The following is a 53,269-nucleotide window of genomic DNA, read 5'->3' on the forward strand; positions in this document are numbered from 1 at the left end:
GTCGTAGATGGCGGTGAGCGCCTGGAGCGTCGTGCGGATGTCGTTGAAGTGCATCTCCTGCGCGTGCAGCGAGCGGCCCGAGGTCTGCACGTGGTACTTGAGCTTCTGGCTGCGCTCGGCTGCGCCGTACTTGTCGCGCATCGTCACCGCCCAGATGCGGCGAGCGACACGGCCGAGGACCGAGTACTCCGGATCCATGCCGTTGCTGAAGAAGAAGGACAGGTTGGGCGCGAAGTCGTCGATGTCCATGCCCCGCGCGAGATAGGACTCGACATAGGTGAAGCCATTGGCGAGCGTGAAGGCGAGCTGGCTGATGGGGTTCGCTCCGGCCTCGGCGATGTGATAGCCCGAGATCGACACCGAGTAGAAGTTCCGCACCCCCTCGTCGATGAACCACTGCTGGATGTCGCCCATCATTTTGAGGCTGAACTCCGTGGAGAACAGGCAGGTGTTCTGGCCCTGATCCTCCTTGAGGATGTCGGCCTGCACCGTGCCGCGGACGGTCTGCAGCGCACCGCGGCGCAGTTCCTCCCGCTCGGCGTCGTCGGGATCGCGGCCCTCGCGCTCGCGGAAGACCTCGACTTGCTGGTCGATGACAGTGTTGAGGAAGAAAGCGAGCACGGTGGGGGCGGGACCGTTGATCGTCATCGACACGCTGGTAGTCGGTGCGGTCAGATCGAAGCCGTCGTAGAGGGCCTTCATATCGTCGAGCGTCGCGACCGAGACGCCGGAGGTGCCGACCTTGCCGTAGATATCCGGACGGAGATCGGGGTCGCGGCCGTACAGGGTGACCGAGTCGAAGGCGGTCGACAGGCGGGTGGCTGGCTGGCCCTCGCTGAGCAGCTTGAAACGGCGATTGGTGCGGAAGGGGTCGCCCTCACCGGCGAACATGCGCGCCGGGTCCTCGTTGTCCCGCTTGAACGGGAACACCCCGGCGGTGAACGGGAAGAAGCCGGGCAGGTTCTCCTTGCGCCAGAACCGCACCAGCTCTCCGTGGTCGGTGAAGCGCGGGAGCGCGACCCGTGGGATCCTCGACCCCGCCAGTGATTCGCGGGTGAGCTGGGTGTGGATCTCCTTGTCCCGGACCACCACGGTCTGCTTGTCGCCGGAGTAGGACTCGATGATCGAGGGCCAGGCCGCCAGCTGGTCGCGGACCTCGACGGGCAACTCGGTCTCCGCGCGATCGGCTGCCTCGAGCACCGAGGTCTCACCCAACTCGGCGGCGACCTCGCGGAGACGTTGGGCGCGCGCGGTCTGGCGCGCGAGCTCCGCGGTCCGCGCGTGGTAGCCACGCACAGTCTCGGCGATCTCGGCCAGGTACCGCACGCGGCCCGGAGGCATGACGTGGTCCTCGTCGCTGGAATGACGCACCGATACAGCCGGCAGCACGCCCGGGTCGATGCCGACCAGCTCGCGCACGGCCTGGTAGAGCGCGGTGACCCCGTCGTCGTCGAAGGTCGCCGCCGACGTGCCGAAGACGGGCATCTCCTCGGGCCTGGAGCCGAAGGCCTCGCGGTTGCGCACCAGCTGACGACCCACGTCGCGGAGCGCATCCTTGGCGCCGCGTCGCTCGAACTTGTTGATCGCCACGATATCGGCGAAGTCGAGCATGTCGATCTTCTCCAGCTGCGATGCCGCGCCGAACTCCGGAGTCATGACATACAGCGAGTGGTCGACGAAGGGCAGGATCCCGGCATCGCCCTGGCCGATGCCGGGGGTTTCGACGATCACGAGATCATTCCCGGCCGCCTTCAGCACCGCGATCGCATCGGCGAGGCCCTCGGGGATCTCGTGTGCGCCTCGGGTGGCGAGGGAGCGGAAGTAGACGCGGTCGCCGTCGAGGGCATTCATCCGGATGCGGTCACCGAGCAGCGCGCCGCCGCCCTTGCGCCGCGTCGGGTCGACGGCGATGACGCCGATCCGCAGCTTGTCCTGCTGGTCGACGCGGAATCGGCGCACCAGCTCGTCGGTGAGTGAGCTCTTGCCCGACCCGCCCGTTCCGGTGATACCGAGGACGGGCGTGGTCGATGCGAGGGCGGCCCCGCGGATCCGGTCGCCGAGGGTGCCGTCGAGCCTCCCGAGCTCGGCACCGGAGATCGCCCGCGCGACCGCTGCGCGGTCCCCGGCGAGCACCGCGGACGGCTCGGGCCGATCCAGGTCCCAGAGGTCGACATCGCACTCGGCGATCAGTTCGTTGATCATGCCCGCGAGCCCCAGGCGCTGGCCGTCCTCGGGGGAGAAGATGTGCACGCCGGTGGCGCGCAATCGAGCGATCTCCTCGGGCACGATGACCCCACCCCCGCCGCCATAGACCTGGACATGGCGCACGCCTCGTTGGGCGAGCGATTCCACGAGATACTCGAAGAACTCGACATGGCCGCCCTGGTAGGAGCTGACTGCCACCCCCTGCACGTCCTCCTCGACCGCGGCGTCGACGATCTCGGCGACCGAACGGTTGTGCCCGAGATGGATCACCTCAGCGCCCTGGCTCTGCAGGATGCGCCGCATGATGTTGATGCTCGCATCGTGTCCGTCGAACAGCGCCGAGGCGGTGACGAAGCGAACCGGGTGGGTGGGGACGTGCATGCTGACCTCGCTGAGTAGTTCCTAGGCCATAAAATAGTCGGACTTCCTACTAAATGAAAGCCGCTGATTCACTCGTTCTCGTTGAGTGTGACGTTTGGACGGCAAAATCGCTGAATTCGCCGTCCAAACGTCACACTCAACGAGAACGGGAGCCGGTCGGTTAGGCTTCTGCGCATGGCGCCGCTGGAGTTCGACCCGATCGAGCGGGCGGGCGATCTCTGGGAGCGGCATGTCGGCGATGCGACGTCCATGCGACTGGTCACCTCGCTCATGCGAGCCCAGCAGATCGTGCTCGCCCGACTGGAGGCGGTCCTGAAGCCGCTCGGCATCACCTTCGCGCGCTATGAGGTGCTGCGACTGCTGTCCTTCAGCCGCTTCGGCTCCCTACCGCTCAGCAAGATCGGCGAGCGGCTCATGGTGCATCCCACCTCGGTCACCAATGCGATCGACCGCCTGGTGGCACAGGGCCTTGTGACGAGAGCCGTCGACGAGGGTGACCGCCGGCGGGTGCTGGCATCGTTGACGGCCGAGGGCGGGCAGGTGCTCGATCAGGCCACGCAGGCGCTCGTCGCCATCGACTTCGGTGTCGACGGCCTGACCTCGGACCAGCAACGCCAGGCCTATGAGCTGTTGCGAGTGCTGCGCTCGGCCGACTGGACCTGATCGTCAGCACAGCGTCCCGGGCGCCTATCCACCGCCGCGGAAGGAACTGCCACCCTCCTCAGCGCAGGACGCGGTACCAGTGGGCGGTGCTGCCGGGTTTGCGTTCGAGCCGCACCTGCTGGCCGCCGGCTCGATGGAACAGCGGGGTCCCGTCGCCGAGGAGCACCGGTGCGACGAACACGAGGATCTCATCGAGCAGGCCGGCATCGTGGACGCTGCCCGCGGCCTCTGCGCCGAGGATGTTCACATAGTGGCCCGCCGCCAGCTCCGTCGCTCGCTCGACCGCCGTCCGCACGTCATCGGTCACCAGGTCGACGCCCGGCTGGTTCGGGTCGAGCGTTCGGCTGAGCACCACGGCCGGACCCCCGTAGGATCCGCCGAAGGCGCCCTCGCTGTCCGTGCCCGCATTCGGGTCGTCGCCTCGATGCGTCCGGCCGCCCACCAGCAGGCAGCCGACCTCCTCGACGAGTGTGTCGGCCTCCGGGCCCAGGTCGTCTTCGAGATAGGGGGTCAGCCACCCCATGTCGCCACCCGGTCCCGCGATGTAGCCGTCGAGGGACATCGTGGCGGAATAGAGGGTCGTCATCGGTGTAGCGTCTCATGCGGCCGATGCTCGATGGAACTCTCAGCCGGGTGGGAGCAGGAAGGTCCGCGTCAGCACGGTGCGCAGGCGGACGAGCTCGAAGCTCGCGTCGAAGTCCTCGTCGCCGGACCGCAGGTAGAGGCCGTCACTGATCGATTGCGCCCATGTCGCCGCATGCGCCGGCTTCCAGTCTGGGTCGGCGCGACCCTCGGTCTGCAGGCGGGTGATGAGATCGGCGAGCCTGCCATGAGCCACGGCGTCGACGGCGCCGAGCAGTTCTCCGACGACTGGATCGGTCCTCAGCTGTCCGAGCAGCATGAATGTCAATGGGCCGGCGAGGGGATCGCGCAGGTCCTCGGTGAGGCGGTCGATCACCTGCCAGAAGGCGATCAGCGCGTCGTCGTCCTCGATGGCGCGGAGGTCGGCAATCGTCACGTCGCGGTCGACCTCCAGCATGCCGTGGAGGATGGCCCGTTTGTCGGCGAAGTAGTGGAAGATGGTGCCGGATCCGAGGCCGCTCTTGCGGCAGATGTCCTTGACCGTGGCCCCGTCGTAGCCCTTCTCGGCGAAGGCGTGTGCCGCACCGGCGACGATCTGCTCACGTCGCCGCGCGTGCAGGAGGGGGTCAGTCCGGCGAGCCATCGTCGGCCTCTCGTTCGCGCTCCTGCCGCTTGCGGCGCCTCTCCAGTTCGCCCAGGCCGATGACGACTGCGACGGTGAAGGGAACGGCGTACTGTAGCCACGACAGGTCGAGATCGGGCAGCCAGCCGAACCAGTCCCAGTCGGGCAGCAACCGCGAGATCCAGTAGACCGGATCGATGTAGCGCAACCAGTCCGGGGGCGAGATATCTGGAAGATCCGGCAGCCAGGACCAGTCGATGCGCGGCAGCAGCCCACGGAAGAAGGCGCTCAGCAGGGCACTGATGCCCAGCAGCCCGATGAGCATGCCGAGCCCGGTGGTGAGGACGTGCCGGGCGGCGAAGAGGTGGGGGTGCCGTTCGCGCCAGTCGTAGCGTCGCCGTGCGCGGGTGCCGGCAGGAGGGACGAAGTCGATGCGTGTCGTGCCGGTACCCGCGCTGCACTCCACGAGCCGCACGCTGCGGATGCTGCGCCGTGCGTTCAGCCCGATGAGCACCGTCTGCTCGATATCGTCGTCGACTGTGCCGAGGCCGATCTCGGTGTCATCGAAGGCGCCGGCACTGCGTTCTTCGATGAGCTCACCGTCGCAGGTCGCGCGGACGGCACCGCCCCCGATGTTCTCGATGATGAGGTCGCGGCGTCGGTCGCGGAGGGTCCAGGTGCTCACGCGGACCCTCCTCGACGGGTGGACGGTCGGAGGGCGAACGAATTCCTGGAATCCATATTCTAAGAATAGCCTTTTCGGCCACGACGATCGATCGTTGCTGGGCGGTGAGCCGTCCCGCACTGCTGGCGCTCGGATAGGTGACAGCTCACCGCCTGGGGGAGGTGAAAAGCGGACACCGAAGAGGCGGTGCGAGTAGCGTCAGGGTGTGGAGCTCACGTTGATCGTCGTCGTCGCATTGCTGGTGATCGTGGCCGTCCATGCGGTCGCCGGGCGTATCGGGGTTGCGGCGCCTCTGGTGTTGGTACTGGTCGGTATCGCCGTGAGTCTGGTGCCGGCGGTGCCGGCGGTGCCGGATATCGACGTCGAGCCCGAGTGGATCCTCGGGGTTGTGCTCCCGCCGCTGCTCTACGCAGCCGCGGTGCGGGTGCCGACGATGGATTTTCGCCGTGACTTCAAGGTGATCTCCGGCCTCTCGGTCGTGCTGGTGGTGATCTCCTCGGTCGTCATCGGCTGGGTGATCTCGATGTTGATCCCCGGTATCGGCCTGGCGACGGGCATCGCCCTCGGCGCCATCGTCAGCCCCACCGATGCCGTGGCCACCTCGATCGTCCGTAAGGCCCGGGTGTCGCCGCGCATCGTGACCGTGCTCGAGGGAGAGAGCATGCTGAACGACGCTTCGGCGCTGGTCCTGCTGCGGTCCGCCATCGCCGCGACGGGAGCCAGTGTCTCGTTGTGGGGCGTTGCGAGCGACTTCCTCTACGCCGTGGCGGTCGCCATCGTCATCGGCTTCGTCGTCGGCCACCTCAACCTCGCCGTACGCGCCAAGCTCGGTGACCCCACGGCCGGTGTGGCCATCACCATCCGTGGCGCCCTTCGCGGCCTATCTCCCGGCCGAGCATCTGGACGCTTCGGGGCTCGTCGCCGCGGTGGTCGCAGGTCTCGTCGCCGGACACGGATCGCCTCGCCGGCTCACTGCTCAGGACCGGACGACCGAGCGGGCGGTCTGGGGCACACTGGAGTTCGTGCTGGAGAGCGCCGTCTTCCTGCTGATTGGCCTCGAGCTCGAGGCGATCGTGCGCGATGTGCAGGAGCAGCGCGGCAATCCCTGGCAGGCCCTCGTCTACGCCTCGATTGTGGTGGTCCTGGTCCTGGTGCTCCGGTCCGGCTTCGTCGGCCCGCTGATCTGGTGGATGGGCCGGCGTCGGCGGCGTTTTCCCGAACTGCGCGAGCGGATCAACGAGGCCCAGGGGCGGGTCGCCGCGGCACCGGACCACCCGCGCTCGGAGCGGATCGGGTGGATGCTGAATCAGAAGCTCGCTGACCTCGACTACTTCACCGAGGCGCAGTTCGGTCGCCGCGCGGCCGTGGTGCTCGTCTGGGCCGGCATGCGCGGTGCAGTCACCCTGGCCGCGGCTCAGACCCTCCCGGCGGAGACGCCGCAACGCTCGCTCTTGGTGCTCATCGCTTTCGTGGTGGCGGTCGGGACGTTGATCATCCAGGGCGGCACGCTGCCCTGGCTCGTCGGCCGGCTGGGCCTCAGCGGCGGCGATCCCGGTGCTACGGAGCGAGAGCGCGACGAACTCCGATCACATCTGCGCACCACCTCTCGCGCATGGCTCGAGGAACAGGAGCGACTCGATGACAGCATCCTGGACGGCGCGATGATCGAGCGCCTGCGCAGGATGATGGAGGCGCAGGAGAGCGCCGAGCCGGCCTTCGACATCGCCCAGGTCCGCCGGATGCGGTTGGCGCTCATCGACGCCGATCGCGCCGAGTTGCTGCGGCTGATCGACATCGGCACCTTCAGCTCGCAGGTCATCGAAGAACAGCTGAACCGCCTCGACGCCGAGCAGATCGGCCTCGAGCTACGCGATCACGAGGACGACTGAGAGAGGCCGCCCTCATTCGTCGCTCGTGCCGACCTTCGTGAGGCCGAACAGCGAGTAGGCGCCGGTCACGATCTGCTCATCCGGATACCGTCCGTCGTTGCGATACCAGCGATAGATATTGGCGATCGCGCCGAGCATGATCTCGGTGAGGATGCCCGAGGGGGTGTCATCGGGCAAGGCACCACACTGTTGGCATTGCTTGACCACATCGTCGATGCGGTGGACAAAGCGCGCCTTCGAGGTATTCATGGTCAGTGCAGTGGCCGCCGGGATGGAGTGGTGCTCCTCCCAGTACAAGGTCCATGCTCCGATGTTCTCGATCTGCCCCATGATGAAGTTGCGGATGATCGCCTTCAACCGATCGACGGGCTCATCGGTGGACGCGATGGCCTCGTCGAGGCCGTCGGACAGGACTCGCCCGGCATGCTCGGCCAGAGCTGAGAGAAGGTCGGCCTTCGAGCCCACGTAGTGATAGATCGAGGGCTGACTCAGGCCGGCGAGCTGGGCGACCTCTTTGGTGGTTCCGCGTTCGTATCCCCGACGCAGGAAGACCTCGGCAGCGCATCGCAGGATGTGCTGCCGTTTGAGTTCCCAATCGGTCGTAACCGCGGGGGCGTCCCCTGTCGGCTTCTGGCTCACGGGCCCACTCTATAGGCGAGTGCAGGCCGGTATTGCCTATCGGGCGACGCATCGCTCGAATCCGACGGCCGGAAACTCCCTTGACGTCAGTGGGAGCGAGGCCAATAATGACATCAATTGATCAATCGATTGACTAGGTGGCGATGTGCGAGACCCGCAACTGAACCCGGAGACGGCGGCGGACGATGGATTTCGTGCGGCGGCACGCCGTTGGCTGGCCGAGCACTCCTCTCAAGCGCCGACGACTGGCGACCGGGACGAACTCATCGCCTGGCAGACCCGGCTCGTCGAGGCCGGACTGCTCGGCGTGATGTGGCCGAGGGAGTATGGCGGGGGCGGTCTCGGACATCGGGAGGCCGCGATCGCGCAGGAGGAGATCGAGCGCGCCGGCGTGCCAGGGGTCTTCGACGTCCTCGGCATGGAGATCTTCGGGCCGACCTTCGTCCTCGAAGCCGGATCGGAGCAGAAGCAGCGCTACCTGCCGGGCATCCTGCGAGGAGAGGAACTGTGGTGCCAGCTCTTCTCGGAGCCGGCCGCCGGCTCCGACCTGGCCGGCGTCCGCACCCGCGCCCGCCATACCGAGCAGGGGACGTGGGTCGTCAACGGACAGAAAGTCTGGACGACCAATGCGCAGTTCGCCTCCTTCGGTGCCGCACTGGTCCGGACCGATCCCGATGTCCCCAAACATGCCGGTCTCACGCTCATCGTGATCCCGATGGACGCGCCGGGAGTGAGCGTCCGGGGACTGCGGCAGATCTCGGGTAAGGCGGAGTTCAACGAGGTTTTCCTCGATGACGTCGAGGTCCCCGACGCCAATGTCATCGGCGGCGTCGGACATGGCTGGGCCGTAGCGATGCGCGCCCTGATGTTCGAGCGGTCGAGCATGGCGCTGAGCGGCGAAGGCATGAACCTTCGCATCGAGCGCTTCGCGAATGCGCTGCGTGCCCGCCCCGATCTGCGTCACGATCGTGACGCGCTGCATAGGCTCGGAGATATCGCCGTCGAACTGCTCGCCGTCGCGGAAGGCAGCGCCCAGATGGTCAAGCGACTGCGCGACGGCGAGGCACCCTCTCCCGCGGTGGGTCTGAATAAGGTGACGCTCGTCAACGCCGCGATGCGCGGATGTGATCTGCTCGGCGAGCTGCTGGGCCCGGACGTGCTGGCACCCGGCAGTGAGTGGACCGAAGCGGTCTCGTTCCTGCCGGGCATGCGTTCGGCGGGCGGAACCGAGGAAGTGCTCCGCAACAATATCGGCGAGCGGGTGCTCGGACTGCCTCCCGAGCCGAGGCCTGACAAGAACGTGCCCTTCTCGAGCCTCCTCGCCGGTGGTGCGGCATGAGTGGCACGACGACCGAAGCCGGCGACCTGCTTGCCGAGCTGCGAGCGGCGATCACCGCGGCGATGTCACGCAGCGATTTCGTGGCGTCCGCCCGCGAGGACACTGACACGGGGGTGGTGGGCTCCTGCTGGGAGCTGGCGCGAAGTCTCGACCTCCCCGCCGCGCTGGTCGCCGAGCAGCATGGAGGTCTTGGATTCGGGCCCGCCGAGGCTATCGTGTGCCTCGAGGAGTGTGCGCGATCTCTGGCACCGATCTGCCTGCCCTCGCACTGGGGGGGTCTGAGGTTGCTCGAGGCGGCGGGAGAACCCGACCTGGACCAGTTGGTCGCCGATGCGGCGCAGCTGGCCTTCGCTCCGGCGCGGCCGCCCGTCATCGCGGGGGAGCCCTGGTTGCAGGGAGCTGCCGGTGAGCGCGCGCCGCTGCCGAAGGCGGCTCGCCGTAACGATGGCTGGAGCATCGATGGCACCCTGCGCTGGGTAGCGGGAGCCAGCAGAGCCGATGCTCTCGTGCTCATCGCCCTCGAAGGGGAGACTCCAACAGCCTTCCGGGTGAGCCCGGGCGACCCTGGTGTCACCCTCACCTCGGTCGTGCGGTTCGACCACACGACCGACCTCGCACATGTACGGCTAGGTGACGCACCGGCGACACCTCTCGAGCTAGCCGAAGACGAACTGGCCCGATCCTGGGCACTGCACCAGGCGATGCTGGGTGCGGAGGGCATCGGCATCACGCGGCGTTGTCTGGAGATGTCGCTGGCACATGCGCGTGAGCGGTACGCCTTCGGACGGACGATCGGATCCTTCCAAGCCATTAAACATCGCCTGGTCGAGATGCTCCGGCTGGTGGAGATGACCGAGAACTGCACGACCTGGTTCGCCGACGCGTGGAACGAGGACCTCGACGACACGATGCTCGCTGGCGTCGCGGCGAGGGTGGCCGGTGATCGGGCTCAGCAGCACGCCACAAGTTCGAATATCTTCGTGCACGGGGGGATGGGGGCCACGTGGGAGCACGATGCGCCCTACTTCTACCGGCGCTTCCAGCTGCGCCGACTGCTGGCACTCGGCACGGAGGAGGCGCTCGTCGAGCTGGGTGCGCGGGTGCTCGACAGATCGTGGGAGACGGCGGATGTCTGAGGTGGAGACCGAGGTGCGTGAGGGCATCGGTTGGGTGACTTTGAACCGCCCGGAGAGGCGCAACGCCTTGTCAACCCCGCTATTGGACCAGTTGCACCAGACCCTCGAAGAACAGTCGCGGCGTCCCGACGTGCGCCTCGTGGTAGTTCAGGGGGCGGGTGGACATTTCAGTGTCGGCGCCGATCTGGAGGAGCTGGCGGGCGTCCCCTTCGCCAACGGCGATCGAGACGTTCAGATCGAGCGTCTGCTGCGGCACTCGACCTCCAGCCAGCTTCTGCGCGAGATGCCGAAGATCACCGTCGCGGCGGTCGACGGCGCCTGCGCGGGTGCCGGCATGGGGTTGGCGATGGCGGCCGACTTCCGGGTGATCTCCGATAGGGCGGTGTTCAAGTCGGCCTTCGTCAGCGCCGGCATGTCGGGCGACTTTGGTCTCGCGTGGACATTGAGCCGGTTGTTGGGCGACGGTCCGGCCCGCAGCATCCTCCTCGAGGACCCACGGATCGAGGCGGAACGGGCCATGAAACTGGGGATCGCAAGCGTACTGGTGCCTTCGGCGGGGTTCGCGACGGAGCTGACGCGCTTCTGCCAGGTCAAGGCAGCTCTGCCGTCCATGGCCGTCGCTGGGATCAAAGCCAACCTGGCCGACGCGATAGTGCCCTTCGGTGAGGCGCTGGCGGCCGAGAGCCCGCGTCACATCGATGGCGCGCGATCGGATGAGGCGGCTGCCGCGGCGCGCGCCTTCGTGCGAGCGCGCTCGACCCCCGGATAAGAGGAACGACGACGAGGAGTGTCCTGTGAACTATCAACTTTCGACTACCCACCTGATGGTCAGCAGACCCGAAGACGGTGTGTTGCGGATCACCCTCAACCGGCCCGAGGTGCTCAATGCCTACACGGCGGAGATGGCCGAGGCGCTGCGCGATGTCATCCATCAGGCGGCACGCGATGACGAGGTGCGAGTGGTGCGGTTGACCGGCGCTGGCCGCGCATTCTGTTCCGGTGGGGACGTGTTCGAGCCGGAGACACCCAAGAAGGTCGCCAGCCGGCAGCTCGGCTGGTGGGTGACCATGAGCGAAAGCATCCACGAGGCCACCATCGCGATGTGGAACTTCGACAAGCCTATCGTCGGCGCCATCAACGGCCCGGCGGTCGCCGGAGGGCTGACATTGGCACTGCTATGCGACCTTCGCATCGCAGCCGAGTCGGCTCGCCTCGGCGACACCAGCGGGCGTTTCGGCTATCTACCCGACGAGGGCGGAGCGTGGCTCTTCCCACGGACCATGGGGTACCGCCAAGCTCAGCGGATGACGTGGTTCAGTGAGGTCTATCCGGCCGGTCGCGCTCAGGAACTGGGGCTCGTCGATGAGGTGGTGCCGGATGCTGAGCTCGAGGCAAGGGCCGACGAGATCGCCCACCGGCTCGCCCAGGAGGCACCCCTCGCCGTGCGCATCTCCAAGCGGATGATGCGCCGGGCGTTGAGCCTGAGGTTCGAGGAATCGATCGAGGATGCCCAGGTGGCGGTTGCGTTGGTCAACGACTCGCACGATGTCGTCGAGGGCGTGACGGCGTTCCGCGAGAAGCGGCAGCCTCGGTTCACAGGTCGGTAAGTGGTCACATGGACAGGCGCGCGAAGGTATCTCGTCTGCCGTATTAGAAGAGAAAGTGAGCAGGTATGGCTGGGTACACCATCGGCAACATCATCCGAAAGAACCGCCTGTCGCGAGGGAATCCCGACAAAATCGCGGTGGTCTTCGGGGACCGGCGCCTGACCTATGCCGAACTCGATGACCGTGTGAACCGGCTCGCTTCGGCGCTCGAGCGGCAGGGTTTCGAGCGAGGTCAGCGGATGGCGATATTGTCTAAGAATCGCATCGAGTGGTTGGAGGCGTTCTTCGCGGTGGTTCGGCTCGGCGGAGCAGTCGTGCCGATCAACTACTTCTTCAAGCCCCCCGAGTTGCGGCACGCGCTGGCCGACTGCGAGGTCGATTGGCTGTTCATCGAGGAGGACCTGCTCGACACGTATCGTCCCGTCGAGTCCGAGACCCAGGTGCGCGTCGTGGTGACAGGAGTTGAACAGGGCGGGCTGCACGAGGGGGAGCTCGACTTCGACGAGCTGCTCGCGGGCGGCGACCCGGCAGGAGTCGATGTCCTGGTGGGGCTCGACGAGCCCGTTCTCTTTCAGTACACCTCCGGGACGACGGGATTTCCGAAGGCTGCGATCCACACCCATGGTGGCCTGCTGTTCAATACCGTGACCCAGCCGTATGACCTCGACATGCGTCGCGATGACGTCTACCTGTCCGTGCCCGCGCTGTGCTGGGCCGCCGGGCTCCACGACTATCTGCTGTCGGGTCTGTGGATCGGTGCCACGATCGTGTTGAACCCGAGTCGTGCCTTGGACTGCGATGCGTTGTGCGCCTCCATCGAGAGGGAGAAGGCCACCATCATCGTGCTCGCACCGTCGGTCATGAGGCTCCTCCTCGCATCCGATGCCCTCGAACGTCACGATGTGTCGAGCCTGCGTGTGGTGATGACCGGAGCCGAACCGATCACGGCCGAGACTCTCGACGAGCTCGCGGAGCGGGTGCCGGGCTGCGCGGTTCTGCAAGGCTACGGGCAGTCGGAGTTCCCGATCTTCACCTCCGTGCTGATGGCCGACGAGGCACGTACCAAGACCGGATCGGCAGGTAAATCCACCTCCCTGTGCGAGCTGCGCGTGGTCGACGAACACGGTCAGGAGACGCCCACCGGCGTGGAGGGGGCGATCGTATCGCGGTCACCTGCCACGATGATCGGCTACTTCCAACGCGATCGGGAGACCACTGAGACGATCGTCGACGGCTGGTTGCAGACCGGGGACCGCGGGTACGTCGACGAGGACGGCTATCTGTACATCGCCGGCCGGTCCAAGGACATGCTAATCACCGGGGGCCTGAACGTGTATCCGGCTGAGGTCGAGCGGATCATCACCGACTTCCCCGGGGTCGCCGAGAGCGCGATCATCGGGGTCCCGGATGAGAAGTACGGCGAGGTGGGGTGCGCCTTCGTGGTGCCAGAGCCTGGAGCCGAGGTCGACCTCGGCCTCCTGCGCACAACGTTGAAGGAACACGTCTCGAATTACAAGGTGCCCCGGCAGTGGCGGCTGCGTGATGAACCGCTGCCGCGAACGGCCTCGGGAAAGATCCGCAAGTTCCTGCTCAAGGAGGATCAGATCGATGGGTGACGATGAGAGCGTCGTCGCGTATGAGGTCGCGTCCGGCGTCGCGTGGATCAGGTTGAACCGTCCGGACCGGGGCAATGCGTGGACCATGCGGATGGACGACGAGTGCGCGGCCTGCCTGACGCGGGCGGAGGCCGATCCCGAGGTCCGAGTGATCGTACTGACGGGTGCAGGCCGGAAGTTCTGTGTCGGCGCGGATGTCGAACTGCTGGGCACGATGACCGATGCCGCGGCCGCAAGGGAAGCGCTCGGTGGTCGGCTACACCCGTTGACCGACCCGAGTTCGGTCGTCAAGCCGGTCGTGGCGGCGATCAACGGGTCGGCAGCCGGCCTCGCGCTCGGGCTCACCCTATTGGCGGATGTCCGGGTGTGCGTGGACGATGCACGCTTCACGACCGCCTACTCCCGGCGCGGCCTCGTGGCCGAGCACGGTGAGGCGTATCTGCTGCAGCGCACGGTCGGACGTGGGCACGCCAGCGAGCTGCTGCTCTCGGGCCGGGTCTTCGATGCCAAACACGCGTTGCGGATCGGCCTGGTCTCAGCGACGTACCCGCGGGCGGACTTCGAGGCGGCCGTGCGGGCGTATGCGGAGGATCTCGCGGCCAACTGCTCGCCGTTCTCGATGGCCGCCGCCAAGCGACAGCTCTCGCTGGACATGACCGGTGACCTGCGTGGATCGCTGGATCGCGCCGAGGACTACATCCAGATGTCCTTCGAGCAGCCCGATCTCACCGAGGGCGTCCAATCCTTCCTCGAGCGGAGAGCGCCGCGCTTCCCCGCCGTGAACCGGGAGCTGTGGTCGTGACCTCGCCCTACGACACCATCCGGTGTGAGCCGGGGGAGGGCGGCGTCACCGTCCTCACGTTGAACCGCCCCGAGAAGAAAAACGCCTATACCTGGCAGATGTGTCAGGAACTGTGCACCGCACTGGCCGATTTCATGGCCGATGATGTTCAACGGGTGCTCGTGCTGACCGGGGCAGGGCAGGCCTTCTGCGCTGGTGGCGATGTGGAGTCCGACCCCGATCGCTACTGGGAGGGGGCGTCCGGGCGCGAGCTGGGCCACGGGATGGCGATGCGCGAGAGCATGCACGCGGTCGTGCGGGCTCTGCATCGAGTCGACAAACCGACGATCGCGATGATCGACGGCCCGGCCGTCTCCGGGGGGCTGACACTGGCCCTCCTGTGTGATGTGCGGATAGCCTCAGAGCAGGCGCGCCTCGGCGACGCCAGCCTGCGCTTCGCCCTATTACCCGATGAGGGCGGTGCCTGGCTGTTCTCCCGCTTCATGCGACCGGACCTCGCGCTGCGAATGGTGCTCGAGTCGCAGATCTACGATGCGGACACCGCGTGCGAACTCGGCCTCGTCACCCAGGTGGTGCCACGTCGCGAGCTCGTCGACACGGTCATGGCGATGGCCACGGCGATGGCCGTTGCGGCACCGCTGGCCTCCCGGCTGGCCAAGCGGATGATGCGGTTCGCTGAACGGGCGAGCCTGGACGAGACGCTCTCGTTCACCGAGCTGGCGGTGACGATCGGCAACGAAAGTCCCGATGTGCGCGAGGGGGTGGCGGCCTTCCTCGAACGGCGGCCTGCGCGTTTCGATCCGGGGCCACCGTCATGAGCCGGGAGTGGCGGGCCTCCACATTCCGTGAGGACGTGCGGGCATTCATCGCCCGACTGCTTCCGCGGGGATGGAAGGGGGTCGGCGCCCTACCGGTCGGCGACGTGGACGCCTTCGTTACCCAGTGGCGCGACACGCTGGCGACGGCCGGACTGCTGGGACTGTCCTGGCCGCGGGAGTACGGCGGTGGGGGCCTCTCCCATGCCGAGGAGATCGTCCTCGCCGAGGAACTGGCCCGTGCCAAGGTCCCAGGGGGCGCCCCCTGGGACCCGATGGGCATGCAGATGCTCGGTCCCACCCTGCTTGAGTGGGGATCGGAAGCGCAAAAGGCGCATTTCCTGCCGCGCATCCTAAGGGGAGAGGATCGATGGTGTCAGGGCTTCTCCGAGCCGGACTCCGGCTCAGATCTCGGCTCGCTGAGTACCCGCGCGGTCGCCGACGGCGAGTTCTGGCATGTCGATGGGCAGAAGGTGTGGACCTCGTCCGCGCAGGTGGCGGACTGGATCTTCGTGCTGGCGCGCACCTCGCGGGAGGAGAGCGCTCACCACGGCATGAGTTTCGTGTTGGTGCCGATGGACCAGCCTGGCGTGGAGGTTCGCCCGATCACGATGCTGTCGGGAGAACGCGAGTTCAACGAGGTCTTCTTCACCGATGCGGTGACTCACCGGGAGAATGTCCTCGGCCCGGTCGGCGCGGGATGGAAGGTCGCGATGACGCTGCTGTCCTATGAGCGCAGCCATGTCGCGGCGACCTTGCCCATCCAGTACGAGCAGGAGTTCGAGCGGCTGTTGGCGCTGGTCGAGCGGCGCGGCCTCGGAAGGGATGCGCTGGTGCGTGACCAGATCGCTCAGGCCTACACGCAGCTGAGTGTGCTGGCCAGCCTCGGACGCAGGGTCAAGGCGCAGATTTCGCAGGGTGGGCCGCCCGGCCGGGAGAGTCAGCTCATCAAGCTCGCCTGGAGCGAATACCATCGCGATCTCGCCGAGCTCGCGATTAACCTGCTGGGGCCCGAGGCCATGGTCGTCGAAGGGCGCCAGGGTCCGTTCCTGCCGTATACGGCCGACTACCCCGGTGCGCCGATCAGCAGCGGAGCGTGGATCGGCACTTTGCTGCACTCCCGGTCGGACACGCTCGTCGGCGGCACCTCGGAGATTCAGCGCAATATCTGTGCCGAGCGTGTGTTGGGACTTCCACGATGACGATGACCGATGACCAAGTGCTCAGCCAGGAGCACAGGGTTTTTCAGCAGACGATGCGGCGCTTCTTCGACAAGGCGGTACCCGAAAGCTATGTCCGCGATTTCTACGAGGGGGAGGCCGGATTTGATCCGGCCATGTGGAGACGACTGGACGCCGAGTTCGGCCTGCCTGGTCTGGCCGTCCCCGAGGAGTTCGGCGGGTCCGGGGCAGGCTTGATCGAGCTCGTGCTGGTCATGGAGGAGATGGGCCGTTGCCTGCTGCCGTCTCCCTTCCTCGGTTCGGCGGGTCTCGCCACTAGCGTGCTGCTGCGCCTCGGCGATACCGAGGTGAACACCTGCCTGGTCCCGCGGTTGGTGTCCTCGGGTGACTTCGCGGCGCTCGCCGTGACGGTGAGCTCGGGTGACTGGAGCGAGGACGCGGTCTCGGTGCGCGCCGAGGGGGGTGGTGACGACACGTTCCGATTGAGCGGTACGGTCCGATTCGTGCTCGACGGCGATCTCGCGCCGCTCCTGTTGGTGGCCGCCCGCACGACATCGGGCATCTCCCTGTTCGAGGTCGAGCCGGATGCCCGTGGTCTCGACCGTCAGCGCGCGAGAAGCTTGGATCCCACCCGTCGGCTGGCGACCGTCGTGATGCACGATGTCGATGGGCGGCTGGTCGGTCACGAGGGCACCGCCTGGCCGGCGATCCGGCGCGGCCTCGACGATGCCGCGCTGTTGCTGGCCGCCGAGCAGGTCGGGGCAGCGGAACGGTGTATGGACCTGTCAGTCGAGTACGCCCGGACGCGCCATCAGTTCGGCCGGCCCATCGGCTCGTTCCAGGCGATCAAGCACAAGTGTGCCGATATGCTGCTCCGGGTGGAGTCGGCACGATCGGCCGTCTATGCTGCCGCTTTCGCGCTGGACCAGGCGAATCCTCAGGCGTCGCGCGCGGTCGACGTGGCTGCGGCCTACAGCGGCGACGCGTTCTCGTGGGTCGCGAAGGAGATGATCCAGGTGCATGGGGGTATCGGGTTCACATGGGAGCATCCGGCCCATTGGTACTTCCGTCGGGCCACCTCATCGGCGGCGCTCTTCGGCTCGGCCACCGCGCGCCGACGAAGGATCGCCGCTGCGCTAGGGATGCCCTGCTGATCTCTGAATCCCCGGAGCGGAGGATGGCTCAGCGCCGTCGCGGCCTTCTCCAGGTCGTCGGCCGGACGCCGCGGGCACGCAGTTGATGTTTCTGCACGCGGAAGGTAGGCGTCTGCGGCAGCTCCTCGAAGAACTCGATGTACTCCGGGAGCATGAATCGCGGCATGAGGGGTTCGAGGAAGTCGCTCAGCTCCTGCTCGTCCAGCGTCGACCCCTTGCGTAACACCGCGCACAGCATCACCTCGTCCTCGCCCTGGTCGGAGGGCACACCAATGACGGCGGCCTGTTGGACATCCGGGTGCGTCAGTACGTCGAGCTCCACGTCGAGGGAAGAGATGTTCTCCCCACGACGGCGCAGGGCGTCCTTGCGGCGGTCGACGTAGTAGTAATTGCCCTCGGGGTCCATGCGGAACGCATCGCCGGTGTGGAACCACAGGTCCTTCCACGCCTCGATCGTGGCCTCCGGCCGGTTGAGATATCCCGCCATGAGGGCATGCGGGATCTCCGAGCGCACCAGCAGCTCGCCGACCTCACCCGGGGGAACCGGCCGACCCTCCTCGTCGGCGATCCGCGCGGCGAAACCGTCGCGGAGCCGGCCGCAGCTCGCAGGTCCGGACAAGGCGAAACCGCGAGACACTAGCGGCGCGGAGGTCTCGGTCATGTTCCAGGTCGTGCAGATCCGCAGGTCGAATCGTTCACTGAACTCCTCGAATTGTGCGGTCACTGGCGCCAGGAGGACGTTGCGCAGGGGATTGCGGGCGTCATCCGGTAGCGGTGGCCGGTTGTGCAGGAAGTGCATGGTCGCGGGAAACAGTTGCGTGGTGGTGCAACCGTGCTCGCGGATGTCGGACCAGAACTGCTCGGTGTTGAAGGACTCGCGAATGACGCAGCGTGAGCCCAGAAGCGCGGCCAGGTAGGGCCCGATGCGGCCGGCGACGTGGAACATCGGCAGAGCGGTGTAATAGACATCAGCGGACGTGAGCTCGTCCAGCGGGAAGACGCCGGTGGCGGTGAGTGCGGTCTGCGCCCAGGTGCACAGGACACCCTTGGCGGGCCCAGTGGTGCCCGAGGTGTAGAGAATCCAGGCGATGTCCTGGGGGCGCGGCTCGGCAGGCACGAAGTCCGCTGCCGGCTCGGGCAGCTCGCGGAGCCAGCGCAAGCCAGGCAACGATGAGGAGGTCGGGTGATCCGGCTCGGGGAGGACGATCACCTGCTCGGGCAGGCTATTGGCCGGTACCGTCTCCAGCAGCCCCAGGTAGCGCTCGGCGAGTATGAGGGCCGCCGCATCTGAGTCGGTGAGCACATGCTGCAGGGTGCGTCCGCGCAGGGCCGTGTTGACCGGTACCTCGGTCGCACGGCTGCGGCCGAAACCCAGCATCACGGTGACGTAGTCGATACCGGTCGGAAGCATGGTGGCGAGGGTGCGATTCGCCCCGCCGACGACCTCATCGAGGAAGGCCGCCCACCGCAGCGCCGCGCGGTCGGTCTGGGCGTAGGTCAGATGGCGGCCTTCGACATCGCGCAGAAACTCTGCATCGGGCTGAGTTCGGGCCAGCGCCGTCACCCGCTGGGGATAGATGTCGTGGATCTCGATCATGGTGTGGACCCTCTCGCCGCCGATCGCTAGGTTGAGTACATACCAATCGGTTTGTTTGCGCAAGGTCAAGGTCCGGTCGCGAAGGAGAGACGATGTCGGCTTCACCGTTCGAGCATGTCCAAGTCGAGGGCGACGAGGTCGCCGTCGTGACCTTCGATTCGGGCAAGAAACTCAACGTGTTCACGCTAGAGCTCCTGCGCGATCTGCAGCAGGTGGTGCGTGGCTTCGGTACGCGTCGGCCGCGTGCGGTCGTGTTCGTCGGTAATGAGGACCGCTTCAGCGCGGGTATGTCGGTCGACGACGCACTCGGACTGTCGCCGGCACAGTTCCGGGAGTTCGTGGAGCTCGAGTACTCGGTCTTCGGCGAGGTGGAACGACTCGGCTGCGCCACGGTCGCGGCTCTGAGCGGGCCGTGTATCGGCAACGCGGCGGAGTTCGCGCTGGCTTGCGATTACCGGGTCGCGACTCCCGGGGTCCGTTTCGGTCTGCCGGAGGTGGCGATCGGCTTCGCGGCGCCGACCCAGCGGATCTTGCGCTATCTCTCGTTCGACCAGGCTAGGGACTTCCTGCTCCGCAGCCGAATAGTTACTGGCGATGAGGCATTCGAGCTGGGTTTGGTCAACGAGGTGACCACCGAGGGGTCGCCCCTTCCGGCGGCCATGAGGCTGGCCGGGAGTCTCGCGGCGCTGGCGCCGATGGCCGTCGAGCTGACCAAGAAGAGCCTTTTCGCGCAGTATGCGGCCGAGACTCACCGAGACACCCTTGAGATAGAGTCCTCAGTGAGAGCGTTCGCCTCCGACGACACCCACGAGGGCATGGCGGCGTTCCTGGAGCGGCGCCAGCCGATCTATCGTGGGCAGTGACGACGACGGGGGTGGCCATGGCGAGGCGTGACTCGCGTTCGGCTCTCGTCGATGCGGCAGCAACGCTGTTCGCTCAGCGTTCCTATGGTGAGACCAGCGTGCAGGATGTGTGCGAGGCCGCCGGCGTGACCAAAGGTTCCTTCTACTATCACTTTAGCTCCAAGGAAGAGGTACTTTACGAGATCTATGCACGCATGTTTCGCGTGCAGTTGAGTGATCTTGAGGAAGTCTCGTCCTCGGACGCCGCCGTCGTGGAGAAGCTCCGGGCAGTGGCGGCCGGGGTGGTGCGCTCGAGTATCGAGCACTTGGACGAGGCGACGGTCTTCTGGCAGTCGCTGCCCAATGTCTCCGAGGGTATGCGCACCCGGCTGCGAGCGCAGCGCCGCGAGTATCACGAGCGCATCAAGGCGCTCATCGAGCAGGGCCAGGCGGAGCGCGCGCTGCGCACTGATCTTCCAGCTGACATGATGGTGAACTTCTTCTACGGCGCTGTTCACCGGCTCGATGACTGGTACCGCCACGGCGGGGCCTATGACGGCACTCAGGTCGGTGAGGCCTACGCGGAGCTGTTCGTCTCCAGTGTCACCTGTCGAACATCGACCCATACGTCGCCCGCAGCTCGGGCTTGAGGATCTTGCCGAGGGTGTTTTTCGGCAAGGCGTCGACGATGATCACCTGCCGCGGGGTGTTGTAGCCGGCAAGGCGTTCTCGCACATAGGTCATGACATCGGTGCGCAGGGTGTCGTGGTCGACATCGCTGTCGCGAGCGACCACGACGGCGGTGACGGCCTCCTCGTAGACCGGGTCGGGCAGGCCGATGACCGCTGCCTCGGCGATCGCGGGATGGTTGGCGAGGCAGTCCTCGATCTCCTTGGAGTACACGTTCTGCCCACCGCTGCGGATCATGTCCTTCTTGCGATCGACGATCCGCAGGAAGCCCTCGGCATCGGCGACGGCGACATCTCCTGTGTGCAGCCATCCGTCCGCCAGGGTTGCGCGGGTCTCCTCCGGACGGTTCCAGTAACCGTTCATGATGGGACCCCGCACCAGGATCTCGCCGGGCTCGCCGATGCCGACCGCGCGACCGTCGTCCACCAGGCGCACTTCCACTCCAGGGATCGGCCGGCCGATGGTTCCCCACTTTTCCAAGACCCGGTCTGCGGGGCACGCCGCGACGATGCACCCGCCCTCGGTCAGTCCGTAGCAGTGGACCATCTGAATCCTGTTCTCGTGGGCTCCCAGCGCGGCCGCGGCGCGGTCCATGATGCCGGAGGGGTCGTAGGCCCCGAAGTAGACCAGGCGCAGGCTTGCGAGGTCGGTCTCGGCGAATCGTGGAAGGTCCATCATCTGCTGGATCATCACCGGAACGGTCAGCAGCGCAGTGATCCGGTGGCGTTCGATGGCCTTCAACGCCACGGCGGCGTCGAACTGGGGATAGAGCACGACATGCGCGCCCATGACCAGGAAGAACTTCTGGTGATCCCAGTTGCCGACATGGAAGGGTGTGAACCAGTTGCCGTATATATCGCTCTGACGCACCCCCAGCACGGCGGCCATCGAGATGGCGTCGCTCACCGTGCGCTCGTGCGACAGCACGGCCCCCTTGGCCTGACCTGTGGTGCCCGAGGTGTAGAGGATCATATGACCCTCCGCGGGATCGATCGATACGTCGGGATCGGTTGTGTCCTGGGTCTGGCCGACGAATCGCTGCCACGGTGAGTCGTCCTCTGCCGGGTCGGCCCCCCAGGGGTCGAGCTCGATGAGCTGGGGGTCGGTCTCGTCGGCGAGGGCGAGGGCCTCGCTGGCGATCTGTGCGTACTCTGGGTCGTTGAACAGCAGGCGAGGCGTCACATCGGTGAGCACCGCGGCGTGCTGGGCGGCCCGATTCCAGTAGTTCAGCGGCACCAACATCGCGCCGATCTTGGCGGTGGCGAAGTACAGCGCGAAGTACGCGAGGGAGTTCTTGGCGAGAACGGCGACGCGGTCGCTCGGCTGGACACCCGAAGCGACGAGGGCGTGGGCGACACGGTTGACGTGGGCGTTGAGTTCGGCGTAGGTCAGAGTGTGGCCGGCGTGCGTGAGGGCTGGCTGTCCAGGCAGTGTTCGGGCGTTGATCCGCAGGATGTCACCGACGAGGCGGAGGGCTGAACCGGTCACGATGAAACCTCGATCCCTACAAAACAAACCGATTGGTATGTAACCTAGTGCAGGTGGCCGAGGGTCGGCAATACCGAGATTGCCGGTGAATCGCCACCTGACGGAGGTAGCGATGTCGACATCGGATGTACTGCGCTGGGAGCAGATGAGCGTCGGTGACGAGCTGGGCCCGCTCGAATATGTCGTCTCCACCGAGGTGGCGCACGAGTTCTTCGAGGGTTCCACGATCGACCCGGCGGTCGTCGACCGGCTCGGCGCGGTAGACGGTGGCGTGGCCCACCCTATGCAGACACTCACCGACTACCTGTGGCTCATCCAGGAGCGCTACGCGCCCATGGGGACGGGCCTGCATGCCTCGCACGAGACCCGCTGTTTGCGGCCGATCCCGCTCGATCAGTCGCTGGTGGCCACCGGCCGCATTCTCGACCTCTATACGCGACGAGACCGGGACTACTGGGTGGCGGCCTATGAGATCAGCGATGCCGACGGGGTGCTCGTCGACCATGTCATGAAGGCCGCCATCGATCGTGAGGCCGGTACCGCCCCCGCGTCGGCGGAGCAGAAGGCCGGCGCGGCTCCGGGGAGAACGCCCCGGAGCACGGAGAAGCCGGCGACCTGGAGCTCCTTCGCGCGCCACGAGTTCTCTCTGCCGATGCAGCGTGCGTATGACCGCCAGTACTGGCTGCGTCGCGGGGTCGACTTCGCGACGCCGCCCAATGCGCACACGAGCGTGGAGGTGGCCCGGGGCGCGGGACTGCCCGACGCGGTGGCCCATTCGAGCCACTACTACTGCTGGTTCGCCGATGCGGCGTTGCTCGAGTTCGGCACCGAGTGGATGTCGGACGGCACGCTCTCGGCCCGGTTCCTCGCGCCGGTCTATCCCGGCGAGACGGTCGTGATCGAAGGAGGGCGGGCGGGTGATGAGCTGCGTCTGCGCGCCGTCGATGCGGCGGGGCGTCCCGTGGCGGTCGGCACTGCGCTGTCCTGCTCACGCGACTGAGATGGATCTCACATTTTTTTGGCCTGAGTCCTTGACGGGGTGGGTCTCGGCGGTGTTTATTAACATCGACGATCAATTGATTGATTGATCGAGAGACCATCCCAGGGAGGATCAGTGCTGAAGTTCGAAGCGGTCAGCCTGAGCTTCGGAGGCGTCGCTGCTTTGCAGGACGTGTCCTTTGAGGTCGCCGACGGAGAGATCTGCGGCTTGATCGGGCCGAATGGGGCAGGCAAGACGAGCCTGTTCAACTGTGCGAACCGCCTCTACCGGCCTACGTCGGGAGAGATCACCCTCGATGGCACCGACCTGCTGGCCTTAGCTCCACATCAGATCGCCTCACACGGGCTGAGCCGCACCTATCAGAATCTCGCACTCTTCGAGACCATGACCGTCCTGGAGAACACGATGGTTGGTGCCCACCATCGTGCGACACCCGGATTCCTGCGATCGTTGACCGGTGGATTCGGGGTACGACGCGATCAGGAGCGCATCCGCGAAGAAGCCTTCGACATCCTCTGCGAGCTTGAGCTCGACCAGTACGCCCACGTCCCCGCTCGAGGAATGCCCTTCGGCACGCTGAAGCGCATCGAACTCGCGCGGGCGATCATCTCCCGGCCGCGGGCACTGCTGTTGGACGAGCCGGCCGGCGGTCTGACCCGCGAGGAGGTCTCCGAGCTGGGAGACGTCATCTTGGCGATTCGTGAGCGACACGGTTTCTCGGTGCTGATGGTCGAACATCATCTCGGTCTGGTCGGCCAGATTTGCGACAGCCTCGTGGCACTCAACTTCGGGCGCGTGCTCGTCAGCGGGCCTCCTGCGGAGGTCCGCTCGCACCCCGAAGTCGTCCGCGCCTATCTAGGAGGAGAGGAATGAGCCTTCTCAGCGTCAGGGGGCTTTCCGCCGGATACGGCGCGGCTCCCGTGATCGAGGACATCGATCTGGACGTCCGCGCCGGGGAGATCACCGTCATTCTCGGTGCCAACGGCGCCGGCAAGACCACCACCATGCGGGCACTGTCGGGCGAGATCAAGGTCAGCGGCAGCATCGAGTTCGACGGAACACAGATCGCCAACCTGCGCCCTGACCAGATCGCGCGGCGAGGAATGCGGGTGGTCCCACAAGGTCGCGGCACGCTCACCTCGCTCTCCGTGCGCGACAATCTGCGCGTCGGGGCCTCAGCGCGCACCGATGGAGACATCGAGCGGGACATCACGAGCTGGACCGATCGCTTCCCGGCGCTCGGCCGCCGGATCGATCAACCGGCCGGTAATCTCTCGGGAGGGGAGCAGCAGATGCTCGCGCTGGCGCGCGCGCTGATCAGCCGACCTCAGCTCCTGCTCTGCGACGAACCGAGCCTCGGCCTCGCCCCCGTCATCGTCCGCGAGCTGTTCGCTTTCCTGCGCGAGATCCAGGAGTCGCTGGGCACCGCGATGCTGCTCGTGGAGCAGAACGCCAATCTGGCGCTCAATCTGGCCACCGATGTCTACCTGCTCGAAGTCGGCAGGACCGTGGCGCAAGGGTCGGCCGATGACTTCATCAACAACGATGCCATCCGTCGCGCGTACCTGGGAATGTAGAGGGCACCTTCATGACGCAGCTGATCGAACGACTCTCCGACGGGCTGACGAATGGGTTCGTCTATGCGCTGATCGCCCTGGCCCTGGTGGTGGTGTTCAAGGCATCGTCCACCGTCAACTTCGCCCAGGCCGAGATGGCCCTGTTCACCACCTACGTGGCGTGGTGGATGACGACGAGGGGGATCTCGATCTGGCTCGCACTACTGGCGGCGTGCGTCGTGGGATTCATCATCGGAGCAGCCATCGAACGCACGCTGGTCAGACCAGCCGAGAAACGCGGCGAGATGCCGACATTGCTGATCCTCGTCGCGCTGTTCACGGCGATCAATGCGATCGACGGTCTGATCTGGGGCCTCGAGTATCACTCGATGGACGGACTTTTCCCCGCCGGACTCGATGACTACGTCTCGGTTGCCTCCGCCCGCATTTACTACGAGGACATCGGCGTATGGGCCGCGGCGATCATCGCCCTGGCCGTCTGCTTCATGGTCATCAACAAGACCCGGCTCGGATTGCTTATGCGAGCCGCAGCGGATAATCCCGCCTCAGCGGCGCTCTCGGGGATCAATGTCGGCAAGGTCTATACCTTCGGGTGGGGCAGCGCCGCGGTGATCGGCAGCATCGCTGGCATCCTCATCGCCCCGATCTCCCCGCATCAGCTGAGCATGGCCACGATGTTTCCCGTACTGATCTACGGATCCGCGGCGGCCATCATCGGCGGACTCAACAGCCTCGGAGGCGCCGTCGTCGGCGGCCTCACCCTCGGACTCGCCGAAAGCCTGATCACCGGCTACGTCGGGTTCATCGGTCCGCAGCTGCACCAGACCACCGCTCTGGCGGTCATGGTGATCGTGCTGCTGGTCCGGCCGACCGGAATATTCGGAAGCCGCCGACTGGAGCGTGTGTGATGACTCGAGAATCGACCCTTCCCAAGCCCGCCTCCCTCCCGGCCAAGCGGAGCCTTATGCGCCCGGCGGTGATCGGCATCGTCGCAGTGGCGCTGCTCGTCGCCGGGGGTCAGTTGCCTGACTTCCGGGTCTCGCAGATCGCCTCGATGTTGATCTTCGCCATCGCCATCAGCGGGCTCAACCTCGTGGCCGGCTATGGCGGAATGCTGTCCCTGGGGCACTCGGCCCTTTTCGGGGTGGGAGGGTACACCACCGCCATTTTGATCAGCGAGATGCGCTTGACCCCGTTGTCGACGATGCCGATCGCCATCGCCCTCGGCGTGCTGGTCGGCGCCCTGATGGGCCTGCCCGCAACACGAGTCAAGGGTATCTATCTGGCCTTGGTGACGCTCGCCTTCGCTGTCGCGTTCCCGGAGTTCCTGAAGCGTTTCGAGGAATTGACGGGAGGCGCCGGCGGTCTCGTGGTGCGCTCGGTGGATCTTGCGCCTCCGGCGTGGAGCGGCTTCGATCGGTTTGAGCGCAGTCAGTGGATGTACTGGCTGTCGGCCGTCGTGCTCGTCCTGTGTCTGTTCCTCGTACGCAATCTCATCAGGAGTCGTCGCGGACTGTCGATCACCGCTCTGCGTGACAACGAGATCGCGGCCACGGTGTGCGGTGTCTCGGCCGCACGGGATCGGATCTCGCTCTTCGCCATCTCCGGTGGCATCACTGCCGCCGGAGGCTCGCTCTACGCGATGTACATCGGGGCGCTCTCACCGGAGCTGTCCTTCACCGTCTTCACATCCATCCAGTTGATCACTGGACTGATCATCGGGGGAGTTGCGACCTTGCTCGGACCGCTGGCAGGGGGGGTCGCCATCGTCATCATCCCGGCCGTCACCTTGGATCTGGCCAACGGTCAGGCTTACGGCCTGGTCTTCGGGGTCGTCCTCATCGTCGTGGTCTTCCTGCTTCCCGACGGGATCGTGGGGCGACTGCAGAAGATGCGTGTCTTCACCGGCAGGAGCCAGTCGGCTGCTCACACCTCCACATAGAAAGCGAAAACTCATGCACACATCACTGCTGGGTCGAGTGGTACCCACCGTTTCGGTGCTCGCGCTGCTGACGGCGGCGTGCTCGATCGATGACCAGGGCTCGGGTTCGAGCGATGACGGAGGCGGCGGTGAGTTCACCGTCAACACCGAGAACTGCCCCGATCCCGAGGCGGTCACCGCGGAGATCGGCGACACAATCAAGATCGGCTGGTCAGCCGCGCTGTCCGGGCCGGTCGCGGCGACCCAGGTGCGGGTCAACCGGGGGATCGACGCTCGCCTGAAGCTCTACAACGAGTCGCAGAAGGACATCGGCGGCCGCACGATCGATTTCCAGATGAAGGATGACGGCTACGATCCGCAGAAGGCCAAGCAGAACGTGGCCGAGCTGATTCAGCGCGATAAGGTCGACATCCTCGGTGCGGTCGGCGGCGGCCAGCTCGCGGCGGTCGTGGACGACCAGAACGAGGCCTGCGTCCCGCTGCTGAACTCGCAGGTGGGGTCGCCGGAGTGGAGGGATGTCGAGCTGTACCCCTGGACCACCTCCTATCTGCCCCGTAACGACATGGAGCTGATCGCCTCGACCCAGCTGATCGAGAACGAGGTCGAGGACCCGAAGGTCGTCGTGGTGTACCAGCAGACCGAGAGTGGAACTGCGCTGCGCGATGCCTTCGATGATGCAGCCGAGGGCACCGACCTGGAGATCGTGGACCGCATCGCCCTCACCACCCCCTCGGATGCGGCCTCGTCGGCGCGCGAGAGCGGTGCGAACGTCCTGTTCAACGCGACGATCGGTGCCGACTGTCTGAGTGTGCCGGAGGCCGTCGCCCGAGCCGGCTTCGAACCGGAGCTGCTGATTCAGCCGTCCGCCTGTGCGGATGCGAAGAGCATCTATCAAGCCGGCGGCGAGGCGATGGACGGGGCCATCTTGTTCGCCTGGACCGTCCAGGGTCTCGATCCGGCCGCCACCGAGGATGAGGACTGGGCGGAGTACGCCGCAGCGGTCGAGGCCATCGACGGTGACCCGCAGGACAACTACACCATCTTGGGCTGGAGTCTCATGGACATCATCATCGGTGGTCTGATCGAGGCCGATGCCTCCGAGGACGGGCTGACGCGCAAGAGCATCATCGAGGTCGCCCAGACGCTGCAGTACGAGCCCAGCATGTTCCGCGACGGCATTCCGTGGTCGATGAGTCCTGAGACCGGCAACGGCATCAATAAGTTGCAGCCGTTGCGGTGGAATGCGGCCGAGGGCGCCTTCGACCCGATGGGAGATGCGCTGACCTTGGAGGCCGATTGACGGTCGTGCGCCACGTGCTCGGGCGCTGACTCGACGACAGATGGCCTCCCCGTCACACGGGGAGGCCATCTGTCGTCGGTTCCAGTGGCCGTGCAGTGTGTGAGCGGAGTCACCCGCATCGTGAAGGGGAAGGGGGAACAACGGATCCTTGAGGAAAGTTGATAGGATTAGACTCAAGTCGGTTGACCCACAGTTTTTCAAGCATCCCACGACTCACTCAGGAGGAGATCACATGGCCCGCGCAGTCGGTATCGACCTCGGCACGACGAACTCCGTCGTCGCCGTGCTGGAAGGCGGCGAACCCACCGTCATCGCGAACGCCGAGGGCGCCCGCACCACCCCGTCGGTCGTCGCCTTCGCCAAAGACGGCGAGGTCCTCGTCGGCGAGGTCGCTAAGCGTCAGGGCGTGACCAATGTCGACCGCACCATCCGGTCGGTCAAGCGTCACATGGGCACGGACTGGTCCACGAAGATCGACGACAAGACCTTCAACGCCCAGCAGATCAGCGCTTTCGTGCTGCAGAAGCTCAAGAGGGATGCCGAGGCCTACCTCGGTGAGCCCGTCACGGATGCCGTCATCACGGTGCCCGCCTACTTCAACGACCACCAGCGTCAGGCCACCAAGGAGGCCGGTGAGATCGCGGGCCTCAATGTCTCACGCATCATCAACGAGCCCACCGCCGCGGCACTCGCGTACGGCCTGGACAAGGCCGACGACCAGACGATCCTCGTCTTCGACCTCGGCGGCGGCACCTTCGACGTCTCGCTGCTGGAGATCGGTGACGGCGTCATCGAGGTCAAGGCCACCAGCGGTGACAACCATCTCGGCGGCGACGACTGGGACAATGCGGTCGTCGACTGGATCGTCACCAAGTTCAAGAACAGCAATGGCATCGACCTGTCCAAGGACAAGATGGCCATGCCGCGTATCCGCGAGGCCGCCGAGCGCGCCAAGATCGAGCTTTCCAGCTCGTCCAGTAGCTCCATCAACCTGCCCTACATCACGGTCGACGCGGACAAGAACCCGCTGTTCCTCGACGAGACCCTGACCCGCGCCGAGTTCGAGAAGATCACCTCCGATCTGCTCGAGCGCACCAAGGCCCCGTTCAACAACGTCATCCGCGATGCCGGGATCAAGGTCGAGGACATCGACAGCGTCGTGCTCGTCGGCGGCTCGACCCGTATGCCCGCCGTGAGCGAGCTGGTGAAGAAGCTCACCAACGGCAAGGAGCCCAACAAGGGGGTCAACCCCGATGAGGTCGTCGCCATCGGCGCCAGCCTGCAGGCGGGTGTCCTCAAGGGCGAGGTCAAGGATGTGCTGCTCCTCGATGTCACCCCGCTGAGCCTCGGCATCGAGACCAAGGGCGGCGTGATGACCAAGCTCATCGAGCGCAACACCACAATCCCGACCAAGCGCAGCGAGGTCTTCACCACGGCCGACGACAACCAGCCGTCCGTGGCGATCCAGGTCTACCAGGGCGAGCGCGAGATGGCCGCTGGCAACCAACTGCTGGCCACCTTCGAGCTCACCGGCCTGCCCCCCGCGCCGCGCGGCGTACCGCAGATCGAGGTCACCTTCGACATCGACGCCAACGGCATCGTCAACGTGTCCGCCAAGGACCGTGGCACCGGCAAGGAACAGTCGATGACCATCACGGGCGGCTCCGCGCTGTCCAAGGAGGAGATCGACAAGATGGTCAAGGACGCCGAGCAGTACGCCGAGGAGGACCGCAAGCGCCGCGAGGCCGTCGAGACCCGCAACCAGGCCGAGGCGCTCGTCCACTCCACCGAGAAGTTCCTGGAGGAGAACGGCGACAAGGTCGGCGACGACGTCAAGTCCGAGGTCAACGCCGATCTGGACGCTCTCAAGGAAGCGCTCAAGGGTGAGGACAACGACGCCATCACGGCGGCCGTGACCAAGCTCGGCACATCCAGCTCCAAGATGGGCGAGGCGATGTACGCCGCCGCTGCCGCCGAGCAGCAGGCCGCGGGGGATGCCCCGACTGCCGAGGGTGATGACGACGATGTCGTCGAGGCCGAGATCGTCGACGAAGACGAGGGTGAGCGGAAGTGACCGAACAGCCCGACCACGGACAGACCGACCCCTCGGTCGACGAGCCCGAGGTCGCGGCGGCGGACGAGCCGGAGGCCTCTCCTGAGGGGGAGGCCCCGGCCGCCGGAGCGGACGACTCGGTCGAGCGTCAGCTCGCCGAGCGCACCCTCGACCTCCAGCGACTCCAGGCCGAGTACGTCAACTACAAACGTCGTGTGGACCGCGATCGCGAGCTCATGCGCAAGCAGGGTCGCGAGGACGTCCTCGTCGCGCTGCTGACCGTACTGGACGACATCGGGCGGGCTGAGGAGCACGGTGAGCTCACCGGTGGCTTCAAGGCCGTCGCCGACTCCTTGCAGGCTGCCGTGGCCAAGTACGAGCTCGAGGCCTTCGGTGCCCCGGGCGACCCCTTCGACCCGGCCCTGCACGAGGCGGTGTTCCACGCTGGCGAGTCGGCTGATGTCGACACCACGAGCGTCGCCCAGGTCATGCGCATCGGCTACAAAGTCGGCGACAAGGTGGTCCGCGCGGCCACGGTCGGCGTCGTCGACCCGGCCGATGACCAGCCCACCGAGGCAGACAACGACGACAACGACGAGCAGTGATCGATACGGATGGAGAGGAGGGGTGAGTCGTGAGCAACCCCAGTGACTGGGCGACCAAGGACTACTACAAGACGCTCGGTGTGAAGAAGGACGCCTCGGCAGCCGACATCAAGAAGGCCTATCGCAAGCTGGCGCGCGACAACCACCCCGACTCCCATCCGGGGGACACCGCCGCCGAGGAGCGTTTCAAGGAGGTCTCGGAGGCGTACAGCGTGCTGGGATCGGCTGAGAAGCGCAAGGAATACGACGAGCAGCGCTCGCTCTTCGGGCAGTTCAAGGGCGGCTTTCCCGGTGGGGGAGGCGGCTTCCCCGGTGGTGGTGGCAGTACCACCATGAACGACTTCGACCTGTCCGATCTGCTCGGCGGCTTCTTCGGGGGCGGAGGGGGTCGCGGCGGACGTCGTCGTCAGCCGCAGCCGCGTCGCGGCGAGGATCTCGAGTCCGAGGCCACGATCACCTTCCAGCAGTCGGTCGATGGGGCCACCCTGCCGCTCCGGCTCACCAGCGACGAGGCATGTCCGACGTGCCACGGCACGGGCGCCGAGCCCGGCACGGTCCCCAAGGTCTGCCCCAAGTGCCAGGGCAGCGGCATGCAGACCGGCACGTCCGGCGGTGTCTTCGCCATGACGGAGCCGTGTTCGCAGTGCCGTGGCCGCGGGCTCATCGTCGAGCATCCATGCTCGACGTGCAGCGGCAGCGGTCGGGCGCCGTCGAGTCGCACGATCCATGTCAAGATTCCCGCGGGCGTCAAGGACGGTCAGCGGATCAAGCTCAAGGGCAAGGGCGGCAAGGGTGATGCCGGCGCCCCCAATGGCGACCTCTTTCTGGTCGTGCACGTCGAGCAGCATCCGCTGTTCGGGCGCAAGGGCAGCGACCTCACCGTCACCGTCCCGGTCGCCTTCGACGAAGCGGCTCTGGGTGCCCAGATCAGCGTGCCGACCCTCGACGGTCCGCCGGTCAAGATCAAGGTCCCCGCGGGCACTCCCACCGGACGTACGTTCCGCGCCCGCGGCAAGGGCGGGACGAAGAAGGGTGGCGAGCGCGGCGACCTGTTGGTGACGATCGAGGTGCAGGTGCCGCGCGAGCTCACCGATGAGCAGCGAGCCGCCGTCGAGGCCTTCCGCGCGGCGCGTGGCAGTGAGGATCCGCGGGCGAGCCTGTTCGACGCGGTGAAGGGATGATCGGCGATGAGCGAGTTCGTACCGCCGGGGCCTGAAGCCAAGGTCTTCGTCATCTCGGTCGCGGCCGAGTTGTCGGGTCTGCATCCACAGACCCTGCGGACCTACGATCGGCTCGGAATCGTGGCTGCGGGCCGCACCACGGGCGGTGGCCGCCGGTACTCACTGCGCGATATCGAGCAGCTGCGCGAGGTCGCCCGGCTCACTGCCGAGGGCCTTGGACTCGAAGGGGTCAAGCGTGTGATCGAGCTGGAGAACCAGGTCGCCGCATTGCAGGAGCGTGTGGCCGAGCTGCAGGCCGAGCTCGCCACCGCCCAGCAGCCCCAGAACCTCCCCGCCGTCGTCGCTCACCACCAGATCGCCCTCTGGCAGCGTCGCCGCTGAACCCGTTGAGTGTGGGGGCACCACCCACGAGCGCAGCGAGTAGGGGGAACGTTCCTCCGAGCACTCCGCAGGGCTCCGTGCAGGGTGGTGCCCCCACGCTCAACGGGTTCTTACCTCGGTCCAGGCGCGGAGGGTGGCGGCGAGGGTGGCGGAGTACAGCGTGTCCGCATCGGCCTCGTGGGGGAGCGCCCCGGCGAGTTCGATGCTGACCATTCCGTGCACCTGCGCCCAGATCACCGCCGCGACGGTCGTCGGCTCCTCGCGGCGGAAGGTGCCGTCCCGTTGGAGCTGTTCGACGCACTCACGTAGTGGCAGCATCGCGGCGGACGCCAGCTCGGGGTCGGGAGCGCACTCCTCGCTCATCATCAGCGCGCCGCCGAACATCAGGCGATAGCGAGCCGGGTGATCGAGAGCCCAGCGACGGTAGGCCACGCCGAGGGCGACGAGTCCGTCCCCGGCGGCCGCTGCCTGCGCGGCACCGAAGGACGCGAAGGACTCGTTGAGTAGCGCCGTCAGGAGCTGCGCCTTGCTGCCGAAGAGCGCGTAGATCGCGGTGGTCGACGTGCCCGCCTCGCGAGCGACGGATCGTAGCGAGAGCGCCGCCGGGCCGACCTGGTCGACCAACTCTGCGGTCACCTCCAGGAGCCGCCCGCGCAGGGTCTCATCGTGGAGCACAGGTCTTGCCATGGGCACAGTTTAGTCGTAACGTCGTTTTATAACGACGTTACGACAGGCGGTTCCATCGATGAATCCGGTATTCCCCGGGCGCTACACAGCGGCGCCTCAGACTGACGATGTGACGGTCTTCCTCATCGGCATGCGCGCCAACCGCTGGTGGAAGGTCCCGGCGGTGATGCGCACCGCCGTGGCGATGCCGCGCATGCTGATCCACCTGGAACGTCACCCCGAGGTGGGGCTGCTCGGCCATCACCAGTGGTTCGGACGCACGACGATGCTGCTGAGCTACTGGCAGAGTCCGGAGCACCTCCAGCGCTTCGCCGCGGATACGGAAGCACCGCATCTCGGAGCGTGGCGAGACTTCATGCGCCGGATGAGTGGCACCGGTGATGTCGGCGTCTGGCACGAGACCTATCAGGTCCCGACATCGAGCCTCGAGGTCGTCTACAACGGCATGCCTCGCTTCGGCCTCGCGCGGGCGACCGAGCACGTCGAGGTCGGGCCCGGCACCGCCACCGCCAGCCAACGCCTCGGCCGCTGAACCGCTGAACGGGTTCGGAGGCTTGGCGGCCCGGGGACGGCTCCGATCGACACCGATCCGGGTGCGGATCGGTGTGCACCGCGGCGTGGTGGTCGCCCGCGATGGCGACTTCTTCGGCCGCAATGTCGCCCTCGCGGCGCGGGTGGCCACTCAGGCCGATGGTGGTGAGACACTGGTCTCCGACGAGCTGCGCGAGGCGCTGCTCGACTCGACCGAGTTCGTCTTCTCCGACCCTCGGGAGGCGACGCTCAAGGGCTTCGCCGGGTCGCAGACGCTCTGGCGGGTGGAGGCGTTGGTGAGCAAGGATGCCGAGCCGGAGCCGGGCGCCCTCCGTCCTCGTCTGCTGCCCCGCCGCCGCGGCTGACGTCAGTCCCCGCGGGAGGCGATGGCGATGCGTTTCGGTGGCGTGAGCAACCTCGATGCATCGTCACGGGTCCTGCTCAGCGCACGACGATGACGCGGAGTGTGCGCGGTCCGTGGACGCCCTCGACACGGCTCAACTCGATATCGCTCGTGGCGCTCGGGCCACTGATCCAGGTGAGCGGATGGGTCTGGGCGCCGAGCTCGATGATCCGGGCGACGGCCTCGGGCACGTCGCTCACGATCTGGTCGGCGGAGATCAGGCACACGTGGACGTCGGGGACCAGGGAGGCCGCGCGGCGCCCCTGTCCGCGGCCGTGGTCGAGCACGATCGTGCCGGTATTCGCGATGCCGATCGTCGCGGTGGTGACGACGGCATCGACCTGGTCGAGCTCGGCCGAGGTGAGATCCGAGGCGTCGAGCCACTCGAGCTCCGCGCCGCTCGGCCAGGACTCGCGCAGTGTCCGGTCGCCGACGACATGCCGCGCGTCACCGAGGGCCGCCGCGATCGCCGGGCCGATGTCCTCGCGGTCGAGCATCTCCACCTCGGCGTGGTAGTCCGCGACCCGCTCGGCGAAACGTTCGACGAGGCCCAGGCCACCGGTGCTCACCGGTCGTCCGTACTCCCAGTCGATCTCGGGTGACCCGGGTCGGTCGGCTAATGCGAGCCTGACCCGGCCCAGGATCTCCTCCCGCGCGTTCATTCCCCCTCCGTGGACCGAGACCTGCTGGAAGTTCGCTGACCGGACGGGGTCTCGGTTGACGAGTGGGGAGCACATCTCGGTTCATGCCGGCCCCCCTCGGTGCGCTTCCACCAGGAGCGGAAGGACTCGGGCGGTGGGACGGGGACGTCGCGTGCGCCGCTCCAGGCATTCAGCGGCGGGGGAAGCTGCCGCAGCACCTCCCTACGGCCGAACAGCGGGCTGCGCAGCGCCTTCCCGCCGGACGTCGCGAGCCTCTCGGCGACCTCGTAGCGCCGGTGGTCGGCGAACATCCAACCGGCCGCCTTCATGGCGACAGCCTCCGGCCTCGGTACACCGCCGCGGTGTTCATCAACGACGCGCGTACGCAGATGCACGAGCAGTGAGGGAATGTCGATGCGCACGGGACACGCGTCGAAACAGGCTCCGCACAAGCTCGAGGCGTACGGTAGCGACTGGTCGACCTCACTGGACGTCCCACGTAGCTGCGGGGTGAGCACCGCTCCGATCGGGCCGGGATACACCGACCCGTAGGCGTGACCTCCCGCCCGCTCGTAGACCGGGCAGACGTTGAGGCACGCCGAGCAGCGGATGCATCGCAGGGCCGCGCGTCCTACCTCATCGGCGAGGACCTCCGTGCGGCCGTTGTCGAGCAACACGATGTGCACGTCCTGGGGTCCGTCTCCCTCGGCATTGCCGGTCCAGATCGAGGTGTACGGGTTCTCGCGTTCCCCGGTGCTGCTGCGGGGGAGGACCTGCAACATCACCTCCAGGTCGCGCCAGGTGGGCAGGATCTTCTCGATCCCGACGACCGAGACCAAGGTCTTCGGCAGCGACAGGCACATCCGGCCGTTGCCCTCCGATTCGACCACCACGAGGCTGCCGGTCTCGGCGATCGCGAAATTGGCGCCGGACACCGCGAAGTCGGCGCGCAGGAACTTCTCACGCAGGTGCAGTCGGGCTGCCTCGGCGAGTCGCGGAGGGTCATCGGTGAGATCCTCGGGGGCAGGACGGCCCACCTTCTTCATCTGCCGCAGGAAGATCTCGCGCACCTCGGAGCGATTGCGATGGATCGCGGGCACCAGGATGTGGCTCGGCCAGTCGTCGCCGAGCTGCACGATGAGTTCGGCCAGGTCGGTCTCCCACGCATCGATGCCCGCGGCCTGCAGCGCCTCGTTGAGCTCGATCTCCTGCGTGGCCATCGACTTGACCTTGACCACCTCGCGGGCCTGCTTCGCCCGAGCGAGGTCGACGACGATGCGATTCGCCTCGGCCGCGTCGCGCGCCCAGTGCACGGTGGCACCGGCGGCGGCCGCCCGCTCCTCGAACTCCATGAGGTAGTCGTCGAGCGAGAACAAGGCACGGTTCTTGATAGCCTCGGCGGCCCGGCGCAACTCCTCCCAGTTGTCCAGCTCGCCGACCACCGCGGCACGCTTCTCGCGGATCACGCCGGTGGCGTGGGCGAGATTGCGCCGCTGCACGGGATCGTTCAGGGACTCCTTGGCTGCCTGCTGGAAGGTCGGCATGCCCAGGAAGGCAGTGGTGACGCCGACGTGCGGGTGATCGATCCTCATGCCTGCACCGCCCTCGCTCACGCTGGTTCCTCCTCGGTCGAAGCCAGGATCTCGGCCAGATGCATGACCCGTACGCCCGACCGCTCCCGCGAGAGCAGCCCGCCGATGTGGGCCAGACAGGAATTGTCCCCGGCGACGAGGACCTCGGCGCCGGCCTCGCGGACGTGCCGCGACTTGTCGCTGCCCATCGCGATGGATGTGTCGGCATTCTTGATCGCGAAGGTCCCGCCGAAGCCGCAGCACTGGTCGGCGGAGGGGAGGTCGACGAGGTCGATGCCCTGGACGGCTCGCAGCAGCTGGAGTGGCTTGTCCCCGACCCGCAGCATCCGCAACGAATGGCAGGTCGGGTGGTAGGTGACCCGGTGCGGGAAGTAGGCGCCCACATCAGTCACCCCCAGCACATCGACGAGAAACTCGCTCAGCTCGTAGGTGCGGGGAGCGATTTCCTCGACACGCTCCGCGAGCCGAGCGTCACCCGTCCGCCGCGCGATGTCACCGTGCTGATGCCGGACCGAACCCACGCAGGACCCGGACGGGGCGACGATCGCGTCGTAGGGGTCGAAGGTCTGGACGAAGGTGCGCACGGCCGGCCCCGCCTCGTCCAGATAGCCGGTGTTGGTGAACAACTGCCCACAGCAGGTCTGTTCGACCGGGAAGTCGACCTCCACACCGAGACGGCGCAGCAACCGCACCACCGCCTTGGGCGTCTCGGGCCACATCAGATCGTTGAAGCAGGTGGCGAACAAGGCGACCTTCAGACCAGAGACGGGCGGGGCGCTGCTCATGTCCCGACTCTCGCACGGCGCGCGTCCTCGCGCCAGGGCGGTGGATGAGCGTCCGTTCCAGGTGACGGAGGGACGCTGACGCACCGCCCGCAGTCGAGAACAGACGCCTACTCACCGCCCGGGCGGCTGCGGTCCGTCGTGACGCGATGACGAGGGGCGCTCTAGGCTCGGTGACATGACGGCCAGCGAGTTCGACGCGATCGCCAGTTCCATCGACGACACGATGCGCCATGACGTCCGCCGGGTGGTCGACCTGCTCGGTGAGACCCTCAAGCGCCTGGAGGGCGACGAGCTCTTCGACCTGGTCGAGCAGGTGCGCGCCCAGGCCAAGGTGGTGGAGGAGAGTGAGGACGAAACCGAACGTGACACCTCGGCACAGGCGATCCGCGAGCTGCTGTCCGGCCTGCCCTCGGAGACCCTCGGCAAGCTCGTCCGAGCGTTCAGCGTCTACTTCAGCCTCGCCAATGTGGCCGAGCAGGTCGCCCGAGTCCGTGGTTTCGCCTCCCGCCCCGAGGACGACGGCTGGCTGGCGCGCACGGTCGCCGATATCGTCGAGGAACAAGGTGCCGAAGGGCTCCGCGACGGTGTCGACCGCTTGCACGCGCGCACGGTCTTCACCGCCCACCCGACCGAGGTGAGCCGCCGCACGGTGCTCACCAAGCTACGCCGCATCGCCGACATCCTGTCCGATCCCTCCGATGCCGGGAGCCGCAAGCGTCGCCGCCAGGACGCCGACCTCGCGCAGCTCATCGACCTCGTCTGGCAGACCGATGCCGTACGCCGGACCCGCCCGACACCGCTCGACGAGGCCCGGCACATGGTGTTCTACCTGCAACAGATCCTCGACGAGGCGATGCCCGCACTCAGCCGCGAGCTCGACGACATGCTGCGTGAGCACGGGGTCGAGCTCGCACCTACGCGCGCCCCGTTCAGCTTCGGCTCCTGGATCGGGGGCGACCGCGACGGCAACCCGAATGTCACACCGCAGGTGACCCGTGAAGTGCTCGACCTCCACCACCGGATCGCCTCGCGCATCGTCATCGAGCAGCTCGACCTATTGATCCGCGAGCTCTCCCCGTCCGACGAGCTCGCCGGCGTCAGCGACGAGCTGCTGGAGTCGCTGGAGGCCGACCGTGAGCATCTGCCCGATCTGGACCCGCGGCTCCTGGTGGTCAACGCGGCCGAACCGTACCGCCTGAAGCTCTCGTGCATGCGGCTCAAGATGCAGAACACCGCTTCGCGCATCGCGCAGGCGCAGCACCATCGCCCTGGCTGGGACTACGCGAACCGCGACGAACTGCTCGACGACCTCTTCATCGTCGACCGTTCGCTGCGCGCCCACGGCGGCGAACGCATCGCCGATCGGATGCTCGCCGATGCGATCCGTCAGATCTCGCTGGTCGGCCTGCATCTGGCCACGCTCGACATCCGTGAGCACGCGGATGCCCACCACCATGCGATCGGCCTGATGGTCGACCGGCTGGGTGAGCACGAACGGGATTACGAGGACTTCGATCGCGGGGAGCGGACGGCCCTGCTGTCCACCGAGCTGCTCGCCCGGCGCCCCCTCAGCCCGACGCCGCCGGCGCTGGACGAGTGGGGGACACGGACCTTCGGCGTCTTCGATACCGTCCGGGATCTCAAGACGACATTCGGCGAGGAGGTCGTGGAGTCGTACATCGTCTCGATGGCGCGCGGCGCCGACGATGTGCTCGCGCCGGCGGTGCTCGCGCGCCAGGCCGGACTCGTCGATCTCGTCGGCGGACCGGGTGTCGAGCCGTTCTCGCGGCTGGACTTCGTGCCGCTGCTGGAGACCATCGAGGAGATCCGCAGGGCCGGTGATGTGCTCGACGACCTGCTCAGCGACGAGGCGTACCGCGAGATCGTGCGCCTGCGCGGGGATGTCCAGGAGGTCATGCTCGGGTACTCCGACTCCAACAAGGAGGGCGGTGTCACCACCTCGCAGTGGGAACTCCACCGGGCCCAGCGCAGCCTTCGCGATGTCGCCCAGAAGCACGGTGTCCGGCTCCGGCTCTTCCACGGCCGTGGCGGCACGGTCGGCCGCGGGGGAGGGCCGACCTACGACGCTATCCTCGCGCAGCCCTGGGGCGTGCTCACCGGGGATATCAAGTTCACCGAGCAGGGCGAGGTCATCAGCGACAAGTACGCGCTGCCCAAGCTCGCCCACGAGAACCTCGAGCTCTCGCTCGCCGCCGTGCTCGAAGCGTCGACCCTGCACCTGGAGTCGCGGCACCGGCAGGACCAGCTCGAATCCTGGGACGAGGTCATGACCCGGGTCAGCGACGCCGCCTACGCCGCCTACCGCGGTCTCGTCGAAGACCCCGGCCTGTTCGACTACTTCCTGGCCGCCACACCGGTCGACCAGCTCGGTGAGCTGAACATCGGCTCGCGCCCGGCCCGCCGACCGGACTCCGGCGGTGACATCTCCGGCCTCCGCGCGATCCCCTGGGTCTTCGGCTGGACGCAGACCCGCCAGATCGTGCCCGGGTGGTTCGGCGTCGGCAGCGGTTTGCGTGCGGCGCGTGAGGCCGGCCACGGCGATGTGCTCGACGAGATGTACCGCGAGTGGCAGTTCTTCCGCACCTTCATCTCCAATGTCGAGATGACCCTGACCAAGACCGACCTGCGGGTCGCGCAGCGCTACGTCGAGACCCTGGTGCCCGACAACCTGCGCCACGTCTTCGACCGGGTACGCGCCGAGCACGAGATCACTCTGGCGGAGGTGCTGCGCGTGACCGGGGAGGGATCGCTGCTGGAGAACCAGCCCGGGCTGCGGCGCACGCTCGACGTGCGGGACGCCTATCTGCAGCCGATCTCCTTCGCACAGGTCGGGCTGCTCGCGCGGGTCCGCCAGGACCCGGACTCCCTCGATGACGACATGCGGCTGGCCCTCCTGCAGACCATCAACGGCATCGCCGGAGGGCTCCGCAACACGGGCTGAGTCGCACGTCGGTCTACCGCCACCGTCTCGAGGTGGGGCGCTCAGGCGCGGGTCACGGTCTCGCGCCACCAGGCGATGGTCGCGGTTGCGGCCTCCTCCGGCGGCGTCGGTGCGACTCCCAGTCGGTTCTCGTCGGCACGGCTGTCCATGACATAGGGCCGTTCCCACTGATGCAGCATCTCGGCGAGCTCGGCGCTGTCGCGGTGGACACGCCCCGCCCACCGTAGGAGCCGCGAGGGCAGCGGCCGGATCGCAGGCACGGGGACGCCGGCGGCTCGGGCGTACTCCTCGACCAGCTCGCGCTGCGTGACCGGGGGAGCGGTGGGCGCCATGACCAACCCGTCGAGCGTGGGGATGTCCGCCGCCTGCGCCATCGCTGCCGCGAGATCGGGCAGGTAGGTGAAGGAGTGCGGCTGGTCGGCGGATCCGAGGGGCCGTACAGTCCGGCCGCGCAGGATCGGCATGATCATCCGCTCCCCGGCGTGCGCGTTCGCCCGGGCGAAGGGTCCGAAGTAGTCCGAGGCGGCGATGCTGACTGTCCTGACCGGCGCCTGGCGGCGGGCGCGCAACAGATCGACGCGCACCTCGCCCTTGGCTGAGCCGGGGGCGATCGGCGAGGCCGAGGTGAACGGTTGCTCTCCGGCGTCGAGCGCGTAGAGACTCTCGGCGAAGATCACCGGGATACCGACGAAGGACGCCGCGCGGAGCACGCCGGCTTCCAGGCTGGGCAACTCAGCCCTCCACGTGTCCGCGCGATAGCGCGAGGCGTGCAGGCACCAGTGGACGGCGGCCGCGCCGTCGAGCGCGGACCGCAGTTCGGCTGTGTCGCTCGCATCTCCCGCCCGTCTTTCGATGCCGGGATGATCGGGGCCCGATCCCGAGCGGGTGAGCAGGCGGACATGATCGCCGCGTCCGGCCAGATACAGGGCGAGGGTCGAGCCGATGGGGCCGGCGCCGACGACGAGGTGGGTGGTCATCATGGTCTCCAAACTGTGAGCAGTGCTCTCTGTCTTGATCATGGACGATGGGCGAGGTGAAAACAAGAGCAGTGCTCACAAAAATGTCTGGTGCCCTACGATGGGGTCATGAGCACACCACGGCAGCGGGCCCGCGATCAGACGATGCGAGATATCGTCCGCATCGGTCGCGAGCACCTCGCGGCGGTCGGCCCGGCCGCGCTCTCCCTGCGGGCGATCGCCCGCGATCTCGGGGTCGTGTCATCCGCGGTCTACCGCTATGTCACCAGCCGCGACGAGCTGCTCACGCTCCTGATCGTCGACGCTTACGACGAGCTGGGGGACGCGGTCGAGGCTGCCGTCGCCGCGGCCGGTGAGGACCCTCGGGGGAGATTCCTCGCGGCGGCGCGGGCGGTGCGGACGTGGGCCGTCGCGGAGCCGTCGCGCTATGCGCTCGTCTTCGGCACGCCCGTCCCGGGGTATCGGGCGCCGGGCGATCGCACCACGGGGCCGGGCACCCGCGTGATCGTCGCGTTGCTGCGGATCTTCGATGAGGCGGCTCGCGCTGGGCAGCTCGTGTCGACCGCTCTCGACATCGCCCCGGAGCTGCGCGCTGATCTCGCGCGCATCCGCGAGGAGTACGGCTCACCGCTGGACGACTCTCAGCTCGTGGCGGCGACGGTCGCGTGGACGGGCATCTTCGGCGCTGTGAGCTTCGAGGTCTTCGGCCAATACGGCACCGACACCTTCGCGGCGCCCTCGGCCCTGTTCGAGGCGCAAATGGAGGCACTCTCTGCGGCCGTGGGGCTGAGCTGAAATCAGCGGGGCGCGAGCCGACGCAGGCGAGCGACGGAAGATGTGATTCCCCGGTGGCCATGACGACCCTCGAGTCACATCGTCGATCCGTAGCGGACGAAGGATGTGCCTCGAGGGTTGTCGGGGCAGCCGCGAAGTCACATCCTCCGTCCCGTTCTGGACGCGAACGACGAGACCGGGCCAGCGCGGGGGCGAGCGGCTCAGGCGGTGAGCTGCCAGAAGCGCTTGAGGAGTGGCGACATGAACTCGGCGTCGAAGCCCACCTGGGTGAGCAGGATGCCCGCTGTGCGACGGCGCGGATCGGCGAACAGGGTCGTGCCCGTGCCGCCGGACCAGCCGAAGCGGTCGGCCGATCCGTATCGGGGCCGCACGTCGACGCTCACGCCGTAGCCCCATCCGGTGCCCGGTTCGAGGAAGAGCTCGCTCATCGCCCGCTGACCCGGCGCGCGGTGGTCCTGGCGCATCGCGTCGATCACCCCGGCGGGCAGGCCGGTGTCCTCACCGAGGAAGGCGCGGGCGAGCCGGGTCAGATCGGTCGCGGTCGAGAACAGGCCGGTCGCCCCGCCGCGGATCGCGGGAACGCTGCTCGCGTCCGCATCGCCCGCAGGCCGCTCGATCGCGGGCGGATCGCCGGTGAGGAGCGCCGGGAGCCGTGGCAGCTGACCCTCGTCCAGGGTGTAGGTCGTCTCGCTCATGTTCAGCGGCCCCGTGACGTGCTCGGCGAGCAGGGCGTCGAGGTCGGCACCACCGGCACGTTCCAGCAGGATGCCGAGTGCCATGTGGGACGAGTCGTAGAGCCACCCCTCGCCGGGCTGGTGGATCATGGGCAGTGCTCCGACCTGCTCGAGCCACTCCTCGGGTGTCATCGCCGGGGCGAAGGCACCTGGGCCGAGACCCTGATCGGTGATCGCGCGTTGGAGCGGTTGACTGCCGTCGAAGGCCGGGTGCCAGCCGAAGCCCATCCCCATCGCCAGCAGGTCGTGGACCGTGATGGCGCGGCGGGCGGGCACCGTGTCGTCCAGCTCGGAGCCCAGGGCGCGCAACACCCTTCGCCCGGACAGCTCGGGCAGCCACCGCTCGATCCGGTCGTCCAGCGTGAGCACGTCCCGCTCGGCCAGGCACAGTGCCAGCATCGCCACGAGCGGCTTGGTGAGCGAGGCGATGCGGAACACGCTGTCGGGCCCGTAGCCGAGCGAATCCACGGACGCCCGACCCTCCCGGATCGTCACCCAGACCGCTCCCGGCAGCGTCTGCTCGGTCGCCGCCTGTTCGATCAGCTCGCGGACTCCGTCGGTGCTCATCGCCGGCAGCGCACCAGGTCAGTTGATCGCGCGTTCGCGGCCGGACCAGAACTCCTGGCGCAGCTTGAACTTCTGTAGCTTGCCCGTCGCCGTGCGGGCGAGCTCCTCGCGGAACTCGACGCGCTTGGGCACCTTGTAGCCGGCGAGTCGCTCGCGCGCGTGGGCCTTCAGTTCGTCATCGGTGACCTCGCCCTCGACCACCACGAGGGCGGTGACCAGCTCGCCCCACCTGTCATCGGGGATACCGATGACCGCCACCTCGCGGACCGCCGGATGGGAGGCGAGAGCGTCCTCGACCTCGATCGACGAGACATTCTCGCCGCCGGAGACGATGACATCCTTCTTGCGGTCCAGGATCGTGACGTAGCCGTCCTCATAGGTGCCGCCGTCGCCGGTGTGGAACCAACCCTCCGCGAGGGACTCCGCGCTGGCCTCGGGGTTCTCCCAATAGCCCTCCAAGACGGTATTGGAGCGGGCGAGGATCTCACCGGAGTCGTTGACCATGATCTGCGTAGACAGCGCGGGTGCTCCAGCGCGGCCGAGGAGGCGCGCCTGCTCCACGGGTTCCTCGGCCTCCCACTCGGCGCGCATCCGACTCATCGTGAGCAGGGGAGCGGTCTCGGTGAGCCCGTAGATCTGGATGAACTCCCAGCCGAGCTCCTCGCGCACCCGCTCGATCGTGCTGGTCGGCGGCGGAGCCCCGGCGACCACGCAGCGCACCCGGCCGCGGCCGGTGGGCCCGTCCCAGTCCTTCAGCGCGTCGAGGGTCGCGGACAACACGGCCGGGGCGCAGCACAGGAAGGTCACCTGGTGCTCCTCGATGCGGCGCAGGATTTCGGTGCCGTCGATCTGCCGGAGCACGATGTGCTGGCCGCCCATGCCGGTGACCGCGTAGACCTGTCCCCAGCCGTTGCAGTGGAACATGGGGAGGGTGTGCAGGTAGACATCGCGATCGTTCACGGACGCCTGCCAGCCGAAGACCGTCGCGTTGACCCACAGTGCGCGGTGGGTCTGCTGGACGCCCTTGGGCCGGGCGGTAGTGCCCGAGGTGTAGTTGATGGTGGCCGTCGCGTCCTCATCGGCCTCCCAGGGCTCGGGCTCGGCGGTGCTCGACCAGATCTTCTCGTCGTCCTCGCCGAGGATGAACACATGGGGCGCGTCGACGGCATCGGCGAGGTGAGCGAGATCGGGGTCGAGGAGGACGACCTCCGCGCCGCTGTGCTCGACGATGTACTCGACCTCGGCCGGCGCCAGCCGGAAGTTGACCGGTACGAAGATCCGACCCCAGCCCGAGACGCCGAAGAAGGACACCAGCAGCCGGGCCGCATTGTGGGACACACAGGCCACTCGCGCACCGCGTTCGATGCCGAGCTCGTCGAGGGTCGCGGCCTGCGAGCGGGCGAGCCTCATGACATCGCGATACGTCAGCTCGCCCCAGGAGGGGGCCGTCTGATTCGGCTCGTCGACGATCGCGACCCGATCCGGATAGACCGTATACGCGCGATCGAGGAAGTCGCGGATGCTGAACGGGACCTTCATGGGTGTTCCTCCAGGGCGGCGGCGAGTCGTGACGGGTCTCACTGCATTGAAGCACTTCGCCGATAGCCCCACATCCGAAGGCGGGATCGTCCCGGGCCCCGTCGCTGATCACGTGCTCGATCCCGGAACGCCACGATGGCTGTGCTCAGTATCGACACGTCCGCTTTCCCACGTCTCCGTCGGTCGCTGGGGCTGGTCGTCCGTTGCCTGCGCCGGCGGCTTCAGGCGGCTGTGCGGGTTCGGCCGAGCGGTCGTTCATGGGGCACGGCGATCGGACGTCCGGAGAGTTCGGTGCTGGCCGAACATCCTGGGTCCGGTGGTGGTCGCTGATCCACCTGGATGGCGCCGCTGCAGAGCTCGGTGAGGGACAGCATCGGGGGCGGTGTGCGGACCGGCCGGGCGAGGTCCGCCGGGCCGGTCGCTGTCACGAGCTGTAGGGGTAGAAGCCGTGTCCCGACTTCTTGCCCAGCAGGCCCGCGTCGACCATGCGATCGAGCAGCGGCGGCGGGGAGTAGAGAGGCTCCTTGAACTCCTCGTACATCGACTCGCCGATCGCCTGGATCGTGTCGAGGCCGATGAGATCGCTCAGCGCGAGCGGTCCCATCGGGTGCCCGCAGCCGAGCACCATGCCCTGGTCGATGTCCTCCGCCGAGGCATAGCCCGCCTCGTACATGCGGATCGCCGAGAGCAGATAGGGCACGAGGAGCGAGTTGACGATGAAGCCCGCACGGTCGGTCGCGTCGATCGGGCGCTTGCCCAGGCTCTCGGTGACATAGGACCGCATCCGGTCCAGCGTCTCGGGAGACGTGGTGAGCGAGGGGATCAGCTCGACGAGCTTCATGACCGGCGCAGGGTTGAAGAAGTGCACACCCATCACGTGCCCGGCGCGACCGGAGACGGCGCCGAGCTTGACGATCGGGATGGACGAGGTGTTGGACGCGAGGATCGCCTCGTCGTCGTCGAGGATCGCGCCGACCTTGGTGAAGAGGTCGAGCTTGACCTGCTCGTTCTCGCTGGCGGCCTCGACGACGAGCTGACGATCCGCGAGGGCACCCAGATCGGAGGTGGGGTGGATGCGTTCGAGGGCCGCGGTGAGGTCATCGGCGGTGATCTTGCCGCGCTGCTCGGCCTTGCGCAGCGAGCCCTCGATCCGTCCGCGGGCGGCATGAGCCGCCTCGCCGGAGATCTCGACGAGCACGACGTCGAGTCCTGCTCGCGCGTTGACCTCGGCGATGCCCGAACCCATCAGTCCGCCGCCGATCACACCCATACGTTCGATCGTCATGCCACTCCTTAGCTGAGGGAAGCCTCATGTTCCAGTCTATCGTCCGGTCTCGGGACGGTGCGTAGGCGTCCATCGCCGGGCCGATGTGGACGCTGGCTCACCGCCAGGGGAGCTGAAAGGGACGCTGTCTCACCGCTCGGGTGACGATGCGCATGGCGTGAACGATGCGGCCGGGTGCTCGTGATGGGATAGGGAGGTGCGATGCATGAGGGTGATGGCAGCCGGGGCGATGGCGGTGCTGATGCTGGCCGGCTGCGGAGGCGATCCCGCGCCCCAGCCGAGCGAGCCGGAGCCGCAGGAGAGCGAGTCCGGGCTCGCCGAGGGCGAGCCCGACATGGGTGCTCTCACCAGCTTCACCTGCCAGGCCGATGACGAAGGCCAGTGGACGGCGACCGGGGTGATCGCGAACCGCGAGGAGACCTCGGAGACCTATCAGGTGACCGTGCTGGTCGCCGACGGCGATGCGGGCAATGCGAAGTCCACTCTGCTCGAACAGGTACAGCCGGACGAGTCCGCCACCTTCGAGATCGCGGAGATCCCGCCGAACGGCGAGGACCCCAGCTGCCGGGTCACCGTCATCCGCCTCGCCCACTGACCCTCGGCGCGTCAACGAGGCGTGGCGGCGGGTTATCCCGCATCCGCGCGTTGGGCGGCGGGTTATCCCGTAGTTCTCGGGCGGTAGCGCGGGATAGCTCACCGCTCACGCGCCCTCGATCGCGGCGCGCCATCAGCCACCGCCCGAGAGACCCGCTCTTGTGACCGGGGACACGCGGGTGCTACCCTCCAGAGGTCATGTCGTTATGATGTCTTAGATTGGTATTACATTGGCCATCAAGTACCTGGAGATCCGGGACCACTTGCGCCGGCGTATCGAGACGATGAGCGTCGGTGATCCGCTGCCCCCTGAGCATGTCCTGTGCGAGGAGTACGGTGCCAGCCGCATCACGCTGCGCAAGGCGATCGACGGCCTGGTCGACCAGGACCTGCTGGTACGCGAGCAAGGACGCGGAACCTTCGTCTCCCAGCCGATGCACCCGCACCGTTACAGCGAGAGCTTCAACCACCGCATCGGCGGCTTCTACAGCGAGATGGCCGAGCGGGGGCACGCGGTCGGCAGCGAGGTGCTGACCCAGCGCGTCATCGCCGCCCCGCCCCGTATCGCCGACCTGCTGGACCTGCCTCCCGCATCCTCCCTCGTCGAGCTCGTGCGGTTGCGCACGGTCGACGGCGCCCCCAACCACATCGTGCACACCTTCTTGCCGGCCGAGCGGTTCTCCGCGGTCGCCGATCACGACTTCAACACGGGTTCGCTCTATGAGTTCCTGCGGCGCGATCTCGGCGTCGAGCTCGCACGGGCCCGGCTCTCCGTCTCGATCGGCCAGGCCGATGCCGACGAGGCCGAGCAGCTCGATGTGCCTGCCGATTCGCCGCTCTTGGTCGTCGAGTCGACCGTCTTCGATCCGAGCGGCGATCCGCTGCTGTTCGGTTTCTCGCGTCTTCGTCCGGATGTCAACCAGGTGGAGTTCGAAGTGGTCTCCCAGAGCGGCAAGGAGCTGTCATGACCGAGCGGAACGAGGGAACGAAGCCGACCGGGCTGCTCGATCTCATCCCGGAGCAGGGCATCGTCTTGGGAGCCCCCGCGAAGGACTGGCACGAGCTCACCGAGATCGTCGGCGGACTGCTGACCGGTGCGGGAGCCGCTGAGCCGGCGTATACCGACGCGATGATTCGCAATGTCGAGCAGAACGGGCCCTATCTGGTCATCGCCCCCGGCCTGGCACTCCTGCACGCACGCCCCGAGGAGGGGGCCCGCGGTCCCGGACTCGTCCTGGTGACCCCCGAGTCCCCGATCGAGTTCGGCCATTCGACCAATGATCCCGTCCGAGTCGCCCTCGGCCTCACGGCGGTCGACGCGACCGGCCACCTGGATCTGCTCTCCGCGATCGGATCCACCTTCACACATCGCGATGCGGTCGACCGCATCGCGGCCGCCACCACCGTCGACGACCTGCGGGCCGTCATCGCCCACCTCACCGAGGAGAACTGACATGAACGAGAAACTGCTGGTCGTCTGCGGCACGGGCATGGGGAGTTCGATGATCCTCAAGATGATGGTCGACCAGGTGGTCGGCGCGCAGAAGCTCCCCTTCGACGTCAGCTCGGACCTCGCCTCGGGAGCGCGCTCCTCCGGTGCCGATGTCATCGTGGCCGGCCTCGACCTGGCCCCCACCCTCACCAACGTGCCGGCGACCGTCATCGGCATCAAGAACATCCTCGACAAGGCCGAGATCGCCTCCGCCCTCGAGGAGTACCTCGCGTCCAAGAGCGACGGCGAGGACTGAGCACTCCCACCGCTTCGGGAGTCGTAGAAAGGCAGAAGGATGGACATCCTCAAGGTGATCGTCACCGATATCCTCGGTGACGCGGCGTTCCTGGTCGGCCTGTTCGCGCTGGTCGGCCTGGTGTTGCAGAAGAAGGCGTTCCCCGACGTCTTCGCAGGCACGGTCAAGACCATCGTCGGGTTCTTGATCTTCGGTGTCGGGGCGGCGGCCGCGGTGGCCACGCTCGGCAACTTCCAGACCCTCTTCTCCGAGGGCTTCGGCATCGACGGCGTGCTGCCGATCTCCGAGGGCGTCACCGCCCTCGCGCTGACCAGCTTCGGCACGCAGACCGCGATCATCATGGTGATCGGCCTGCTGGCCAACCTGCTGGTCGCACGGCTCACCCCGATGAAGTACGTGTTCCTCACGGGCCAGCACAATCTCTTCTTCTCCGCGATCCTGGCGATCGTGCTGTCCGCCTCGGGGGCATCGGATCTCGTCACGGTCGTCGTGGGTGGCCTGCTGCTCGGCTTCTTCGCGGCCTTCTTCCCCTGGCTCTGTCGCAATGCGATGCCCAAGGTGACCGGTACCGACGACATCGGCATCGGCCACTACGTCACGATCGGCTATGCCTTCAGCTCCTGGCTCGGCGGCAAGGTCGGAGACCCGGCCAAGAGCACCGAGAACATCAAGCTCCCCAAGAGCCTCGGCTTCTTCCGCGACTACGTGGCCTCGATCGCGCTGACGATGATCGTGTTCTTCTACATCGCGACCGTCGCGGCCGGCAAGGGCGTCACCGATGAGCTGGCCGGCGGCACCAACTGGCTCGTCTTCCCCCTCATCCAGGCCCTGACCTTCGCGGCGGCCGTCTACATCATCATCACCGGCGTGCGGATGTTCCTCGGCGAGATCGTCCCGGCCTTCCTCGGCATCTCCGAGAAGGTCGTCCCCGGCGTGCGTCCCGCGCTGGACTGCCCGGCGGTGTTCCCCTACGCCCCGACCGCCGTCATCGTCGGCTTCCTCACGTCGTACGCGGCCGGACTGGTGATGATGGGCCTCTACATCGGCCTGGGCTGGACCGTCATCATCCCCGTCGCCATCCCGTACTTCTTCATCGGCGGCACGGCGGCGGTCTTCGGCAATGCCACCGGCGGCTGGAAGGGTGCCGTCGCGGGCTCGGCGATCGTCGGCGTGCTCATCTCGCTCGGCCCGCAGCTGATCTACCCGATCATGGACAGCGTGGGCCTGGAGGGCTCGTCCTTCCCCGAGACCGACTTCACCGCGGTGGGTTGGCCGCTCTACCAGGTCCTGCAGCTGGGTACCGGCGTCGGCATCGCGATCACTTTCGCGGCCGTCGCCGCAATCGCGGCGGTCGTCTTCGGCATCGATCGTCGCGAGAAGTCGCGTCGCGCGGTGGCCTCCGAGGGAGCCGCACAGTGACGGTGCTGACCAGCGACGCCTCGGCGAGGCTGCCCGCTCTGCGAGGTCGCATCCTGCGGATGATCCACGACGCGCAGGCCGGGCACCCCGGGGGCTCGCTCTCGGTCATCGACCTGCTGGCCGTCATCATGCTCGACAAGGGCCGCTTCACCGGCGATCCCGACCTCCGCGATTGGCTGGTGCTCGCCAAGGGCCATGCCGTGCCGGCGCTCTACGCCATGCTCGTCGAGCTGGGCGATCTGGAGGAGCCCGAGCTCGCCACCTATCGTCATCTGGGCTCGCGTCTGCAGGGTCATCCGGACCGTCGCAAGACCCCGGGTGTCCAGGTCTCGACCGGGCACCTCGGTCAGGGACTCTCGGTCGCGCTCGGCATCGCCATGGGCGAGCTCCGGCGCGACTCGGGGCGCCACGTCTGGGCTGTGGCCGGCGAAGGCGACCTGCACGAGGGCCAGTCCTGGGAGGCGCTCATGGCCGCGGCACATCACGGCATCGGCGATCTGACCGTCGTGGTCGACGCCAATGGCCTCACGCAGCACGGCCCGGTCGGCCGGATCATGGGGCTGGAACCGTTGGTCGCGAAGCTCGAGAGCTTCGGCTGGGCGACGGTCGAGGCCGACGGACACGATCCGGTCGCCTTCGGATCGGCGCTCGACGAGGTGCGCGCGGATCCGCGACCGGGCGCCGTCATCGCGCGCACGGTCAAGGGACACGGCGTCTCCTTCATGGAGAACGTCCGCGAATGGCACTCGCGCGGCCTCGACGAGGACGAACTGCGCCGGGCACTCGACGAGATCGGCGAGGGGTAGGGATCATGCCGGCGAAGACCGATGTATACGGAGACCTGCGTGCTCCACGCGAGATGATCGGCTCGACTCTCGTCGGGCTCATCGACGCGGGCGAGGACGTCGTCGTCTTGGACGGCGATCTCGGCCTGTCGACCCGTTTGGGTCCCGTCGAAGACGCCCATCCAGAACGGCTCGTGCAGCTGGGCGTCGCCGAGCAGAACGCGATGGGGGTGGCCACCGGACTGTCCTATACGGGCGTGCGCCCGGTATTCGTCTCGATGGCGATGTTCGCGCTCGCGCTGCCCTGGACCCAGCTGCGACAAGCGGCCTATGCCGGCGCACCCGTGGTCGTGATCGGCACGCACCCCGGCGTGGACATGGGCCCCGATGGCGGCACCCACCAGTGCCTGGAGGACCTCGCGCTCGCCCGCGCGGTCCCCGAGCTTGTCGTCCTGACTCCGGCCGACTCGGCCCAGACCGCGAGCGCGATCGCCTGGGCGGTGCGTCAGAGTGAGCACCCGGTCTACATCCGGGTGGGCCGCCATCCCGTCGCCCAGCTGTACACCGCCGACGAGGAGTTCGTCCCGGGCGGGCACGCGGTGATCGCCGACCACGGCGGTCGTGCGCTGATCGTGACGGAGGGGTCGACCGCATCACTAGGTCGTGACGCCGCCGACATCCTGGACGAACGGGGGATCGGCACGCGCGTCGTCCACCTCCCGTCCCTCAAGCCGCTCGACGCCGAGGGGATCCGTGCGGCGGCGTCCGGCTGCGATCTTGTCGTCACCGTCGAGAACCACAGCGTCATCGGCGGTCTCGGGGACGCCGTCTCCGGCGTCGTCGGTCCCCAGGGTGCTCGCGTCGAGCGCATCGGCACCCCCGATGTGTTCGGCATGTCCGCCACCGGCGATGAGATGCGTGAGTCCTTCGGTCTGACGCCTGACGCCGTCGCCGCGCGGATCGACGCGTGGCTGTCCACCCCATCCCTTGGAGGAACTGCTCGATGACCATCACGTCCACGACCTTGCCGCTGCTCGATGCCGAGGTCGTCACGACGGCCCGAGCGCTCAGCATCGACGCGGTCGAACGGGCCGGCTCCGGCCACCCGGGCACCGCGCTGGCGCTCACGCCTGTGGCCCAGCTGCTGTACGGCCGGCATCTGCGTCACGATCCATCCGATCCGGACTGGGCCGGGCGAGACCGCTTCGTGCTGTCGTGCGGGCACGCGAGCATCCTGCAGTACGTGCAGCTCTACCTGAGCGGCTACGACCTGACCCTCGAAGACCTGCGGAGCTTCCGTCGGATCGGCAGCCGGACCGCCGGGCACCCCGAGTACGGGCACACCGTGGGTGTGGAGATGACCACCGGACCGCTCGGACAGGGGCTGGCCTCCTCTGTGGGCATGGCCATGGGCTTCGCGCGGCAACGGGCGCTCTTCGATCCCGAGGCGCCGACGGGGGAGTCTCCGTTCGATCGCGCCGTCTGGGTGCTGTGCAGCGACGGTGACCTGCAGGAGGGCATCTCCTATGAGGCCGGCGCGCTCGCCGGTCGCCATGAGCTGGGCGCGCTCAACGTCGTCTTCGACGACAACCGTATCCAGATCGAGGGTGAGACCTCGCTGACCACCGGTGAGGATGTCGCGGCGCGCTTCGAGGCCCAGGGCTGGCACGTCCAGCAGGTCGGCCTCGCCAAGGACGGCGATATCGATGTCGTCGCGCTGGACGCGGCCATGACCGCGGCGCGTGATGAGACGGCGCGCCCCTCGCTCATCGTGTTGCGGTCGCAGATCGCCTGGCCGGCGCCGAATGCCGTCAACACCCCGGGTGCCCACGGGTCCCCGCTCGGCGGCGATGAGGCCGCGGCGACCAAGGTCGCCCTCGGGCTCGACCCGGATGCCGCCTTCGTGGTGAGTGATGAGGTCCGTGCGCGGGCTGACCGGCGTGAGGAGGGAGCGCGGCTGCATCGCGCCTGGGACGAGCTCGATGCTCGCTGGCGCGAACGTGAACCCGAGCGCGCTCGCCGGTGGGACGCGGTGATCGGAGCCCCGGGGACGGTCGAGCTGCCGGTCTTCGAGGCCGGCACGGCCGTCGCCACGCGTGACGCGTCCGGGCGGTGCCTGAGCGCGCTGGCTCCGCAGCTACCCCAGCTGTGGGGCGGCTCGGCGGATCTCGGCGACAGCAACAAGACCTCGATTCCCGGTGAGGCGTCCTTCCTGCCCGAGAGCCGCGACGGCCGTATCGTGCACTTCGGCGTCCGCGAGCACGCGATGGCGGCGATCGCCAATGGCATCGCGCTCGCTGGTGGATCGCTGCCCTATGTGGGCACCTTCCTGGTCTTCAGCGATTACATGCGCGGCGCGATCCGTCTCGCGGCGCTGATGGGCCTGCCGGTGACCTATGTCTGGACCCATGACTCGGTGGCGCTCGGAGCCGATGGGCCGACCCATCAGCCCATCGAGCACCTCGCCTCCTTGCGTGCGATTCCGGGGCTCGATGTCGTGCGTCCGGCCGATGCCAAGGAGACGGCCGTGGCGTGGCGTCTGGCGGCCGAGCGCCGGACGAGGCCGCTGGGCCTGGTGCTGGCGCGGCAGGGTGTGCCGGTGCTCGATGTCGACGATGCCGTGGTGGAGTCCGGCGTCAGGGCGGGCGCTTATGCTGTCCTCGAGCCGGATGCCGAGCCTGCGGTGGTCGTCGTCGCGACGGGCAGCGAGGTGGCACTCGCGGTCGAGGCGGCCCGCTCGATCGCCGACGAGGTCGCCGTGCGTGTGGTCTCGATGCCGTGCCGGGAGTGGTTCCTGGCACGTCCGGCCGCCGAGCGCGACACCCTCCTCCCTCCGGGAGCCCGCGCCGTGGTCGTGGAGGCAGCGTCGTCCTTCGGTTGGGCCGAGGTGGTGGGGCGCGGTGCCGGATTGGTCACGGTGGACCGGTTCGGCGCTTCCGGTGACGCCGCGGACGTACAGGCCGAGGTCGGGCTGACCGTCGAGAACGTGGTCGCCGCCATCCGCGGCTGACCGCGGGACGACCCACCGCCCCCGCCGGGCCGCCCCACACCTCCGATAGCTGCGGAGCCAGCGCGCTCAGGCCCCGCCCGGACGCGTCACGCGTGGCGACGGCCGTGCCGGCCCCCAAGACCGCCCGCCCGACCGTCCCCGGGGCTACGCTCACCCACTCCCCCCGGCGACGCCGCCCGGCGTCCCCTTCGCCACACCCGGCCGCGCCCCCAGCCCCGCCCACCCGCACACACCCCAGCACGC

Annotated in this window: 49 protein-coding genes and 2 pseudogenes (1 of these 51 running past the window's edge); 36 read left to right on the forward strand and 15 right to left on the reverse strand. The window is 67.4% G+C overall.

Annotated features, from left to right (window positions below; translation table 11 throughout):
- Positions 1-2,586, reverse strand: the 5' portion of a protein-coding gene (gene icmF, locus BHE97_RS16110) for a fused isobutyryl-CoA mutase/GTPase IcmF (protein WP_087625053.1). The gene continues 603 nt to the left of window position 1, outside the view; 2,586 of the gene's 3,189 nt are visible here — the first part of the coding sequence; it begins with the start codon at positions 2,584-2,586; its stop codon lies off the left edge, out of view.
- A 174-nt stretch (positions 2,587-2,760) separates the two neighbouring features.
- Between icmF and BHE97_RS16115 the strand changes: the two genes are divergently transcribed.
- On the forward strand, positions 2,761-3,249 hold the full coding sequence (locus tag BHE97_RS16115) for a MarR family transcriptional regulator (RefSeq protein WP_087625054.1): 489 nt from the start codon (positions 2,761-2,763) through the stop codon (positions 3,247-3,249).
- Positions 3,250-3,307: 58 nt separating this feature from the next.
- On the opposite strand, the gene BHE97_RS16120 is transcribed toward BHE97_RS16115, so the two are convergent.
- The 3 genes from BHE97_RS16120 to BHE97_RS16130 are packed head-to-tail and all read right to left on the reverse strand — an operon-like array spanning position 3,308 to position 5,138.
- Positions 3,308-3,835 (reverse strand): dihydrofolate reductase family protein, encoded by a 528-nt coding sequence (locus BHE97_RS16120; RefSeq protein WP_201791483.1) that lies wholly within the window; start codon positions 3,833-3,835, stop codon positions 3,308-3,310.
- A gap of 39 nt (positions 3,836-3,874) precedes the next feature.
- Entirely contained in the window at positions 3,875-4,474 is a 600-nt protein-coding gene (locus tag BHE97_RS16125) for a TetR/AcrR family transcriptional regulator (protein WP_087625055.1), read from the reverse strand.
- Positions 4,458-5,138 (reverse strand): hypothetical protein, encoded by a 681-nt coding sequence (locus tag BHE97_RS16130; protein ID WP_087625056.1) that lies wholly within the window; start codon positions 5,136-5,138, stop codon positions 4,458-4,460. Before BHE97_RS16130 ends, BHE97_RS16125 begins: the two co-directional genes overlap by 17 nt.
- Before the next feature lie 247 nt (positions 5,139-5,385).
- On the opposite strand from BHE97_RS16130, the pseudogene BHE97_RS21020 reads away from it, so the two are divergent.
- Positions 5,386-5,934: pseudogene (locus tag BHE97_RS21020) on the forward strand (cation:proton antiporter); the annotation flags it as partial.
- A 67-nt stretch (positions 5,935-6,001) separates the two neighbouring features.
- Positions 6,002-7,027: a cation:proton antiporter gene (locus tag BHE97_RS21025; protein WP_272896919.1), complete on the forward strand. Its 1,026-nt coding sequence runs from the start codon at positions 6,002-6,004 to the stop codon at positions 7,025-7,027.
- A gap of 12 nt (positions 7,028-7,039) precedes the next feature.
- Here the strand turns inward: BHE97_RS21025 and BHE97_RS16140 are convergent, their stop codons facing one another.
- Positions 7,040-7,666: a TetR/AcrR family transcriptional regulator gene (locus BHE97_RS16140; RefSeq protein ID WP_087625057.1), complete on the reverse strand. Its 627-nt coding sequence runs from the start codon at positions 7,664-7,666 to the stop codon at positions 7,040-7,042.
- A gap of 145 nt (positions 7,667-7,811) precedes the next feature.
- On the opposite strand from BHE97_RS16140, the gene BHE97_RS16145 reads away from it, so the two are divergent.
- The 9 genes from BHE97_RS16145 (at position 7,812) to BHE97_RS16185 (ending at position 17,316) form a co-directional block, all read left to right on the forward strand.
- Positions 7,812-9,005: an acyl-CoA dehydrogenase family protein gene (locus BHE97_RS16145; protein WP_201791486.1), complete on the forward strand. Its 1,194-nt coding sequence runs from the start codon at positions 7,812-7,814 to the stop codon at positions 9,003-9,005.
- On the forward strand, positions 9,002-10,141 hold the full coding sequence (locus BHE97_RS16150) for an acyl-CoA dehydrogenase family protein (RefSeq protein ID WP_087625058.1): 1,140 nt from the start codon (positions 9,002-9,004) through the stop codon (positions 10,139-10,141). Before BHE97_RS16145 ends, BHE97_RS16150 begins: the two co-directional genes overlap by 4 nt.
- Positions 10,134-10,910: an enoyl-CoA hydratase/isomerase family protein gene (locus BHE97_RS16155; RefSeq protein WP_170931462.1), complete on the forward strand. Its 777-nt coding sequence runs from the start codon at positions 10,134-10,136 to the stop codon at positions 10,908-10,910. Before BHE97_RS16150 ends, BHE97_RS16155 begins: the two co-directional genes overlap by 8 nt.
- Before the next feature lie 25 nt (positions 10,911-10,935).
- A complete protein-coding gene (locus tag BHE97_RS16160) occupies positions 10,936-11,748 on the forward strand; it encodes an enoyl-CoA hydratase-related protein (RefSeq protein WP_236757747.1) in 813 nt (270 codons plus the stop codon).
- Between the two features lie 65 nt (positions 11,749-11,813).
- Complete coding sequence (locus BHE97_RS16165; RefSeq protein WP_087625060.1) at positions 11,814-13,364, forward strand: AMP-binding protein; 1,551 nt, start codon at positions 11,814-11,816, stop codon at positions 13,362-13,364.
- Positions 13,357-14,166 carry an enoyl-CoA hydratase-related protein gene (locus BHE97_RS16170; RefSeq protein ID WP_170931463.1) on the forward strand — a complete coding sequence of 270 codons (810 nt, stop codon included), beginning with the start codon at positions 13,357-13,359 and terminating at the stop codon, positions 14,164-14,166. The genes BHE97_RS16165 and BHE97_RS16170 overlap by 8 nt, the downstream gene beginning before the upstream one ends.
- Entirely contained in the window at positions 14,163-14,984 is an 822-nt protein-coding gene (locus BHE97_RS16175) for an enoyl-CoA hydratase-related protein (RefSeq protein WP_170931464.1), read from the forward strand. Before BHE97_RS16170 ends, BHE97_RS16175 begins: the two co-directional genes overlap by 4 nt.
- Complete coding sequence (locus tag BHE97_RS16180; RefSeq protein WP_087625062.1) at positions 14,981-16,183, forward strand: acyl-CoA dehydrogenase family protein; 1,203 nt, start codon at positions 14,981-14,983, stop codon at positions 16,181-16,183. The genes BHE97_RS16175 and BHE97_RS16180 overlap by 4 nt, the downstream gene beginning before the upstream one ends.
- Before the next feature lie 2 nt (positions 16,184-16,185).
- Positions 16,186-17,316 (forward strand): acyl-CoA dehydrogenase family protein, encoded by a 1,131-nt coding sequence (locus tag BHE97_RS16185; RefSeq protein ID WP_087625063.1) that lies wholly within the window; start codon positions 16,186-16,188, stop codon positions 17,314-17,316.
- Between the two features lie 28 nt (positions 17,317-17,344).
- Here BHE97_RS16185 and BHE97_RS16190 read toward each other — a convergent pair whose 3' ends face one another.
- Positions 17,345-18,913: an AMP-binding protein gene (locus tag BHE97_RS16190; RefSeq protein WP_087625064.1), complete on the reverse strand. Its 1,569-nt coding sequence runs from the start codon at positions 18,911-18,913 to the stop codon at positions 17,345-17,347.
- A gap of 92 nt (positions 18,914-19,005) precedes the next feature.
- Here BHE97_RS16190 and BHE97_RS16195 point away from each other — a divergent pair, with 92 nt between their 5' ends.
- Positions 19,006-19,776, forward strand: coding sequence for an enoyl-CoA hydratase/isomerase family protein (locus BHE97_RS16195; RefSeq protein ID WP_087625065.1), 771 nt, complete (start codon positions 19,006-19,008; stop codon positions 19,774-19,776).
- Positions 19,777-19,793: 17 nt separating this feature from the next.
- Positions 19,794-20,405, forward strand: a complete 612-nt coding sequence (locus BHE97_RS16200; RefSeq protein WP_140400200.1) for a TetR/AcrR family transcriptional regulator — start codon at positions 19,794-19,796, stop codon at positions 20,403-20,405.
- Here BHE97_RS16200 and BHE97_RS16205 read toward each other — a convergent pair.
- Entirely contained in the window at positions 20,359-21,933 is a 1,575-nt protein-coding gene (locus BHE97_RS16205; RefSeq protein WP_170931465.1) for an AMP-binding protein, read from the reverse strand. The two genes, BHE97_RS16200 and BHE97_RS16205, sit on opposite strands and share 47 nt — an antisense overlap.
- A gap of 112 nt (positions 21,934-22,045) precedes the next feature.
- On the opposite strand from BHE97_RS16205, the gene BHE97_RS16210 reads away from it, so the two are divergent.
- The 10 genes from BHE97_RS16210 (at position 22,046) to BHE97_RS16255 (ending at position 31,972) form a co-directional block, all read left to right on the forward strand.
- A complete protein-coding gene (locus tag BHE97_RS16210) occupies positions 22,046-22,933 on the forward strand; it encodes a MaoC family dehydratase (protein ID WP_140400202.1) in 888 nt (295 codons plus the stop codon).
- A gap of 114 nt (positions 22,934-23,047) precedes the next feature.
- Positions 23,048-23,806, forward strand: coding sequence for an ABC transporter ATP-binding protein (locus BHE97_RS16215; protein ID WP_087625069.1), 759 nt, complete (start codon positions 23,048-23,050; stop codon positions 23,804-23,806).
- Positions 23,803-24,510: an ABC transporter ATP-binding protein gene (locus BHE97_RS16220; RefSeq protein WP_087625070.1), complete on the forward strand. Its 708-nt coding sequence runs from the start codon at positions 23,803-23,805 to the stop codon at positions 24,508-24,510. The genes BHE97_RS16215 and BHE97_RS16220 overlap by 4 nt, the downstream gene beginning before the upstream one ends.
- An 11-nt stretch (positions 24,511-24,521) precedes the next feature.
- Positions 24,522-25,418 carry a branched-chain amino acid ABC transporter permease gene (locus tag BHE97_RS16225; RefSeq protein WP_087625071.1) on the forward strand — a complete coding sequence of 299 codons (897 nt, stop codon included), beginning with the start codon at positions 24,522-24,524 and terminating at the stop codon, positions 25,416-25,418.
- Positions 25,418-26,452 carry a branched-chain amino acid ABC transporter permease gene (locus BHE97_RS16230; protein WP_087625072.1) on the forward strand — a complete coding sequence of 345 codons (1,035 nt, stop codon included), beginning with the start codon at positions 25,418-25,420 and terminating at the stop codon, positions 26,450-26,452. The genes BHE97_RS16225 and BHE97_RS16230 overlap by 1 nt, the downstream gene beginning before the upstream one ends.
- Positions 26,453-26,465: 13 nt before the next feature.
- Positions 26,466-27,752: an ABC transporter substrate-binding protein gene (locus BHE97_RS16235; protein ID WP_087625073.1), complete on the forward strand. Its 1,287-nt coding sequence runs from the start codon at positions 26,466-26,468 to the stop codon at positions 27,750-27,752.
- Between the two features lie 232 nt (positions 27,753-27,984).
- Positions 27,985-29,826, forward strand: a complete 1,842-nt coding sequence (gene dnaK, locus BHE97_RS16240) for a molecular chaperone DnaK (protein WP_087625074.1) — start codon at positions 27,985-27,987, stop codon at positions 29,824-29,826.
- Positions 29,823-30,410, forward strand: a complete 588-nt coding sequence (gene grpE / locus BHE97_RS16245; protein ID WP_087625075.1) for a nucleotide exchange factor GrpE — start codon at positions 29,823-29,825, stop codon at positions 30,408-30,410. Before dnaK ends, grpE begins: the two co-directional genes overlap by 4 nt.
- A 29-nt stretch (positions 30,411-30,439) precedes the next feature.
- Positions 30,440-31,591, forward strand: a complete 1,152-nt coding sequence (gene dnaJ / locus BHE97_RS16250; protein ID WP_087625076.1) for a molecular chaperone DnaJ — start codon at positions 30,440-30,442, stop codon at positions 31,589-31,591.
- A gap of 6 nt (positions 31,592-31,597) precedes the next feature.
- The gene (locus BHE97_RS16255) at positions 31,598-31,972 is read left to right on the forward strand and encodes a helix-turn-helix transcriptional regulator (RefSeq protein ID WP_087625077.1); all 375 of its coding nucleotides are present in this window, start codon (positions 31,598-31,600) and stop codon (positions 31,970-31,972) included.
- Between the two features lie 99 nt (positions 31,973-32,071).
- Here BHE97_RS16255 and BHE97_RS16260 read toward each other — a convergent pair whose 3' ends face one another.
- Entirely contained in the window at positions 32,072-32,659 is a 588-nt protein-coding gene (locus BHE97_RS16260; protein ID WP_087625078.1) for a TetR/AcrR family transcriptional regulator, read from the reverse strand.
- 109 nt (positions 32,660-32,768) lie between these two features.
- On the opposite strand from BHE97_RS16260, the gene BHE97_RS16265 reads away from it, so the two are divergent.
- Together BHE97_RS16265 and BHE97_RS16270 are read left to right on the forward strand one after the other, a co-directional pair.
- A complete protein-coding gene (locus tag BHE97_RS16265; RefSeq protein WP_201791488.1) occupies positions 32,769-33,191 on the forward strand; it encodes a DUF4188 domain-containing protein in 423 nt (140 codons plus the stop codon).
- Positions 33,192-33,213: 22 nt separating this feature from the next.
- Positions 33,214-33,555 (forward strand): adenylate/guanylate cyclase domain-containing protein, encoded by a 342-nt coding sequence (locus tag BHE97_RS16270; RefSeq protein ID WP_272896918.1) that lies wholly within the window; start codon positions 33,214-33,216, stop codon positions 33,553-33,555.
- 76 nt (positions 33,556-33,631) lie between these two features.
- Here BHE97_RS16270 and BHE97_RS16275 read toward each other — a convergent pair whose 3' ends face one another.
- The 3 genes and pseudogenes from BHE97_RS16275 to BHE97_RS16285 form a co-directional block, all read right to left on the reverse strand.
- Positions 33,632-34,255, reverse strand: coding sequence for an LUD domain-containing protein (locus BHE97_RS16275; RefSeq protein ID WP_087625080.1), 624 nt, complete (start codon positions 34,253-34,255; stop codon positions 33,632-33,634).
- Between the two features lie 101 nt (positions 34,256-34,356).
- Positions 34,357-35,826 (reverse strand): annotated as a pseudogene (locus BHE97_RS16280) (LutB/LldF family L-lactate oxidation iron-sulfur protein); the annotation flags it as partial.
- Between the two features lie 17 nt (positions 35,827-35,843).
- Positions 35,844-36,611 carry a (Fe-S)-binding protein gene (locus BHE97_RS16285; RefSeq protein WP_087625081.1) on the reverse strand — a complete coding sequence of 256 codons (768 nt, stop codon included), beginning with the start codon at positions 36,609-36,611 and terminating at the stop codon, positions 35,844-35,846.
- Positions 36,612-36,786: 175 nt separating this feature from the next.
- On the opposite strand from BHE97_RS16285, the gene ppc reads away from it, so the two are divergent.
- Entirely contained in the window at positions 36,787-39,573 is a 2,787-nt protein-coding gene (gene ppc, locus BHE97_RS16290) for a phosphoenolpyruvate carboxylase (RefSeq protein WP_087625082.1), read from the forward strand.
- Positions 39,574-39,614: 41 nt separating this feature from the next.
- Here ppc and BHE97_RS16295 read toward each other — a convergent pair whose 3' ends face one another.
- Positions 39,615-40,550: an NAD-dependent epimerase/dehydratase family protein gene (locus BHE97_RS16295; protein WP_201791495.1), complete on the reverse strand. Its 936-nt coding sequence runs from the start codon at positions 40,548-40,550 to the stop codon at positions 39,615-39,617.
- Between the two features lie 108 nt (positions 40,551-40,658).
- On the opposite strand from BHE97_RS16295, the gene BHE97_RS16300 reads away from it, so the two are divergent.
- The gene (locus BHE97_RS16300; protein ID WP_087625084.1) at positions 40,659-41,345 is read left to right on the forward strand and encodes a TetR/AcrR family transcriptional regulator; all 687 of its coding nucleotides are present in this window, start codon (positions 40,659-40,661) and stop codon (positions 41,343-41,345) included.
- Between the two features lie 200 nt (positions 41,346-41,545).
- On the opposite strand, the gene BHE97_RS16305 is transcribed toward BHE97_RS16300, so the two are convergent.
- The 3 genes from BHE97_RS16305 to BHE97_RS16315 all read right to left on the reverse strand — a co-directional run bounded on the left by BHE97_RS16305 (position 41,546) and on the right by BHE97_RS16315 (position 45,470).
- Entirely contained in the window at positions 41,546-42,646 is a 1,101-nt protein-coding gene (locus tag BHE97_RS16305) for a serine hydrolase domain-containing protein (protein ID WP_087625085.1), read from the reverse strand.
- Between the two features lie 18 nt (positions 42,647-42,664).
- Positions 42,665-44,185, reverse strand: a complete 1,521-nt coding sequence (locus BHE97_RS16310; RefSeq protein WP_087625086.1) for an AMP-binding protein — start codon at positions 44,183-44,185, stop codon at positions 42,665-42,667.
- A gap of 424 nt (positions 44,186-44,609) precedes the next feature.
- Positions 44,610-45,470 carry a 3-hydroxybutyryl-CoA dehydrogenase gene (locus tag BHE97_RS16315; protein WP_087625087.1) on the reverse strand — a complete coding sequence of 287 codons (861 nt, stop codon included), beginning with the start codon at positions 45,468-45,470 and terminating at the stop codon, positions 44,610-44,612.
- A gap of 205 nt (positions 45,471-45,675) precedes the next feature.
- Between BHE97_RS16315 and BHE97_RS16320 the strand changes: the two genes are divergently transcribed.
- The 8 genes from BHE97_RS16320 to BHE97_RS16355 all read left to right on the forward strand — a co-directional run bounded on the left by BHE97_RS16320 (position 45,676) and on the right by BHE97_RS16355 (position 53,026).
- Entirely contained in the window at positions 45,676-46,065 is a 390-nt protein-coding gene (locus tag BHE97_RS16320; protein ID WP_140400206.1) for a hypothetical protein, read from the forward strand.
- 229 nt (positions 46,066-46,294) lie between these two features.
- The gene (locus tag BHE97_RS16325; RefSeq protein WP_201791490.1) at positions 46,295-47,032 is read left to right on the forward strand and encodes a GntR family transcriptional regulator; all 738 of its coding nucleotides are present in this window, start codon (positions 46,295-46,297) and stop codon (positions 47,030-47,032) included.
- Positions 47,029-47,517, forward strand: coding sequence for a PTS sugar transporter subunit IIA (locus tag BHE97_RS16330; protein ID WP_087625089.1), 489 nt, complete (start codon positions 47,029-47,031; stop codon positions 47,515-47,517). The genes BHE97_RS16325 and BHE97_RS16330 overlap by 4 nt, the downstream gene beginning before the upstream one ends.
- Position 47,518: 1 nt before the next feature.
- Positions 47,519-47,812: a PTS sugar transporter subunit IIB gene (locus tag BHE97_RS16335; protein WP_170931466.1), complete on the forward strand. Its 294-nt coding sequence runs from the start codon at positions 47,519-47,521 to the stop codon at positions 47,810-47,812.
- Between the two features lie 39 nt (positions 47,813-47,851).
- On the forward strand, positions 47,852-49,231 hold the full coding sequence (locus tag BHE97_RS16340) for a PTS ascorbate transporter subunit IIC (protein ID WP_087625091.1): 1,380 nt from the start codon (positions 47,852-47,854) through the stop codon (positions 49,229-49,231).
- On the forward strand, positions 49,228-50,037 hold the full coding sequence (locus tag BHE97_RS16345; RefSeq protein ID WP_201791491.1) for a transketolase: 810 nt from the start codon (positions 49,228-49,230) through the stop codon (positions 50,035-50,037). Before BHE97_RS16340 ends, BHE97_RS16345 begins: the two co-directional genes overlap by 4 nt.
- Before the next feature lie 5 nt (positions 50,038-50,042).
- Positions 50,043-51,023, forward strand: coding sequence for a transketolase C-terminal domain-containing protein (locus BHE97_RS16350; RefSeq protein ID WP_170931467.1), 981 nt, complete (start codon positions 50,043-50,045; stop codon positions 51,021-51,023).
- Positions 51,020-53,026: a transketolase family protein gene (locus tag BHE97_RS16355; protein ID WP_087625093.1), complete on the forward strand. Its 2,007-nt coding sequence runs from the start codon at positions 51,020-51,022 to the stop codon at positions 53,024-53,026. The genes BHE97_RS16350 and BHE97_RS16355 overlap by 4 nt, the downstream gene beginning before the upstream one ends.
- Positions 53,027-53,269 lie beyond the last annotated feature (243 nt).

The sequence above is a fragment of the Aeromicrobium sp. PE09-221 genome, from assembly GCF_002174305.1.
Taxonomy (GTDB): Bacteria; Actinomycetota; Actinomycetes; order Propionibacteriales; family Nocardioidaceae; genus Aeromicrobium.

What these genes read in the sequence shown, in the direction of transcription:
- BHE97_RS16115 (WP_087625054.1), top strand. Translation starts at nt 2,761, where the DNA reads ATGGCGCCGCTGGAGTTCGACCCGATCGAGCGGGCGGGCGATCTCTGG.
- BHE97_RS16120 (WP_201791483.1), bottom strand. Translation starts at nt 3,835, where the DNA reads ATGACGACCCTCTATTCCGCCACGATGTCCCTCGACGGCTACATCGCG.
- BHE97_RS16125 (WP_087625055.1), bottom strand. Translation starts at nt 4,474, where the DNA reads ATGGCTCGCCGGACTGACCCCCTCCTGCACGCGCGGCGACGTGAGCAG.
- BHE97_RS16150 (WP_087625058.1), top strand. Translation starts at nt 9,002, where the DNA reads ATGAGTGGCACGACGACCGAAGCCGGCGACCTGCTTGCCGAGCTGCGA.
- BHE97_RS16155 (WP_170931462.1), top strand. Translation starts at nt 10,134, where the DNA reads ATGTCTGAGGTGGAGACCGAGGTGCGTGAGGGCATCGGTTGGGTGACT.
- BHE97_RS16165 (WP_087625060.1), top strand. Translation starts at nt 11,814, where the DNA reads ATGGCTGGGTACACCATCGGCAACATCATCCGAAAGAACCGCCTGTCG.
- BHE97_RS16170 (WP_170931463.1), top strand. Translation starts at nt 13,357, where the DNA reads ATGGGTGACGATGAGAGCGTCGTCGCGTATGAGGTCGCGTCCGGCGTC.
- BHE97_RS16180 (WP_087625062.1), top strand. Translation starts at nt 14,981, where the DNA reads ATGAGCCGGGAGTGGCGGGCCTCCACATTCCGTGAGGACGTGCGGGCA.
- BHE97_RS16185 (WP_087625063.1), top strand. Translation starts at nt 16,186, where the DNA reads ATGACCGATGACCAAGTGCTCAGCCAGGAGCACAGGGTTTTTCAGCAG.
- BHE97_RS16190 (WP_087625064.1), bottom strand. Translation starts at nt 18,913, where the DNA reads ATGATCGAGATCCACGACATCTATCCCCAGCGGGTGACGGCGCTGGCC.
- BHE97_RS16195 (WP_087625065.1), top strand. Translation starts at nt 19,006, where the DNA reads ATGTCGGCTTCACCGTTCGAGCATGTCCAAGTCGAGGGCGACGAGGTC.
- BHE97_RS16200 (WP_140400200.1), top strand. Translation starts at nt 19,794, where the DNA reads ATGGCGAGGCGTGACTCGCGTTCGGCTCTCGTCGATGCGGCAGCAACG.
- BHE97_RS16210 (WP_140400202.1), top strand. Translation starts at nt 22,046, where the DNA reads ATGTCGACATCGGATGTACTGCGCTGGGAGCAGATGAGCGTCGGTGAC.
- BHE97_RS16220 (WP_087625070.1), top strand. Translation starts at nt 23,803, where the DNA reads ATGAGCCTTCTCAGCGTCAGGGGGCTTTCCGCCGGATACGGCGCGGCT.
- BHE97_RS16225 (WP_087625071.1), top strand. Translation starts at nt 24,522, where the DNA reads ATGACGCAGCTGATCGAACGACTCTCCGACGGGCTGACGAATGGGTTC.
- BHE97_RS16230 (WP_087625072.1), top strand. Translation starts at nt 25,418, where the DNA reads ATGACTCGAGAATCGACCCTTCCCAAGCCCGCCTCCCTCCCGGCCAAG.
- BHE97_RS16235 (WP_087625073.1), top strand. Translation starts at nt 26,466, where the DNA reads ATGCACACATCACTGCTGGGTCGAGTGGTACCCACCGTTTCGGTGCTC.
- dnaK (WP_087625074.1), top strand. Translation starts at nt 27,985, where the DNA reads ATGGCCCGCGCAGTCGGTATCGACCTCGGCACGACGAACTCCGTCGTC.
- BHE97_RS16255 (WP_087625077.1), top strand. Translation starts at nt 31,598, where the DNA reads ATGAGCGAGTTCGTACCGCCGGGGCCTGAAGCCAAGGTCTTCGTCATC.
- BHE97_RS16260 (WP_087625078.1), bottom strand. Translation starts at nt 32,659, where the DNA reads ATGGCAAGACCTGTGCTCCACGATGAGACCCTGCGCGGGCGGCTCCTG.
- BHE97_RS16275 (WP_087625080.1), bottom strand. Translation starts at nt 34,255, where the DNA reads ATGAACGCGCGGGAGGAGATCCTGGGCCGGGTCAGGCTCGCATTAGCC.
- BHE97_RS16285 (WP_087625081.1), bottom strand. Translation starts at nt 36,611, where the DNA reads ATGAGCAGCGCCCCGCCCGTCTCTGGTCTGAAGGTCGCCTTGTTCGCC.
- ppc (WP_087625082.1), top strand. Translation starts at nt 36,787, where the DNA reads ATGACGGCCAGCGAGTTCGACGCGATCGCCAGTTCCATCGACGACACG.
- BHE97_RS16295 (WP_201791495.1), bottom strand. Translation starts at nt 40,550, where the DNA reads ATGACCACCCACCTCGTCGTCGGCGCCGGCCCCATCGGCTCGACCCTC.
- BHE97_RS16300 (WP_087625084.1), top strand. Translation starts at nt 40,659, where the DNA reads ATGAGCACACCACGGCAGCGGGCCCGCGATCAGACGATGCGAGATATC.
- BHE97_RS16305 (WP_087625085.1), bottom strand. Translation starts at nt 42,646, where the DNA reads ATGAGCACCGACGGAGTCCGCGAGCTGATCGAACAGGCGGCGACCGAG.
- BHE97_RS16310 (WP_087625086.1), bottom strand. Translation starts at nt 44,185, where the DNA reads ATGAAGGTCCCGTTCAGCATCCGCGACTTCCTCGATCGCGCGTATACG.
- BHE97_RS16315 (WP_087625087.1), bottom strand. Translation starts at nt 45,470, where the DNA reads ATGACGATCGAACGTATGGGTGTGATCGGCGGCGGACTGATGGGTTCG.
- BHE97_RS16320 (WP_140400206.1), top strand. Translation starts at nt 45,676, where the DNA reads ATGAGGGTGATGGCAGCCGGGGCGATGGCGGTGCTGATGCTGGCCGGC.
- BHE97_RS16330 (WP_087625089.1), top strand. Translation starts at nt 47,029, where the DNA reads ATGACCGAGCGGAACGAGGGAACGAAGCCGACCGGGCTGCTCGATCTC.
- BHE97_RS16335 (WP_170931466.1), top strand. Translation starts at nt 47,519, where the DNA reads ATGAACGAGAAACTGCTGGTCGTCTGCGGCACGGGCATGGGGAGTTCG.
- BHE97_RS16340 (WP_087625091.1), top strand. Translation starts at nt 47,852, where the DNA reads ATGGACATCCTCAAGGTGATCGTCACCGATATCCTCGGTGACGCGGCG.
- BHE97_RS16350 (WP_170931467.1), top strand. Translation starts at nt 50,043, where the DNA reads ATGCCGGCGAAGACCGATGTATACGGAGACCTGCGTGCTCCACGCGAG.
- BHE97_RS16355 (WP_087625093.1), top strand. Translation starts at nt 51,020, where the DNA reads ATGACCATCACGTCCACGACCTTGCCGCTGCTCGATGCCGAGGTCGTC.